Here is a 57,671-nt window from a genome sequence, read left to right as displayed (position 1 = left end):
GAGCACGTGGGCTACGACCCTGGTCGTGTACATGCCACGGTACATACTCGCGATTTTAATCATATCAAAGGTACTCAGCGCTCAGCCAATAAAATGCTTCCTGATTTTCATACAGCTTTTCATGTTTATCGCGTAGATTGGACTCCTGACAAAATAGAGGCATTTATCGATAACGAATTGATCTTGTCTTTTCCCAAAGTAAGCAATCGATGGGAAGAATATCCATTTGATCAACCTTTCCATATCTTACTAAATATTGCAGTTGGAGGAGGATGGGGCGGTCTCAAAGGTGTAGACGAAAGTATTTTCCCGCAACGTATGGAAATTGACTATGTAAGAGTATACCCGCTAAAGTCTGCTCCTAAAAAGAAATAAGTATGAGCAGTTCCAAATTGAGAGAATTTTGATTTTGTGAATGAGTGATTACTTTAAGGAGAAATTCACTCATTCGCCAAATTACACACCAATTTTTGCAAAATACAGCCCTAATCTTCCTCATTTTTATACCAAGTAAAAACTCTAATGACTTTCTAAAATTTAGGATTTTAAAAAATCCATTAATCGCTATAACTTGCGATAAATTTACAACTTAGCCATTTATGAGACCTCTGTTTATATTATACTTCATCAGTTGTGCTACATTTCTGACGGGCTGTGTCGTTGAGGAAAATCTCAATGTGAGTCCTCATGAATTTGCAGACATCGTCAAAAATAATCCTGATATACAAATTATTGATGTGCGTACTCCTCAAGAATGGAAAGAAGGGAAAGTAACGTCAGCCAAATGTATTGATTATTTTGACCCAGATATTTTAGAAAAAATTGAGTCATTAGACAGAGACAAGCCAGTCTTGCTATATTGTGCCACTGGTGGAAGGAGCTCTGAAATAGCCGAGCTTTTGAAAGAATATGGTTTCAAAAAAATTTATAACCTCAGAGGCGGCTACAAAGATTTACTGAAAGAAGGTCTACATTAAGACCCGAATCAAACGATAGTACATACCACACATTTACTCTAAATCTATTTTTTTTCAAAAATAAATACCTTTAAATAGCTTTCTTTTGCTACTACCCTATCCAATCTAAATTGATTTGCTTCTAATAAATCTACAAGTTGAGTTTCTGAAAAAAGTGGTAATCCACAACCTTCATGTAATTGTCCATGAGTTAAGGCTATTTCTTCTTCAATAATAAGTTTTCCAGCTGGTTTAAGAATCTGTATTACTTCTTGCAACATTTCTTCCAGATATTGAAATTCGTGGAAGGCATTGATGATTAAGACCTTATCGAAGGTATTCTTAGGCAAATTTGTTCTTTGTGGGGTTCCTAATATTGCGTAAAATGTCCCGTCTATTGAATGTCCAAGTTGGCGCTCCCAATAGGCTTTTGCGTAGGCTACTTCTTCATCATTACAACTATATTCGTCTATATCTTGGATATAAAATGTTAAGCCAGATTGCATACTAGCTAAGCCTATTTCCCATACGCCAGAGGCTGCCCCTATCGAGGCAATGACATCGCCCGAATGTAATTGATATGCTTCAAAAGATTTTTTCATGATTACTAAAAACACAAAACCCTCATCGAAATGAGGGCTTTGTTGATTTGTCTGAAAAAGTAGACTAAATACTTTCTAATTCAATATGTTCTGGCTCTGATGTTTCTGCAAACAAACGAGCGTTCATAACATCTTCTAGTTTAACATTGAAGAACTCCTTGTGAATATCGAAAGGCTCAATACCCAAATCTTCTGGATTAGCGACATGCTTGTATGAACCATCTTCTTGCATTTCATAAGTATTGACATTGTCACGCAAATTGCATTGCAAAATATGAATCGCTTGTTGGCGAACTTGGTTGGTTACCAGCTCAAATAGCGACTCTATACGACGGTCGAAGCTACGTACCATTACATCGGCTGAGCCACCATATACTCTAGGACTTCCATTGTTGTGGAAATAATATACACGAGTATGTTCCAAGAAATCTCCTACGATTGAACGTACTTTGATATTATCTGATAAACCTTTACGTCCTGGACGAATACAGCAAATACCACGTACAATTAATTGGATTGGCACACCAGCCTGAGAAGCTTTATACAACTCATCAATCGTAATTTTGTCCTGCAAAGAGTTTATTTTGATACAAATACCACTAGGCAAACCCGCTTGAGCATTTTTGGCCTCATTACGAATCATATCTACCAATTTGTTACGCATCTCACGAGGAGCCGTAATCAAATATTTGTAACTATGTGGCTGTGAATGCCCTGTGATTACATTAAAAAATTCTGAAATATCACGTGTTATTACCTCATTGGTTGTCAACAAACCAATATCAGTATAAAGTTTTGCGGTATCTTCATTATAGTTTCCTGACGACAAGTGAGCATAACTTACCACCTGATTGCCTTCAGAACGAATTACCTGCAAAAGCTTCGTATGTGTTTTTAAGCCAGGAATACCGTAAATCACAAAACAACCTGCATTTTGAAGGCGTAATGCCTCACGGATGTTGTTTTCTTCATCAAAACGAGCTTTCACCTCAAATAATACCGAAACGTGCTTTCCATTTTCGGCAGCGTGAAGGAGCGCATCTGCAATACGTGAGTTTTTAGAAATACGATACAACGTAATTTTGATTGCCAAAACCTGAGGGTCATCAGCCGCTTGTTCGAGCAATTGTAGAACAGGTTCAAAATTGTTGTACGGATGGTGCATCAAAATATCACCTTGTCTTACGGTCTCAAAAATATCGGCTTGTTTTACCGTTGATAAGCCCAATGGAGGCACCGCTGGATGTTGCTGAACTAAACGACTTTTGAACTCTGGATATTTAATAATTTGCCAAAAAGCCGTAAAATCAATAAGGTTTCCATTATAGAAAACACCATCTTTTTCCAGCTTCCAACGTTTCATCATCATTTCGAGCATCCACGGCGAACAATCAGGCTCGATTTCGATACGCGTTACACGACCCAAACGACGGTCTTTGATTTTCTTTTTGATTTCGTCAATAAAGTCTGTTTCCGAATCTTCATGCTCCACAACATCAAAATCACCATTACGAGTAATACGGAAAAGGGCAATCGATTCGATTTCTACATTTTTGTAGAGTTTCCACATTTCGTGACGGATAATCTCTTCGATAGGGAAGAAAACGATTTCGTCTTCACGCTCAAAAACGAAGAAACGTTTGAGGTTTTGTGGAATTTGGACGAAACTAATTTTACTATTATCACCACCTTTGAGAGATTCGTTTTTCATAAAATCTATTTCGCCGGAAGGGATACGAGTTACCACCCCAAAAATTAGTGTTTTTGCCAGCAAACTTGGGAAAGTGTGCGTTTGGTCAAATACCATTGGAGTAAGCATTGGATATATCGTGCGATTGAAGTAATCGGTTACTTTTTCAAGTTCTTCAGAATACAAATCACCAATCTTGATAATTCTAAAGCCGTTTTCGGTACATAGTGGTACGATTTCTTCTTTATAAAGGCGTTGTTTTTCTTGTACAAAAGCCTGAGTAGCAGCCATCAAGGTTTTCTTGAAAGGAATTTCTCTCAAACCAGAATAGTCACTACGCTCTTTACCAAAGTCGATATAATTATACAACGAACCAACTCTAATCGAAAAAAACTCGTCAAGATTTGATGCCGTAATCGCCAAAAACTTCAATCGGTCAAATACATTTCTTCTTGAGTCTCTTGCTTGGTCTAATACCCTTTCATCGAATTTTAACCAACTCAAATCTCGACTAATATAATCTGACTTCTCTATAACGTCATAAGAGCGATTTATGACTTTTTCAAGACGACGTTTTTCCTCTGGTGTTTGTTTCGTATTCATAAAATTACCCAAAAATGAAAAAAGATTCTCGACTAGAGAACCTATTTCACCGCGTTTACGATATTTTCTTCTTAGTCGTTGCATAAATTTTCAGAGGTTATACTATAAAACCTTAACGAAAACCTTGCCATTTTATTCTTGCATACCACCTTTAATTGCTTCATAATCAGAACGTAAACGACCCATTTCTTTTACCAAAAAGGTTTGTAATTGTTCATTAAATTCCTTTTGATCTTCTGGTGATAAAGAGGCATACAAATCCTTTAGTTCTTGGTTTATAGTGGCTCTTTCTTCAGCAGAAGAGGCATTCATTGAGCGAATGTGAAATTGTTTAAAATTAAATTCTGACATTGTAAATGGTGGAATAGACAAATTTAAGGTTTATCATTCATTGTAATATTAACAAAACGTTAAATTAACAAATGCCAAGCCTTTTAAAAAATTTATGGAGCGAAATGTTTCCCGTATTGTAGAAAAAATATGATTCTAATGCTACAGGAAGGGTGTACTCCTGAAAAACAAGGTCTTAGGGACTCACTTTTTTAAAGTCAATTTTGTACTCCTACTCTAACTATAACTTATCAAGAAGATACTTTATTTTAAAATTGTATTTAAAAAAGATTACTCTTCGCTCTATTTCTCATCAACATCAAAGCTATGAGTCTTTCCTGATTGAGTGAATGGAGGTTGAGTGATTATGTAAAAATTTGTTTTCCATCAGTAGAGACGCAATGATTGCGTCTTAGGCCATTCATATCTAGCATAGTAGCATCAAAAAAGCGGTCGAAAAATATGTTTTCGACCGCTTTTTGATAAAAATTTGGAGAATAATCCCAATCCTAAAAATTAGGGATGACTCATGTTTTGACAAGTTGTCAAGTTAATTTTTCAAATTCCTTGTTTGTGAAGCCTAACTATCTTTTGTAGTAAGACACGATAGACGCTTTCGCCAAAGTATTTTGCCACAAATAGAATCCTACAATCTCAGGATTTGTATTTTCGTCTAAGCCCAATTTATCTGTTTTCAATGCATGCACAGTAAAGATATATTGATGAAAACCATGCCCTACTGGTGGACAAGCTCCTCCAAATCCTTTTGCTCCATACGAAGTAACACTTTGGATAGCACCTTTTGGAGACAATCCTTTTGTTAAATCACCTGCACCCGACTTCAATTCTTTTACGTTAGCAGGAATGTCAAAAACTACCCAATGCCAAAATCCACTTCCAGTTGGAGCATCTGGGTCATATACTGTAATGGCAAAGCTCTTTGTTCCTTCTGGAGCATTTTCCCACAACAATTGCGGTGAAATATTTTCACCACTACATCCGAAACCATTAAACTCTTGTTTTTTGGTAAACTGTCCACCAATATCGTTACTTTTAAGGGTGAAAGTTTGTGCATAAGTACCTGCAAACGCAGTTAATACAAAAGCTGCAATAAGTAATAATTTTGAGCGTAACATATTAATAAGGTTTTAATTGATAAGAATAAAGGTATTTTTAGCTAGGAAGATCATTCTTTTAGCTAATATCCTTTGGTACACTACAAAATTACAGGATTGAATGCTAACAGGAGTGTTGCTTTTAGCTTAATTACTTATGAAAAAAGGTCAAACTAAGCAATTTGTCTTGGGCTTACACCAAACTGATGCTTGAAGGCTGCACTAAAGTTGGATAAATTCTCATAACCAAATAATTGATATATCTCCGAAGCTTTCATATCTCCGTGGCTTAACAGTTCTTTGGCACGTTCGAGGCGCTTGGCTTGTAACCATTTTCCTGGACTTTCATGGTAGATACTCGTAAAATGTCGCTTGAACGTAGACAAACTCATATTGCACAAAAAAGCAAGCTCTTCTAAATTGAGATTGGTATAAAGATTATCCTCTATGACTTTTCGAAAGGATACTTCTTGCTGGTTGAGTAAAAGCCCTTGTAGAAACACCACAAACGAGTCGCCATATTTGTCTATCAAATAGAGCATAATTTCTTCCCATTTCAAGGTCACTATGGCAGAACTAAGCAACTGAGGCTTTTGAAGATACAACCTCAGCGACGCAACCAAATGCTGAATATAGTTATCTTGCTCTAGGACAAAAAAAGCATTTTGTCTCTCCGCTTTTGCTCGAACAAATTGAGGATATTTCAGGAAAAAGTTAGATACATTTTCTGATGAAAAAAATAGCAATACACTTTGATAAGAATTACTTCCCCCCAAACATTCGGACATCAGACAATTACCTGATGCCATCATTACAGCATATTGATTATCAACTTCTACAGTGTCATTCGAGAAATGTATTTTCTTTTGTCCATTTACCAAAAAACTAATCACATGCTGACGCAAAATCACTTTGCTATTAAGGTGATCTTCGGTAGCAAAATAATCAAAGACATTCATTTCAGGTAAATCCTCCGCCTGAAACAAATCTTGTGGTATGGTATGCGTGGTAGCCTGCATGGATAATGGCTGATTGAGAGGGTGAGTGATTTAGTGATTTTTAAAATCTGTATTCCAATAATGGAGACACAATACTTTGCGTCTTAAGCCGAGCTATTTTGGTATAATAATATCAAAAAAGGCGGTCGAAAAACCAATTCCGACCGCCTTTTTAACAGAATATTTTAGCAAATAGTTTATGAGCTTTAGACACAAAATATTGCATCTCTACGAGTAAAATTTATAAAAAACAATCACTCATTCACTCAATCACAATTCAAAGATAGCAAGATGACTAAACATCTACTTTTGCGTATTTTGCATTTTTCTCAATAAACTCACGACGTGGTGCTACCTCATCGCCCATTAACATAGAGAACAAGTGATCTGCCTCAGCAGCCGATTCGATAGTTACTTGTTTCAAGGTACGACTTTCAGGATCCATTGTAGTTTCCCAAAGCTGTTCGGCGTTCATTTCACCCAAACCTTTGTAACGTTGTACACCTACAGAACTTTCTTTATCACCACCCAATTCACGAATCGCTAGGTCACGTTGTGCTTCAGTCCAGCAGTAACGTGATTGTTGACCTTTTTTCACTAAATACAAAGGAGGCTGAGCAATGTAGATATATCCATTATCAACTAATTCCTTCATATAACGGAAGAAGAACGTCAAAATCAACGTACGGATGTGAGAACCATCGACGTCGGCATCGGTCATGATAATGATTTTGTGGTAACGCAACTTTTCGATATTCAAAGCACGCTCATCACCATCTTTACCAAAACTTACACCTAGCGCCGTAATCATATTCTTGATTTCGTCGTTTTCGTAAATTTTATATTCTTGCGCTTTTTCTACGTTCAAGATTTTACCACGTAAAGGCAAAATCGCCTGGAAAGCACGGTTACGACCTTGTTTTGCCGTACCACCTGCTGAGTCCCCTTCTACAAGGTATAATTCACAAGTAGCAGGATCACTATCAGAACAGTCAGCCAATTTACCTGGCAATGAGTTACCACCCAATACCGTTTTACGCTGTACCATTTCGCGTGCCTTACGAGCAGCATGACGAGCTTGTGCTGCCAAGATAACTTTAGCAACGATTTGGCGAGCCTCTTTTGGATGCTCTTCCAACCAAGTTTCAAGCATATCAGACATCGCTGCTGATACCGCACCCGACACTTCACCGTTACCTAATTTTGTTTTAGTCTGACCTTCGAATTGTGGTTCAGCTACTTTTACTGAAATTACGGCAGTCAAACCTTCACGGAAGTCATCACCAGCAATATCAATTTTTAGTTTATCTAAAGCACCTGATTTATCGGCATAGTTTTTCAAAGTACGAGTCAACGCACCACGGAAACCCGCTACGTGAGTACCCCCTTCGATGGTATTGATGTTGTTTACATACGATACTACGTTTTCTGAATACGAAGTATTGTACATCATCGCCACCTGTACAGGAACGCCATTTTTGTCGCCCTCCATATAGATTGGCTCGGCAATCAAACGTTCACGAGTAGAATCCAAATAAGTTACAAACTCACGCAAACCACCTTCAGAGAAGAATTCGTCTGATTTTGGCACACCATTTTCATCCAAATCACGAAGGTCTGTCAAATATACTTTGATACCTGCATTCAAGAACGAAAGCTCACGCAAACGGTTTGCTACGGTTTCGTATTTGTACTCAGTAACCGTAAAAATCGTATCATCTGGTTTGAAATGTACGGTTGTACCTGTACGGTCTGCAATACCGATTTCTTTTACAGGGTATTGAGGCACCCCGATTTTATATTCTTGTTGGAAGATTTTTCCTTCACGATATACTGTCACTTTCAAGTCTGTAGACAAGGCGTTCACACAAGATACACCCACACCGTGCAAACCACCAGATACTTTATAGGTATCTTTATCAAACTTACCCCCTGCGTGCAATACGGTCATTACAACCTCCAAAGCAGACTTTTTCTCTTTAGAGTGCATTCCCGTAGGAATACCACGACCGTTATCTTCTACTGTAATCGAGTTATCTACATTGATAGTTACTTTGATTGTATCACAATGACCCGCCAAAGCCTCATCAATTGAGTTATCTACAACTTCCCAAATTAGGTGGTGAAGTCCCTTAATACCCGTGTCTCCAATATACATGGATGGGCGTTTACGTACTGCCTCTAAACCCTCTAATACTTGGATATTGTCGGCACCATAGTTTGCTTTGTTGTCGATTGTTTCTTGAATTTCTGACATATCTTCTTTGAAGTTGTTACTTTAATTAGGGCGCAATTAGCATGCGTAGCTTGTTATAAATTACAGTTTGTTAATGATAAAACGTACCAGAAAGTAAAGGAAGTATAACATGCTTCCTTGAGTGGACTTGAGTAGCGATTGAAAACCTATGTAATGCGTGGGTTTGTATGCTGATTTTTTTGTAAGGATAACAAGTCACTTTCTTTGAAATTTTGCTTTAAAACGTAAAAATACGAAAAAAGTATTGCTTTACCTACAAATAACGGCACTTTAAGGGCTTTAAAAGCCTAAAAAATGGGCATTTTCAAGGGCTTGACTTTCGAAATTTTCAGGAAATATTTTTCTGAAGATAAAATCAAAAATAATTGAAGAAAAAAGAAGTGTTTTGGCTGTCGTTTTGAAGAATAGATATTGTGTAAGTGGTAACACCAAATCTACACAATAAAGCATAAAAACGCCTCAATCTGGCTGATTGAGGCGTTGTATATTTTCTAGTGTTTGAAGTGTCTCACACCAGTCATAACCATTGCTAAGCCATTGGCATCGCAATAAGCAATTGAATCTTTATCTTTAATAGAACCACCTGGTTGTACAACCGCCGTGATTCCTGCTTTATGAGCAATTTCAACACAGTCAGGGAATGGGAAAAACGCATCTGATGCCATTACTGAACCAGTCAAGTCAAAACCAAACTCATTTGCTTTTTCGATAGCTTGTTTCAAGGCATCCACACGTGAAGTTTGACCTACACCTGAGGCGATTAATTGACCATCTTTCGCCAATACAATTGTGTTAGATTTTGTATGCTTACAAACTTTTAATGCAAATTCTAAAGCTTTCAATTCTGCTTCAGAAGGAGCTTTTTCAGTTACAGTACGCATTTGAGAAGCTGTTTCTGTAGCCAAATCTTTATCTTGCTCCAAAACACCATTCAACAAAGTTTTGAACATTTTCTTACCAAACGCCACTTCGTTACGCTTCAATAAGATACGGTTTTTCTTTGTTTTCAAAATCTCAAGCGCTTCTGGAGTGAAAGAAGGAGCAATCAAAATTTCGAAGAACAATGAGTTCATTGCCTCAGCCGCTTCAGCATCTACTTCGCCGTTTGTTGCCAACACACCACCAAACGCTGAAATAGTATCACAAGCAAAAGCATTCAAGTAGGCTTGTTTTACCGTTTCGGCCGAAGCTACACCACAAGCATTAGTATGCTTGATGATGACAAATGAAGTTTGAGTAAACTCATCCAACAATGTAATACAAGCATCAACGTCAACTAAGTTGTTATAAGAAAGTTCTTTACCATTTAATTTCTCGAAAAGCGCTTCCAAATCGCCATAGAATGTGGCAGTTTGGTGAGGGTTTTCACCATAACGCAACGAGTGGTTTGGTAAAGCTTTGAAATCATAAATATCTGTTGTATTGCCAGAGAAATACGCATGAATAGCAGTATCATAATGAGATGACACGCCAAACGCCAACATAGCAAAACGCTTACGGTCTGCCAAGTCAGTTCCACCATTTTTAGCTTCCAACAATGCTAATACTTCTGCGTATTGTGTACGAGAAGAAACGATCAATACATCATTGAAGTTTTTAGCAGCACCACGAATCAATGAGATTCCACCGATGTCGATTTTTTCGATGATGTCGTCTTCAGAAGCACCACCTGCTACAGTTTCTTCAAATGGGTAAAGGTCCACAATTACCAAGTCAATCGAAGGGATTTCAAATTGAGCGGCTGTTTGCACATCGCCTTCATTGTCACGACGGTATAAAATTCCACCAAATACTTTTGGGTGCAAAGTTTTTACACGACCACCAAAAATAGAAGGATAGCTAGTAAGGTCTTCTACGGCAGTTACAGGAATACCCATTTCTTCGATGAAAGTTTGAGTACCACCTGTTGAGTAAATTTTTACCCCGTTCTTGTGGAGGAGTTCAACAATTGGAGCGAGTCCGTCTTTGTAATAAACCGAAATGAGGGCTGATTGGATTTTTTTGGATGACATTGTTTTGATACATTTTCGGCTAGTTGCTCGTTAGGGCTTTAGTTTATGTGTGTTACCCTACAACTAACCTCGTCAGAATGAAAGTGCAAAAATAAGCAATTTTGTATTTTTCGTAGTGCTTTAAGGCAATTTTATCTAAAACAAATAACTATTTATAGGTCATTTAGATAAATCGTCTATCCTATCTACACAAGAGTTCGAGTAAAATTGACACAGCCAGCCCTTTTGTTTAAAGTCTTTTGGCTATATTTGAATGATGCTGTAACCTCCAAGGTGGTTAGCAAATGGCTTTATGCTGTTTTGCTTTCTGAGCGTTGACAGTCCACACCCAAATATCATAACCCTGTTATCCACTAAAGTCATGTTTTGGTACGAAGAAGAAGTTAAACGATTAGAGAAATTACAAAAAACCTTAGAATATCAACCCCAAACGGCTTTTTATGGAAGTTCGACTTTTACGCTTTGGCAATCACTTTACCAAGACTTTGCACCTTTCCAACCTGTAAACTTAGGCTTTGGAGGCTCCACTCTGGCGGCTTGTACTTGGTATTTTGATAGAGTATTCAAATATCAAAAGTCACTTGATAATATTATCGTATATGCAGGCGACAACGACCTGAGCAATAACCGTCATCCAGAGGAAATTTATATCTTTCTTTTTCAGCTTTTTGAAAAAATTAAAGAACGCTATGGCGATATTCATTGCTCTTATGTTTCGATTAAGCCCAGTCCGATTCGTTGGTATCTCAATGACCAAGTAAAATACACCAATATGATTATCAAAAACGAGATTGAAGCTCGTCAAAATCCATATTGGCATTTTGTGAATATCTATGATAATTATTTAGGATACGACAATCGTCCCAATCCACAGTATTACGAAAACGATGGATTGCATTTCAATACCCAAGGGCATAACATTCTGAAGGAAATTTTATTGAAACATTTATCTCAATTTAAACAAGTTTAAAAGATTTCCTATTAAATTTCTGACCTATCAATCCCTTTTAAAATTCCGCTAACATGACCCGCTCATACCACCAATGGTTTAGTCCAAACCTTCAAAAAAACATGGAGTTACTGGTATTTGGGCATACTGGAACACGTGTACTATTTTTTCCTACAAGGGCTGCAAGGTTTTATGACTATGAAGACTGGGGGGTAATTGCTGCCATCCAAGACAAAATCGAAGCTGGGTATTTACAGGTCTTTTGTGTAGATAGCATAGATGCCGAAAGTTTATACAACGAATATATCACTCCTCGCGAACGCATTGTTCGTCATATTGCTTACGAACAGTATATTATACAGGAGGTAATTCCATTCATGCACCAAATCAATCCTTTTAGTGATATGATTTCGGCAGGTTGTAGCTTAGGAGCTTATCATGCTATCAACGTAGCAATGAAATACCCACATTATTTCTGTAAGGCTGTAGGCATGAGTGGACGCTATGACTTGACTTGGGCGACAGGATATTTTAGGGATTTGTTTAGTGGCTACCACGATGAGGATATTTATTTCAACACGCCTATTCAATTTATTCCTAACCTTCAAGACGAGCGAACACTTTCTGATTTACGTAAAATGGATATTATTTTAGCCATTGGACAGGAGGATGCATTTTTAGAAAACAATATTCATTTTAGTGAAATTCTGAATTATAAAGATATTCACCATCATTTATACGTCTGGGACGAGGAAGCTCACAAAGCTCGCTATTGGCGAAAAATGGTACAGATATATCTTTAGATTGAGTGTTTTACATTTACACAATCATTTATTTTACAGATAGTTAATCATCCATATAGGATTACACGAAGGATTTTAAACTATTGCAGATTTGGGATTTCTGATTTCGGAAATACTGAAAAGTAGGTTACGCTTTCGCAATCCGACATACGATATCTGAAATGGGTAATTTTTAAAATCATTCATAAAGCACCAATACTCAACTCCTTTCATTTTACGGACAATCTATGTTTCTTAAAAAAGCTCCAGTGCTCAAGGGTGTGTTTTTCTTTGGACACGCATTAGAATTTGGACGAGACCCTCTCAATTTCTTGCTTAAACTTCAAAATAACTATGAACGTATTGCGCAATTACGAATTGTGTATCTCAAAGTCTACCTGTTGGTTAATGCAGAAGATATCAAATATGTACTACAAGAAAATAGTAAATCCTTCGTCAAAGGGCGTGCTTACAGAGTTCTTGGGCAAGTATTAGGAAATGGTATTTTGACGAGTCATGGTGAGTTTTGGCACCGCCAACGCAAATTGGCACAGCCCGCATTTTACAAACAGCGTTTGGCCTTATTAGTCGATATCATGAACGACGAGACTATGACTTTGGTCAAACGTTGGGAAGCTACACTCCAACAAGAGAATGGTTCTACGACACTACCTATGACCAAGGAAATGATGAAGGCAACTTTATTGATTGTCACAAAATCGTTGTTTGGTACAGGTATCGACCCAAATAAAATTGCTCATATTTCACAAGATATTGATACCCTCAATGAAATCTTGAGCATGCAGATGCGTACTCCAGTAAGATTCCCGATGTGGGTGCCTACCAAGACAAATCAGCGATTTAAAGCTGCTTCTGAGCGACTAGATGCTGTAATTCAAGAAATTATTAGTACCCGCAGAAATGCCCTTGAATCTAATCCAGAGGCTCAATTTGATGATTTATTACAAATGCTTATCACTGCTAAGGACGAAGAGACAGGAGAGCAAATGACTGATAAGCAACTACGAGACGAAATTGTTACGCTGTTTATTGCTGGTCATGAAACTACCGCAATGGCGATGTCTTGGGCGATGTACCTGTTGGCACAACACCCTGAAATAGTCCAAAAGATGCGTCGTGAAGCTCAGGAGGTATTAGGAGAGCATTTACCCAATTTTGAGAATATCAGACAACTAACTTATACATCACAAGTCGTAAATGAAGTGTTACGATTATATCCTCCAGCATGGGCAATTAGTAGACAAGTCATGGAAGACCAAAAAATTGGCGAATATTTGATTCCTGCCAAAGAACAAGTTTTTTTCTGCCCATATTTGTTACACCGCAACAAAGCCTATTGGACAAATCCAGAGGAATTTAATCCTGACAATTTTTTGCCTGAGCGGATAAAACAACGTCCTAGTTATTCGTATTTACCATTTGGAGGTGGTCCTAGACTTTGTATTGGAAACAATTTTGCCTTAATGGAAATGCAGGTTATGCTGGCTCTATTAGTCAAACATTTTGATTTTGAAAAAATGGAGAATGTGATTCCTGACCCACAAATTACCCTAAAACCAAAAGGTAATATGCCTATTAAGGTAAGTATGACTAGTGAGTTTTGAGCTTTCGGCTTTCAGCAATGGGCATTCGGCGAAATATTCCCAATGAATTTAAACAAGCGTTAGGCACTAAGCAAAGAGTTTTTTAATAACCACAGCCATGCTTTTTCACAAAGCCCACCGCCGAAAGCCACTACCTGAAAGCCCAAAGAACAATCTTAAATTTTATTTTGCCCACTAACTTAATAAAAGCAAACATTATCATAATCCAGTAAATGGTATCCTTTACATGATGCTTATATGCCCAGAAAAGCGTACTTTAGTAAAGCTTTCTGAGTTATAAGCCTTATCCTTGTTTCTGCTAGTTTTCCATTAGTCCATCTATATCCACGTTTGGATAGTTTTACAACACGTCCCCTTACATTGTATTTTAATCAATAATACCCGATTTTCATCAATACGCACAAAATATTGATATTTCAAATGAAAATTTATTTCGGTTCAAAACTTTATCTATTATTGCAACCGTAATTTATGGTAAAATATATCTTTTCATTTTTAGTACTTTATTATTATGAATAATCAAAATTCGCCTAACTCAGGTAATAATGGCCTTCTCAAAATCCTTCTGGGACTTGCAGCTGTTGTTATTTTGGTTTTAGGCTATATGCTATTTAATGCAAATCAAAAAACTGAAAGTCAAGAGTCTATCATTAATCAGAAAATAGAAGAACTGACTACGGTACGGACACGTTTGGATTCTATTTCGACACAACTAGATGCCAAAATCGCTGAAATAAAGGAGCTTGGAGGAAAAGTTGAGGAACTAGAAAACTTGAAAGCTCGCTTAAATCATGACAAAGCCGAACTTAAGAATACCAGTAAGTTTGACAAAAATACCTACGAAGAAAAAATTCAAGAATACATTGCCTTACTATCTGAAAAAGACCAACAAATCAATAGGCTTCGTTCTGAGAATGAAAGTTTGGTGAAAGAGAAGGGAATTTTGACACAAGAGAAAGAAGGCGTTGTACGTGAAAATACGGGCTTACGCGCCGAACGTGAAGTGCTAACGCAATCAGTTACAGAAGAACGAAGTAAAAATGAAGAACTTAGCAAAAAAGTACGAATTGGTGCTCAATTGAAAGCTATTAACATTCAGGCGCTGGCAGTAAGTTCTCGTGGAAAAGTACAAGATGGTGGTAATTATAAATCAAAGAAAATGAATCAGTTATTGGTCATTTTCACACTTCCATCTAATCCTCTGACTGAGCAAAATGAAAAGGAAATCATTCTCCGTATTCTTGACCCAACGGGTGCTGTGATTTCGGATAGTGCATTGGGTTCTGGTATTTTCCAATTTAATGGTATCGAAACGGCTTACACTTCCAAAAAAGTCATAGAATATACGAGCAATGACCAACGTGTAGAAATGCTTTTTAGTCGTGGCGAAAACTCAAAATATAATGCAGGTAATTATACTATAGAATTGTATGCCGAAGGTTTTAAAATCGGTCAAGGTATATTTACGGTTAAGTAAATGGAGTGAATGAGTGATTATGTTAAAATTGGTATGTCAACCGTAGAGACGTAATACTTTACGTCTAAAACTGAGTTCTATCTAGCATCAAAAAAAGCGTTCGAAAATTGTTTTTCGAACGCTTTTTTGATAAAAATTATTGAATCATGTTTGTTTCAAAATTCGGGATGACTCATGTTTGATACTACTACGCTATCTCTGACTCGGCTTAAGACGTAAAATATTACGTCTCTACGGATACAAATAATCCTTCAATACTACAAATCAATCTCCAAGCCAGCTACAAAGTTTTGCTGTGCTTGGCATGTTGATAAGATTGTGGATAAGTCGATTTCCTCCACAGTACCTACCAATTTACCCGTAAAATGTAGTGTGATGGCCTCTGCATTGATACGAGTCTGAGTAATTAATGGGTGAACTGAACCATCTAATGCTTTCACAATATCTTCGGCGAACTCTTTGAACATGATATTCGTAGGAAGCTTGTAATACTTCGCTGAAGAAGCGTCATTTCCTAACACAAAAATTGGAACAGGAAGCGAATCCACACTAGCTGCCAAACGACCATACGCTTTTTTTGCTTCGGCATAAGATGCCTCTTGCGCTTCGGCGTCGAACCCACCAAACAAAAAGGCTACTTGCTTACGAGATGCCAAACCTTCGATACGAACTGCAATTGCTGCATCTAATTTTTCTAATAGTAATTGAAACTTGATCGTATTTTTTCCTGTACGAACACGCTCACGAATTGATTGACGAATAAAATAGGTAATTGCGTCTGTCACATTCAATCCGATTTCTCCCATTTGCTTGAATATCAAGGAGGTTGGCGACATACCTGGAATAGTGTTTGGATCGTGTAATAACACTTCACCATCTGGTGTCAAGAAACCATCGATACGTGTACAAACGCCAAATTTTAAGGAGTCAAAAGCCTTTTTAACCTCAGCTTGCACCTTATGAAGGTTATCCAAGGACGTTTCGATTGGAATACGCTTACGAGTTGCGGAAGATTGGTATTTTGCTTTAAAGTCAAATACCTCTACCCCTGCTATGATTTCGGTTGGCGGCAATGCTACCGATACGCAATCTGGCGTTTGGATGACACCGCAACTAAATTCTTGTCCTTTTACAAAACTTTCAAACAAAACAGCATCTTCGGCATTGCTCGAAATTAACTCTGCTTTGGTATTTGCTTGTGCAAAATGTGCATCAAGTTTGCTCAATAACTCCGAAGGGTGATATATTAATTCGTTGTTCAATGCGACTGGCAAACCGATACCTTCATCGAGATTCGCCATTTTTTGAACAAATTCTTTCTTATCCGATGTATTCCATTCTTCAGCACTTACCTCACGAATAAAGAAGCACTGTTTTACCGCTTTTACAAAATCACTTACTTCATCTTTTTTCACAAAAGCTACCCCAATAGATGACCCTTGATGTGGTGCTTTCACGACAAATGGTAAGCCAACTTGGGCTTTGATTTGTTCGAACAAAACACTAGCCTCCTCTTGCTCAAAAGACTGGCGCGTCAATGTTGCTGTTCTTTTATTCAGACCTACTGCCAAGCGAATCAAGTCATTTTGGGCGATTTTATCAATCCCAATCGAAGAACCCATCACACTCGGACCTGAATATGGAATACCGTACCATTCCAACAAACCTTGAATACTTCCATCCTCGCAACCAGGACCGTGCATAGCAATGAAGGCAAAGTCGATATAGGACTTAAATTTGTCGGGTGAAATACGTGTACCAATGGTCTGAAGCATGGTATCAAGTTCTTCATCAGACAATTGCCCTAACGATTCTGAGTATATTGTATAATCGCCTTGATAAGATTTTGGAGGATAAAAATCACGGATAGCGCTAGAATATACCAGCGACTCATTGAGAATGATGAAGTTTCCTGTGCCGTCTACAAAAATCGGAACAGGTGTAAAAAGTGACTTGTCGATGTTTTCCATCGCCGTTTTACCACCTGCAAAACTAATTTCACGTTCACGAGCGGGCCCGCCAAAGAAGATACCTATATTCATGCTTGAAATGCCCGATTAAGCAATCGGGATTAAACGTTGAAGAGAATGCTATTTTTGGCATGCAATATAGCAAATTTAGGCGAGACAGCAGGGTTTTGGAAGATTTGAGGCGATAAAATGTATAGGCTTTAAGCTAAAGCAAAGTGAGTCATTATAGTTTGCTTGCGGCTGTAGGCTATAAGCTGTAGGCAAAGTGAGTCATTGATTTTCATCATTTTGCTTACAGCGTAGTGCCTACAGCGAATAGCATCAAATTATTTTTTCTTAAAAATCCAGTCTAGTTTTTCAAGAGCTGCGGAGTTGGTTGTTTTTGTTTTCACAAAATTCTCAATAAATGCTGCATCTTTTTTGTCGATTTGCTTTACGTTTTTACAAAACGCATCAATCAAATTGGCAGCTTCTATGTCTTTTCCTGCTTTGAAAAGAATCGTCGATTCGGTCCATACAAAACGCCCACGAATTGATTGTTCGTCGATGCCCAAACGACGAAGATATTCTTTCATTTGAGTAAATTTTTCAGGCGAATATTGTTGCGCACGACTGCAATACAAACTATACATGATGATATTCTCGGCTGTAACTTTGACATTCTGTGCACCAAACTTTTTATTAAACTCCTCCAAATGATTCATCATATTGATGAACAAGGGGTTTTCGTCATCCATGATGATTTTCTGTAAAACCACAAAATTGGTAGGGCTAGACATCACCTCTGGTTTTTGTTTTTGCGCATACGTGCGCATTGCTGCAAGATTGTCGGTTGTATCACATAATAAGCGGCAAGTGTAGGCATATTCAATCAAGAAATTATCATCGTTCATACCTTGTTTGAAATAGCTTTTCCAAGTGGCCGATTGCATTTGTGGATTAATAGCCCGCTCGCCCATGTTGATAATATAGGCTTCGTTGTTTTGCTCGTCTCCCGCCGACTGGATATGTAATAATTTCTCGTCTTTATCCCAAAAACTCATCAAAGGCGTTGACAACACATAGATATTATGTTTTTGACGAAAAGCTTTTGCTTCAGGAGAGTTTACCTCCAATTGGTAATTGATAAAGGTTTTGTTGTAAAAAGCTCCGACTTTGGCATTAGCATCAAAAGTCTTTTTGAAGTTTTCACAGTGAGGACAACCAATCGCATAAATTTCGACAAAAAGAGGTTTGTTTTGAGCTTGAGCCAAAGCAAAGGCACTTTTGAGTGTTCCTTTAAAGAAGTTAATACCTCCACGTACTTGTGCTTGCGCCTGTACCAAACCTACTACGAAGGCAAATAGTAAAGCAATTTTTTTCATACGGTTTTATTGAGTGAATGATTAAGTATTGCGGATTTCGGATGTTTGATTTCGGAAGTATCTATTTTTATAAACAAATACTATTATTAAAATCCGAAATTGCGAATGATTAAGTATTGTAGATTTTGGATATTTGATTTCGGAAGTATCTATTTTTATAAACAAGTACTATTTTAAAATCCCAAATCTGAAATCCCCAATCCGAAATTGATTATTGCTCCTACACAACGAATAGCCCCTGCAAAATAATTTGCAAGGGCTATATATATTTTGGACAAAGCTTTGAGTGAATTAGGCCACGACAGCTTCGACACGAGCAATTTCAGGAACTTCACGACGGATGGTTTCCTCTATACCAGCTTTGAAAGTCATGGCAGACATTGAACACGAACTGCATGCGCCTACAAATTGTAATCGGAGAACCAAATCGTTTGTGATTTCGATAACTTCCACATTGCCACCATCAGCTACCAAATAAGGACGAATCTTATTTAAGGCCGATTCTACTTTTTCTGCTAGAGAATTCTCAAACGTTGTTTCCATGCTTTATAACAAGTTGGTTGTATGGTCTTTTAGCAAGATCCATAAATATATTCAAGCTAGAATTTTGCTTCTGCCCTATTCGATTTTGCTAGTAATACAAATATCGTAATTATTTGATACTAAAGCCGACAGATGGCTAGGAAATTTAGCTGTATGTATTCTGCGTCTACACTTTCAACTGCACTGGTGTAGTTTTGTCTATCGTTGCATTACGAATAGCTACTTGTTGTGCTACGTTTTCGGCAAGGTCTTTAAAGGCTTGAGTCATAATCGAATCACCCATTACAACAGGTTTGCCTTCATCACCACCTTCACGGATTCCTTGTACCAACGGAATAGAGCCTAACAATTCCGTTTCGTATTTTTCAGCCAATTTTTTACCTCCATCTTTTCCAAAAATGTAATACTTATTGTCTGGTAATTCCTCTGGAGTAAAATAAGCCATGTTTTCCACAACCCCCAATACAGGAACGTTGATTTGTGCTTGACGGAAGAACATCAAACCTTTAGTAGCATCGGCCAACGCCACTTTTTGTGGCGTAGTTACTACAACTGCACCTGTTACAGGCACAAGCTGTACCAACGACAAGTGAATATCTGAAGTACCTGGAGGAAGGTCAATCAATAAATAGTCTAATTCTCCCCAGTGTGTATCACCGAAAAACTGACGCAAAGCTTGTGTAGCCATAGGACCACGCCAAGGCACAGGATTGTCTTGCGGAGCCAAAAAGCCCATTGAAATCATCTTGATGCCGTACTGCATGATTGGCTGAATCATATTTTTGCCATCTATCTGCTGTACCATTGGTTGTAAATCTTCAGCACCAAACATCACTGGAATCGAAGGGCCAGAAATATCGGCATCGATAATACCCACTTTAGCACCAGACAATTTGAGCGCCATAGCCAAATTGGCTGTTACTGTAGACTTACCCACACCACCTTTACCTGAAGCTACTGCAATAATATTTTTGACATCGGGTAATAAAGTAGAATTGCCAAAGCGAGTCGTAGTAACATCAGCAGTCATATTAATAACCACTCTCAGATTGGGGTCTACGTGCTCGTGGATAGCATTTTCGCAGTCTTTTCTGATTTTTTCTTTCAAAGGACAAGCTGGTGTTGTAAGTACAACAGTAAAGCGAACTTCGCCTACCCCCAACTCAATGTCCTTAATCATATTAAGGGTAACAAGGTCTTTTTTCAAGTCTGGTTCAGGAACCGTAGATAAAGCCTTGAGAATCTCTTCTTTATTGATTTTTAAATCGCCCATGATTGTTTTTCGAAATTAGTGGCAAATAAAACTTATGCCATTTAGACAAGAATTGATATCTTATCACTATCGTTTATTAAACTTAACCGCAAAGATAGCTTGTAAGTTTCTTTAAGCGATAGGAAGTAAAGAGGAAATTGCCAAATTGGAGATAGCTATAAATTACAAAGGACTCAACAAGTGAGTCCTTTGAAGGGAAAATAGGAGTAGAGACTATTAACTTTAAATGCTTTTGAGGTGTACTCATACCAAATATTATTTGGAAATCAAATTTCAATATTAATACACAATTCTAAAAATTATTTACGTGGACGGGTATATAAAGAGGGTCAACAAGTCAGATTTCTGTGTGAAGCTATTCTCAAAATAGGGCTAAATAAATAGAGTCTCTTAACTTAGGTTATGAAATTTACAAAATGATGTTTTTTTTGATGATAAGTGTATTTCTTCATGGTAAATTTGGGAATGAATAACAAATTGAGGCTTGTTTGGATATATCTTTTGGTATGGTTGTTATACATGTTTTGCGAGGTTATGGTGTTCAATGGGTTATTGGAAGCACCCTTCAACCTCAAATCTAGTGTACCACTCATACTACACTCTGTTTGTAAGCTTTGCGTCTTTATTTTTATCTTAAAATATATTATTCCTTCTCAAGCCACGCTAAGTTTGAAAGGAACTTTATTCCGACGCACAGCACTAATACTTGGAACTATTGTTGTATGGAATTGCTTGGTTCATTTCCTTTTATTACCCCGCTTTTTTGACTCTTATGTATATTTTAGCGGAAAACAGAACTTTTGGTTTCAGGTTATTACTTATACAGTTGTGATCTCTTGGGCAATTACTTATCGATTTGCTCAGCTTTTTTTTACTCAACAACAACAACAACAACAATTTAATCAACAAGAGAATGATCGCTTGAATGACGCCATCAAACAAGCAGAGTTAACTAATCTGAAAAAACAAATCAGTCCACACTTTTTTTACAATACCCTAAACTTCTTTTATGCACAGTCTGTGCAATACTCTGAAAACCTTTCTCGTGGCATTATGCTACTTTCTGAAATTATGCGTTATGCCATAAAAGACGATGATGAGGAAGGGAAAGTTCATTTGAGTAAAGAAGTAGCACAAATACAAAACTATGTCGAACTTAATCAACTACGTTTTGACAATAGGTTGTGTGTTCAATTAAATATCAAGGGCAATTTGGAATATCGCCGTATCGTACCTTTGATTCTATTAACTTTTGTAGAAAATGCTTTCAAATTTGGAGATTTGTCGAACCCCGATCACCCACTTTTGATAGAAATTTTGGTCAAAGAAAACCACTTAATATTTAAAACTTATAATAAAAAGTGTTCCGAAGCTAAAAAACAATCAGGAGGTATTGGCTTAAGCAATACCCGCCGACGACTTTTGCTGGCCTATCCTAATAGGCACAAACTAACCACCAGCGATGAAGGCGATTTCTTTAGCTTGACGCTACACTTAGTACTTTAAATACTTTATAAAAATGTTGAATTGTATCATTATTGATGATGAACGTGCTGCCATTGATGTATTAAGCAATTATGTCAATCGTTTGCCTCAACTAAACTTACTAGCCACCTTTACAAGTCCAGTTGAAGCACTCGAACTAATCAGAACCCAGTCCGTTGATTTAGCTTTTGTAGATATAAGAATGCCTGAATTGTCGGGCATCGAGCTCATGAAATTGGCGGGCAGTCGCTGCCGATTCATTATTACTACAGCCTATGAAGAATATGCTCTTGAAGGATATCAATATCATAATATCGACTATTTGGTCAAGCCTGTTCCTTTCGAACGCTTTGTACGTGCCATCGATAAAACTCAATCTATTTTGAGAAGAAGCACCGAAAGCGAACGCTCAGGTACGGCTGATGATTATGTTTTTATTAAGACTGAAAGTAGAATCCAGAAAATAGAACTCAATGACATACTCTTTGTAGAAGGTTTAGGAAATTATGTAACGGTGCATACCACCCGTGGAAAATTTGTATCACTACTCAATGTAAAAGACTTGGAAGAAGCCCTTTCTCCAGACTTATTTTTGAGGGTTCATCGTTCCTATATCATTTCTTTGGGTAAAATAGATTTTGTAGAAGGAAACCAGATATTCCTCGATAATGAGACCTCTATCCCCTTAGGAGATACCTATCGTAATCAACTTTGGGCTGCTTTAGATAAGAAAATTATTACTGGACGAAAATAAAGTCGTGAATCTTTCCGAACTTTGCTGAAATATACAATAGTCTAAATCGAAAGTGGGTGTTGAATTTTTCACTCTTCTCTCTCCATTCAGCGCTATTAAGAATTCCCCCATTCAAAGAAACTATTCTATCTGCTGGGGGAGTTTATGTGTATAAGCATGGTTCATTGCCCGTTTGGGTAGAATTCTAGTAGTAAAATTTCTTTAACATTAATCCAATCAATGGCTATTCCCCAACGACCGTATCTCGTAGGTATTACTGGTGGCAGTGCTTCGGGCAAAACTTTGTTCCTGAAGCGATTGCTTGAGGCTTTTCCAGAAAATGAAATTTGTTTGATTTCTCAAGACAATTATTATCGCCCACGTCATCTTCAGTTGAAAGATGAAAATGGTGTTGAAAATTTTGACCTTCCTGAATCAATTGATGGAGAGGCTTTTGCCCACGATGTTGAGCTGTTGAAAAAAGGATTGGAAGTACACAAAGAAGAATATACTTTCAATAACAAAGCTGTAACACCTAAAATGTTATGCTTTAGACCAGCCCCTATTGTGGTTGTTGAAGGTATTTTTGTATTCCATTACCCTGAAGTAGCCAACCAGTTGGATTTGAAGGTATTTATTGATGCTACCAACAAAATCAAACTTAATCGCCGTATCAAACGCGACGCCGAAGAAAGAGGATATGATTTGATGGACGTGATGTATCGCTGGAAAAATCACGTAAACCCTACTTATAAAAAATTCATTAAACCTTATAGAAAAGTAGCCGATATCGTAATCCCAAACAACCATAGCTTCGACTTAGGTTTGGATGTGTTGATTAATTTCTTGAAAGCAAAAATTCATCAGTAAGCTTTAAGACATTTACAAGAAAAGGGTAGAATATGGACTAATGGTTTATATCCTACCCTTTTCATTTTTTCTAGCTCCTATTCTAAAAAGATATACCTACCGACAGCTTGGCAAAAAATGGTGTTCCTGCCGTAAAATGGATTTCATTTACGGGTTCTGTTTCATTTTTCAACTGACTTTCTGTCGCAAACTGCGTTTCCTTCCAACGCACATTAGCAAGGTTTTGAACCGATAATCCAAAGTTGTATGCCTTGTATTGATAATTGACCTGCATATCATTGACAAAATACCCTTTTGCAATTATCGTATTATCATCATTGGCTGGTCGGTCGGCCATATATCTGTATCGCAACGAGCCACTCCATCCATTTTGCGTTCTGACATTCAAGCCTCCCGTTGAGGTTCGGGTTGGAGCCAATGGCAAAAATGCTTGTAATTCGTTTACACCCAATGCTCTTGGTTTTGCGATATTCCAATCCATATCGGCGTACAGCCAGTCTGTAATTTGGTAACGCAACGAAAGATCTAATCCCATACGACGAGTTTTACCACTTGGCTCCACTACGGCTTCGTCGCCCACGTACACAAACTCTTGGTCGAGCCATAAATACCACGCCGACATATTGAGCAATAATTTAGGTAATGGCTTCCATACAACGCCCAAATCAGAACCGTAAGCTGCTGGTAATATCTCACGTCCTTGAGTAGCTACTACTACACGTGTATCGTTTGAGTGAAAACCCTTTCCTGTATTCAAATACAATTGCACACGATTGTTTGGGGTATAATATAAGTTGAATTTAGGACTTAAAATAGAGGCATTTGCTTTCAAAGTATATTTACTCGAATCACTCAAAAAGTTATTATATCGATTCCAAAACACATCATATCGCAAACCAACATTGGCTGTCAATCGCTCAGATAGTCGCATGGTATAATCGTAGAAGAATCCTAAGTTCTGCTCCATAACCTTACCATATTTCAAAGAATCACTAACAAAAGTGCGATTGACGGTTCGTGAAAGCTCAAGATTATTTACAAAATCTTGTCGATAATCCACGCCAATATTCGAACTCGTACCATTACCATGTTCTATCGAATAACTGGTATTTCCTCCCCAAAGATTACGATTTTCATGTTGCTTTATCTGATCTCCATTAATAGGGTCTTCTTTGAAAAAGGTGAAGTTGGAGAACAATAAAAAGTTATAATTAGAATAAAATAATTGGTTTTTCAACACGCCATTGCCCAATTGTGTTACCAATTGCGCATTAACATTACTTCTACTGGTTTCGCCACCTTCGGTATCATCAATCGCACCATAAAATGAAATTTGACCCGAATCTACTGCACGGTCGGGGATTTGTCCTGAGTGGTTCCACTTACTCCAAAAAGTAGAAGCCGTCAAGGTTAATTGTGATTTACTCGAAAATTGACGATTGTATTTGGTAACAGCATTGACACGACGAAAATGCTGTGGCGAGTCAAAATAACTATCCGAATAGCTATACTCTCCTCCTACGTACATCGACTCGTTGCGTTCTTTGGCTTTTTGCCCCAAAAGATTAAACGCACCCACTGCACGATAGGTATTGAATTGCCCTGCTTCAACCTTTACAAAGTTTTTGTCCAGGACATTTTTTGTTCTAAAATCTACCCAACCTGCCGTGGTAAAATTGCCTTTATCGGCATAATAGGGTCCTTTTTTGAAATCTACTCTTTCTATCAATTCAGGAATCACAAAGTGCAAATCGGCATATCCTTGTCCGTGTGCATGTGATACCATATTTACAGGCATACCATCCACTGTCAAGCGAATATCAGTGCCATGGTCAAGGTCAAATCCGCGTAGAAATATCTGTTCGGCTTTGCCTCCTCCTGCGTGTTGACCAATGAACAGCCCTGGTACTGAGCGCAATACTTCTTGTGAGTTATTGATAGGACGCAATTGCAAATCTATACTACTGATTGTTTGCTGTTGGTGCGCATTTTCAGGATGTACTTCTACCTCATCGAGCTGTACCATCGCTATGGGCAAAGCAATTTTAAGGGTTTGATTTGTTTTTACTTTGGCTTCATATTTCTGAAAACCAATATGTGAAACTTGCACCTGCACTTCAGAAGAAGTCAGTTTTGAGATAGAAAATTCTCCCAAAGAATTGGTAATCGCATAGCCATTGGGAAAGGTTCGAACAATTGCTCCTTCGACAGGTAACTGTGTAGCTTGATTGGTAATTTGTCCTTTTAGGGTAAAATGCTGAGCAATAACGCCAAATGTAGAAAGCCATAATAGCCCTACTAAGGTTGTAAAAAATTTTTGCATGTGATAAATATCGCTTTGTCTGAGCGAAAATAGGATTTAGTCTGTTGTGAATATTTTGTACTTATTCACAAAGATATTATTTAGATGCCCAAAAATGTGGTTGGATTTATTATAAAATGTTGACTGATATATAGAAAGTTTCGTTGCTAAGAAGTCCTAATATACTGGTGAACAGGAAATTATTAGGCCTGAATAGGGTTTTTGAGGCATTCCGAAAAACATATTTGCGAAAATATACATTTTAGCGAAATTTCGCTTGTTTTTATTTTTTCAATTAATTAGCTTTGATATAAGAACTTAAACAAGCAAAAAATACAGCTATGGAAAGATTAATGTATCAAATCGCTCAACATCAAGAGAAATTAACACAAATGGGTGGCACGGTTCGTTTTGACCTGCCTGAAGGAAGTATCATGATTTGTCCCAAAGGTCATGTAAGCGACGACTACCAAACGGCAGATTGCTCGTTTAGAACGACTACTACAGTCTTACAAAGCCTTATTAATGGTCATATTGACCCGATGAGTGCGGTAATCACAGGAAAATTAAAATTTGCAGGAAATGTTATGGTCGCCCTTAAACTAAAAGAATTGTTCAGCTAATAATATTGAGTGATTTGTGAATGAGTAAATGAGTGATTGTTTTAAAATCTAAATTTTAGCAGTAGAGATTCAATGATTGTAACATGATAGTATCAAAAAAGCGGTCGAAAAATATTTTTCAACCGCTTTTTTGATACTAATACTACTATGCTATGTTTTACTCAGCTTCAGACGCAAGCATTGCGTCTCTACTCTACTGGTGGAACGTAGGTTTAAAGAATAATTTTCAAAACTCTACCCTCAAAACTCCTCACTTATCTGATATTATCTAGGTTATAATGCAAGCCTCTATTTTCTTTACGAGCTATGGCGTGTTTAATCACCAAGTACGCTGCATTAATCATATTTCTCAACTGACAAATCGGTACTGATAGTTTGGATTCACGATACAACTCTTCGTGTTCGATATAAATCAGCTCTAGACGGTCATACGCACGTTTCAAACGACGATCCGTTCTTACAATACCAACGTAATTACTCATCACCGACTCTAACTCACGGGTCATTTCGGTCACCAGAATCAATTCTTCTGGGTGAGTTGTTCCGTCGTCGTTCCAATCTGGAATATTGTCAGGAATGGTATTTTCTTGGTAAATCTCGATCGTTTTTTCAAACGCACGATGTGCATACACAATAGCCTCTAGCAAAGAATTGGAAGCCAGACGATTTGCGCCGTGCAAGCCTGTACACGAACATTCGCCTGCGGCAAAAAGATAATTAATCGTCGTTTGTGAATATTCATTGACCTTAATACCACCGCACAAATAATGTTGCGCTGGCACTACAGGAATCATATCGTTGCCAGTAATATCCAAGCCCAAGTTATCCTTGCAGTATTTGTAAATCATCGGAAAATGATGCTTGAAATCTTCCGCCTCCAAATGACGAGTATCCAAATACACATGGTCGACCCCATTCTTCTTCATTTCAGAGTCTATCGCTCTAGCCACAATATCACGTGGTGCCAACGACAAACGAGGGTCATAATTTTCCATGAATGTCTCTCCATCCTTATTTTTCAAAATACCGCCATGCCCGCGTACAGCTTCCGAAATTAAGAAAGAAGGCTTTTTGCCTGGCTGATACAAAGACGTTGGGTGAAACTGAATAAACTCCATATTGTCCACCAAAGCCTTGGCACGATAGGCCATCGAAATACCGTCGCCCGTAGCAATGGTTGGGTTGGTAGTACTCTGATATATTTGACCAATACCACCCGTTGCCAAAAGTGTAGTTTTAGCAAGAAAAGTCTCGGGTCTACCTGTCAAAGTGTTGAATACATATACCCCAAAGCATCTTTTGTCGGGGGTATCTTTAGTTACTTTTTCACCCAAATGGTGTTGTGTAATCAAGTCAACGGCAAAATAATGCGTAAATATCTCAACGCTTGGAAAGGACTTTACTTTCGCCAATAAAGCGCGTTCTATTTCGTTACCTGTCGAATCCTTATGGTGCAAAATACGATGGTCTGAGTGACCTCCTTCTTTTACCAAATCATAGGATCCATCAGCTTTTTTGTCGAATTCTGTGCCATAATCAATCAGCTCTTGCAAACGAGCAGGGGCTTCTTTTACCACAATTTCTACGACTTTGGGATCTGATAAAAAATCGCCCGCAATCATGGTATCTTCGATATGTTTTTCGAAGGAATCCTCATTATTCCAAACAGCAGCAATACCTCCTTGTGCATATTTGGTATTGGTTTCCTCGGCCACCGTTTTAGTGATGACTGCGATTTTGACATCTTGTTTTTTATCAGCAAAATGTGATGCAAGTTTGGCGGTGTAGGAAAGTCCTGCAATACCAGAGCCTATGACTAAAAAATCGTATTTGGGCATTATTTTGAAATAAGTTTATCTTAGCTATCGGCTATCAGCTTTTAGCCATCAGCTATTGAATTATGTCCTAATCTAAGTAAAATATAGAGTAAAATTGCATTAATATGCTTTAGACTATAAGCCGTAGGCACTAGAATAAAGTCTGTATTACTTCGATAGAAAAGATATGATTAAGCTTAAAAGTATATTTTAATAAATCATAGAAATATTTTTGCCTAATGCCTACAGCTCACAGCCTAAAGCCATTTTGAAATGTCGTCAAAGTTACGTGCAAAGACGACATCATATTGAGTTAAAAAGAAAATATTTCCTAGAAATCGCAAATTATTCACACAATCTCTAGAATTATTTACAAATATAAGCACTCAGCTGAGGTATTTTTAAAAACCACCAGAATCAGGATAAAACCATTCCTCCAAAATTCTATATTTGTTTAAACAGTTTAGAAAAAGAGATTTCTTGAATCAGTCTAAATTGTTTAATTTCGGGCTTTGAATTGAGCTAACCTAGGTCAAAGATGTATCACAAAGCACTTATGAATCAATGATATATCCATACCAGCAGCTCAGATTTAGCCTTATTTTAATATACCTTTGGCTGTTTGCTGTCAGAATACTAGACTGTAGCTAGCCAATAAGCCTTAATATCTAATCAACTCTTTTATGGATGTAAACAAGTCCAACAATAGTCTCTGGAAAGCTGGTACAGGTGCATTTGCTATCTTGTCAGCTATTTTAGGCTACTTATTATTTGAAGCAAAAGGTATCAGTAAAGATCAAAATCGTATTATTGACCAGCGTGTGGCCGAAATTTCGTCGGCACGTATGAGCTTGGACTCGATTGGGATGCAAATGGATGCTAAAATTGCGGAAATCAAATCTTTGGGTGGACGAGTAGAAGAGTTAGAAGCTGCCAAAAAACAGTTAGAAGCTGATGTTGCTGGACTCAAATCAGCTGGTGAACTTTCGAAACAACAATATGATGGCAAAATAGCTGAGTATATTAGTCTCCTCAACAACAAGGACGCCGAACTGAATCGCCTTCGTAAAGAAAATGGCATTTTGGCAGAAAAAAATCGTACACTAACTTCTGAAAATACCGACTTGAGTACCGAAAATGTTTCATTGAAAGGCATCAAAAAATCTTTGAGCGATTCAGTCGAAAATGTATCTCGTAAAAACTCTGAGCTTTCGGCAAAAGTGAGTAGAGCCTCCGCCTTACAAGCACAAGAAGTACAAGTATTGGCCATATCAGATAGAGGGAAAGAGCGTGATGGCGGTACCTACAGAGCCTCAAAAGTGAGTAAAATCAAGGTGGCGTTTAGCTTAATGCCCAATCCAATTGCCAAACAAGACGAAAAAGTAATTTACCTTCGCGTACTCGACCCAGATGGAGCGGTATTGTTTGACACGGCTGCTGGTTCGGGAAATTTTAATATATTTGGGAAGGAAACTAATTACACAGCTAAAAAGTCAATCTTCTTTCAAAACAATAACCAAAACGTTGAAATTTCATACCAACGTGGCGGAAATTCTCCGTATCGTGTGGGCAACTATAAGGTAGAATTATATTCAGAAGGATACCAAATTGGAACAGGTGGGTTTACGGTAAAATAACACTTTCTATTGCAGATTTGGGATTTCTGATTTCGGAAGCGTCAAAAAAAGGGTCGAAAACTAGTTTTCGACCCTTTTTTTGACGCTTCAATACAAGATAAAACATTTCAAGAAGCAAGATATGCTTTCAGACGCAAAGCATTGCGTCTCTACTGGTGAAATAAGCTATTTTAGGCAAAGACAATTCATCATTCACAATTCATCATTAGGTATGTTCGAAGGATAATAAAACCATTTATTTCGGATATCGGATATTGGATTTCGGAAGTATAAACTTCTATATTTTGTGAAAAATAAAGGTATTTTTTTTATTTCCGAAATCAGAAATCCAAAATCTGCAATAGTTAGAATTCCTTCATACAACCCTAATTCACAATTTGTCATTCACCACTCACAACTCATCACTTAACAAATAACCTTTTCCGAAACTAATATATCTGCTTGCTTATGCTTTTTTTCGGCTGTTAAAAACTCCTTAAACCATTTCCCTGAGCTTTTTACAATTCTTTCTTGAGTTTCGAAGTCTACATATACCAAACCAAATTTGGGCTGATAACCTTCTCTCCATTCAAAATTATCGGTTAGTGTCCACGCCAAATATCCTCCTACATTGATACCTTCTTGTTTTGCTTTGAGAATACTTTGTAAATAGGTCTGATAAAAAGCTGTTCGCTCAGGATCATGCACTTCGCCATGACGAAGGGTATCTTTAAACGCAGCGCCATTTTCGGTAATAATCAGCTGCTTGATTTGAGGATACGAAGCAAATTTCTTGATAATTTCATACATTCCATCTGGCGATACCTCCCAGCCCAAATCCGTTGTATGATGCACGCCACGCTTATGGGGTTTTACTTCCATAGCATTGATATACGGCATCCACCAAGCTCCTTTCATCACCAACTTAAAGTAGTTTTGAATACCAATAAAATCAAAGTCAAACGCCAGTCGCTCCATATCACCTTCAAAGACATACTTTTTCATCATGGTCTTAAGAAAAGGTAAATCTTCAATAGGATATCCTAAACCCAAAGCAGGCTCAAGAAATAATCGATTGAGGAGGGCATCTACTTTTTGGGCAGCTTTAATATCGGCAAAGCGATGCGTATGCGGTTCGATATGAGAACATGAAAAAGTAGTGCCAATCACGGCATCTGACACATTTCTACGAATCACTCTTGCACCCTCAGCTTGGCATAGTGCTGTGTGGTGGACTGCAGGTAAAAAATTACTCATACCCATACGCCCAGGCGCATGATAGCCCGTCATATAGCCCAAACCCGTAAAACCTGCTGGCTCATTGAGCACCATCCAATGTTTGACTTTTGAGCCAAATTCTTCGGTCAATACCTCACAATATTCCACAAACCAATCTACGATATGGCGGTTGGTCCAACCACCCATATCCTCCAAAATCTGAGGCAAATCCCAATGATAAATCGTAGGCCAAGGCTCTAAACCAAATTCCAAACAAGTATCTATCACCTTATGGTAAAAGTCAATTCCTTCATGATTGACCGTGCCAATGCCATTAGGTAGAATTCTTGACCAAGCAAAAGAAAAGCGAAACACTTCAAATCCCAACTCCTTGGTCAGACGGATATCTTCGCGGTAGCGATGATAGAAATCGGTAGTTATATCGGCATTTGTTTTATCTAAAATTTTATTCTTTTTATGGCTAAATCTATCCCAAATAGACTCACTTTTATTTCCTTCATTCCATGCACCTTCATTTTGAAAGGCCGACATTGCGATGCCCCACACAAAATCATTTCCAAAATCTTCCTTACGCAACTGTTGATGGTTCATAATTTTATTATTTTTTGACTGCGAGTATTAATGCTGAATTATGAGTTGTGAATTGTGAATACAAAGTTTTAATTATCAATACTTTATATCAAAACCCCTTTCTATCTTATTCTACATGATTAGGCTTTGGGCTATTAGCTAAGTTTAAACGTGTTTCCAAAGAAATAATGGAAACATTTTTAAACTTAGCTAATAGCCTTGAGCAAGTATTTTTTGCCCACTTAATTTGTTAATTGTAAATCTATTTTCAGTAATGGGCTTATGGCGTTCAGCAAGTATATATTATTAAAGTTATAGTCTTAATTTTGGGCTGTTTAACTTTTTATAAATTACTTGCGTAAGCAATGAATTTATACTGTTTGAGCGAAGCGAGTTTATAAATTCTTGAATTTTTTGTTACTTTTTGTTTCAAGACAAAAAGTAAGACGAAGAATTAATCAATAAAATATACTATTTGAAAAGTTTAAACAGCTTCTTTACTTGATATTCGTCATTGCCCACTCCAACTTCCTGATAATTAGCACATTTTATATTTATTAAAAGGGCGACAAAAGTAAAAAAACTTTATGAATTGTTTATGTTAAATCTTTTTTGATTGTATTTAAGTTCTCTCGATGTCTTCAAAATTTGACAAGAAATTCATATTGAGCCTCCTCTTTTTACAAATTCTTAACTTATTACAAATCATGAAGTTATACTAAAATCACAATTTTGCACTGTGCTTCTGAGGAGGTAGAGGTGGTAGCCAAGCACTACTTGATAGCTATTTCTAACCAAGCAATCGCATATTATGCAAAGAAGAGATTTACTTCGACAATTGGCTTTTACCGCAGGAGGGTTATCGCTTCCTTCGTTGGCAAATGCTCAAAAACCCAGCGCACCAAAACGTGTACTTCGTGTAGCTCATATTACCGATGTACACATCCAACCCTTGATTGGGGCGGCCAAAGGTTTTGAGCGTTGTTTGCACCATATTCAATCATTGGATATCAAACCAGACCTTATCATCAACTCTGGTGATTGTGTGATGGATGCACATAAACGCACACCACACAATGCGGACAAACAATGGAAGCTTTTTAATGAAGTACTCAAAAGTGAAAATAATTTACCAGTAATCAGTTGTGTAGGCAATCATGACATCTGTTGCGAGGGCGATAGTTTCAAGACCTTCGAGGACGGTAAAAAATGGGCCATGGACGAAATGTCCATGAACAAGCGCTTTTATTCGCATGATACAGACCAGTGGCGTTTTGTCATGCTCGATAGCGTTCAGCGCAAAAAAGACGGCTCATGGTACACTGCCCACCTCGACGACGAGCAATACGATTGGCTGAAGTCGACACTCAAGGCTACGCCCGACGACAAGCCCGTGATGGTAATTTCGCATATTCCGATTTTGGCGGCTTGCGTGTTTTTCGATGGCGACAATAGCAATAACGGTAAATGGGAAGTACCTGGTAGCTGGATGCATACCGATGCCAAACGTATTTCAAATCTTTTTGATGACCATAAAAATGTAAAATTGGCTGTTTCAGGACATATTCACCTAACCGACCGAGTTGACTACAATGGCGTTTCTTACTGTTGTAATGGCGCTGTATCTGGTAGATGGTGGTTTGGTAAATACCAGCATACCGAAGCAGGCTATGCCATCATCGACCTTTACGACGACGGTTCGTTTACTAATACCTATATAAGTTATTAATGGGCTTTAGGCTGTGAGCTGTAGGCATTAGTATCAATGCTGAGTTGTGAATGTAAATTTTTAATTGTCACTATTTAGCATTCGGCTTTCAGCTATGAGCTCTTGGCAAAATATTTTTTATGAATTCAAAAACTCATTTTTCTTAATGCCGAAGCTTATAGCCAAAAGTATCATAAAAGCCTTTTTAAGGATTAGTGCTGAATAAGATTTAGGTTATGTGTTTAGACAACAGGCACAAGGCAAAGAGTGTTAAACTGTTTTTAGTAATGATAGATATGTTTTTGCCGAATGCCCAAAGCTGAAAGCTCAAAAATTAAGTGAAGAAAATCGATGAAATAAAATAGTAGTAATCATAAAATTACATTCAAAACTCATCACTCATACTTTGGTCTTACCTCATTTTCATATTTCCAAATTGCATTAGGTTCGCTCATCTATTACGTCATACACTGAGAATATTTTTTTTGGTAGCTAGTTATGAAATAAGTGGTTCTCGTTTATAAACGGTAAGGCTTTGTCTTACCGTTTTTTGTTTTTAGGCTTTAATCGATGTTTTTAAGCCAACAATACCAATAGCAATGAGGGCTATCCAGCCGATTTCTTGCCAAACCCATTTTTCATGTAAGATAAAAACATCTGACAACTTGATAAAAACCAAGGCAAGGGCTGTCCAAACGGCCATAGCCACGGCTGTTGGGAGCATTTTGAGTGCCAGCGCAAAAAAGTAAATGTTTCCAATCCCAAAAAAGATATATCCCAGCAATGGCGAAAGAAGCATCCAAGTATGCATGGAAAAAATGGTATCCCATTGAATCGTTTTGATTTTCTGAAAATCAAGATATTTCAATGAAAATGTCCAAGCGGCTTCAAATACCGCAGCAATTAATAAATAAATCCATTGCATAATTTATGGTTTATGTAGAGACGTAACATGTTACGTCTCTCACAGATTTATGATGTTGTAGAGACATAACACGTTATGTCTAACTCGCTCTTATCTTTTTTTTATTTTCTGTAAAAACAAATTCCACAGATTAATTCTGAGGAAATAATACTTTCGAAACAAAGGATATTTCAAGAGTTTTTTTTCCTCAAATCTTTTAACCGAAAAAGCATGTTGCAAGAAATAGTCTTTCGGAAAATCATAGTATAAACCCCAATTTTCGGGGGCATTCCCAGGCTTTTGCTTGGGATCATATACTGTTTTGAAGAGATAATCCCATACAGCAAACTTGGTAGAGAAATTGGCATGAAAAACCTCTTTATAATTAGCATGATGCCAAAGGTGTAATTCAGGCGAATTGAAAAGGTATTTCCACTTACCTAATTTGATATCAATATTGCTATGAATAAACATCCCAAACATGGCATCTAGTAAGGCTTTTATCGGTAATACTTCGGGGGATGCACCTAGCAAAATAATCGGCAAGAACTCAATCGTTTGATTAATAACAATCTCGACAATATGCGAGCGTGAACCACTCAGAAAGTCTACATTTTTGCCCGAATGATGCGCCTCATGTGTCCGCCAAAAGAAAGCATTGGCATGTTGAAAACGGTGAAACCAATAGATATAAAAATCATGGGTTACCAGAAAAAAGAACACCTGCAATGCTAATGGCCAATGACTCACCGACACCCAAGAAGACCAAGGATAAGCCTTATGAATAGGCTCAATGATGTATTGAAAAATAAGAATTTTGAGAAAATAGCTTTGAATTATGGTGTACCAAACCAAATCAACCCAAAAGCCTTCTCTAAAAAAAGGAAGTCCTTTGCGATAAGGGAATAGTCTTTCGAGCGTAATAATCAGTACAATCCAAACTACCAAAATCAGCGTGGTAATTTCAACCGTTGTCATATAAATAAAAGGTTCCGTTTTTTAGCACAAAGACCTACAGAGTTACATCTATAGGTCTTTTATGAGCCATGGCAATCAGCTTTCAGTTATCGGTTTTCCGCCCGAAAGCTGATTGCCGAAAGCCGTCAGCTATTTATTATACTCAGCAGAAATATGCTTTCTTAATTTTTTCATCTGACCTACTTCAGAATCATATACTTTTTTGATACCGTCGCCACTCGCTGTTTCTACGTCGCGGATGTCTTTTACTAGGCGAGACAAACCTTGTGGTTCAACCGACGCAGCGTGGTCAGAACCCCACATAGCACGGTCAAGCGTAAAGTGTCTCTCTACAAAAGTTGCACCCATTGCCACTGCTGCCACAGTAGTAGCCAAGCCAGTTTCATGTCCAGAATAACCAATAGGGTGATTAGGGAACATCGTTTTTAGGGTATGAATCATGTTCAAATTCAGCTCTTCTGGCTTACAAGGATAGGCGGATGTAGCGTGAGCAATCGACAAAGGATATTCAGGGTCAAAATCTAGGATAAAACGAACCGTTTCTACGATTTCATTTTGCGTAGACATACCCGTTGAAATCATCAATGGGCGACCAGTTTTCAAAATACGTTCAATCAATTCAAAATCAGTCAATGATGCCGAAGCCAATTTGTACAAAGGCGTATCAAACTGCTCCATAAAATCTACTGATTCTACATCCCAAGCCGATACAAACCAGTCCATTCCACGCTCTTTGCAATATTGGTCAATGATAGAAAACTCTACTGTACCAAATTCAGTTTTGCGCTTATAGTCGATATATGACATACGTCCCCACGGTGTATCACGCATGATTTCCCATTGGTCGCGAGGCACACATACTTCTGGAGTTCTTTTTTGAAATTTCACCGCATCTACTCTAGCATTGACAGCCTCATCGATGAGTTTTTTAGCAATATCAATCGAGCCATTGTGATTGATACCAATTTCTGCAATGATGTAACATGGCGCACCTTCGCCAATTACTTTTCCTGTGTTAAGTTCAATTGATTTCATGCGTTTGTTATTGTTAGTTTTTTTGAAGGCACAAAGCGAACAGGCACTAAGGCACAAAGTGGTTTATATTATCCTATTCTAATTCACTTTGTGCCTTTGCTACTTTATTGTTAGTTTTTTGAAGGCACAAAGGGAACAGGCACTAAGGCACAAAGTGGTTTATATTATCTTTTTCTAATTCACTTTGTGCCTTTGCTACTTTGTGCCTTTGGCACTTTATTGTTAGTTTTTTGAAGGCACAAAGGGAACAGGCACTAAGGCACAAAGTGGTTTATATTATCCTATTCTAATTCACTTTGTGCCTTTGCTACTTTATTGTTAGTTTTTTGAAGGCACTAAGGGAACAGGCACTAAGGCACAAAGTGGTTTATATTATCCTATTCTAATTCACTTTGTGCCTTTGCTACTTTATTGTTAGTTTTTTGAAGGCACAAAGGGAACAGGCACTAAGACACAAAGTGGTTTATATTATCTTATTCAAATTCACTTTGTGCCTTTGCTACTTTGTACCTCATTCACTTTATTGTAAATCACTTTGCCACTTTGTGCCTTTGAACCTTTGCCACTATTAAGCCTCTAATAAAATTTCAGTTATCACCTCTTGAGTTTGTGCCTCTAGAATAAGTTCAGCTAGTTCGCGGAAACAGCCTTCGCCGCCTTTGGCTTCGCAGATATAGTCTACTTGGCTACGCACTTGCTTAAGGGCGTCGGCAGGACAAGCCGTAAAGCCTACGTGCTTCATGATTTCGAGGTCATTGACATCGTCGCCGATATAAGCAATTTGCTCAGGGAGGATATTACGATTCACCAATATTTGTTGGAGTACCGCCAGCTTATCTTTGATACCCATGTGCAATTCGGTAATCTTGAGCTTTTCGGCACGTTTGCGTACAGAAGGCGAAAGCTCGCCAGTAATGATACCTGTAGCAATTTGTCTATTGCGCAAACGCTCGACACCCATGCCATCACGGATATTGAATTTTTTCAATACCTCACCATTTTCTCCATAATACACCCCTGCATCGGTCAATACCCCATCACAGTCGGTAAGGAGCAATTTTATATGTTGTAATTTTCCCATTGAGTAATTTGTGGTTAAGCTTACTTGAACATTGTAGCTATTTCAAAACTCTGCACTCAAAATTCAAAACTCTAAATGCTTGTCCACCCGCCATCGACTACTAGGTTGGCGCCTGTCATATAAGCCGAAGCATCAGAAGCAAGGAATACCAATGCCCCTTGATAATCGTTAGGCTGAGCCATACGACCAAGTGGAGTTTTGGTTGTATAGTTTTTGATAAAAAATTCGTTCTGACCGTTTTCAACACCCCCTGGCGACAGTGTATTCACACGCACGCCTTTGTGCCCCCAATAGGCAGCCAAAAAGCGAGTAAAGTTGAGAACAGCACCTTTGGTAGTTGGATAGGATGGAGATTTAAAAAAACTCTGCTCGCCGTTTTCGTCACGGTAAATTTGTTGGTCAGGACCCACCATGCCGTAAGTAGAAGCAATATTGATAATGCTACCAGCACCTGCCTCTGCCATTACTGAACCAAATATCTGCGAGCATAAAAAGACCCCAAGAACATTGACTTCAAGTGATTTTCGGAAAGACTCCAACGGATAGTTTTCAAAAGCTGATAACTCTTTTGCCATCAATGGATTTTCGAACATATCGTTAATAGCCGCATTGTTGACCAACACGTCGATTGAGCCATATTTTTCGAGAATAGTCGCTTTCGCCTTCTCCAAACTATTAGGGTTTGTCACATCGAGCTTTAGACCGATATGTTTTTCTCCTAATTGATTAGCCAAACCTTTGGCTTGTAATTCGAGTACGTCGGCTACAACCACATTGGCACCTGCGGCAGCGAGCGCCTCGCAGTGTTTTTGTCCAATCAATCCTGTAGCACCTGTAACAATAGCCGTTTTACCTGCCAATGAAAACAATTGGGGTACAGCCAAAGAAGGATTCGAGATTAGCTGATTCATGGTTAGGCTTTCTGCAAAGCAGGTTTGATATTGTAGTTTGAAGTTTTTCTAAAAACAGCTTCCAATACTTCTCCACGAATCAATGGCATTGCATCTTTATCAAGAATCGCTTTTTTCATGATTGGCATAACATCGCGATAAGCAGACAAAGTGTAAGCAATATCCTCGTCGGTATGACTGTAGCACATATTATGAAAACCTGCCCACAGGATACCACGCTTAATCATTTCTTGTTGCATAAGCGTTTTAAGCTCTAGTCCATTACCAGCTTCTGGACTAAATGTTACCATAGAGCGACATGGATAACCGATACATTTGGTAAATGCGCCTAAGCCAAACTCCTCTGCAATCTGATTGTATCCTTGTTGTAAAATCGCCCCTTTTTCGGCTAAATACGCTGGTACATTTTTTTCTTGTAATTCACGAATAGTAGCAATACAAGCTGCCAAAGACAAAGTTTCGCCACCGAAAGTTGTGTAGCTAAATACTTCTTTGTTGAAAAGCTCCATGACGTCGGCACGACCCGTCAACAAGGCAATTGGCATTCCATTAGCACAAGCCTTTGAGTAAACCGCTAAGTCTGGTTTTACTTGAAAATATTCTTGTGCACCACCCAAGGCAATACGGAAGCCTGTCCACATTTCATCAAAAATGAGTAATGTTCCATTTTCACGACAAGCTTCGGCTAATTCTTGAAGGAAGTTATTTTTAGGTGCTTCAAAAATAAATGGCTCTAAAATCACAGCTGCTACGTCTTCGTCCAAGGCAGCACGAATACTGTCGATGTCGTTGTATTCGAAAGTATAAGTCATATTTTGCGTACTTTCGGGCACGCCAGCATTACGACTTGTGATACCGATATACCAATCATGCCAACCGTGATAGCCACAGCAAAAGATTTTTTCACGACCTGTAAAAGCACGTGATACACGAATAGCCGCCGAACAAACATCTGCTCCCATTTTGGAGATTTTGACTGCCTCAGCATTTGGAATAATGTCTTGAATCAGTTCTGAAAGCTCAACTTCCAAAGGATGCGTCAGAGAAAACGAAATCCCGTCAGCTAATTGGCTTTGGATGGCCTCATCGACTGCTGGGTAGCAATACCCTAGAGATACTGGACCAATTGCGGCGTTGTAGTCGATATACTCGTTGCCATCGACATCCCAAACGTGTGAGCCTTTTCCTTTTACCAAATACTTTGGTGCAATACCTTTGGTAAATTGACCTGGCCCTTTAGCAAGGGTCTGAGTAATAGGTTTTTGAACTGCCAATGCACGTTCATATAGGATATCCGAAATAGTAATATTAGGATAATGGTCGTTAAATTTTACTCCGTTTGGCATGACAATGAATTAATGGTGATTCTCGAAATGCAATGTTGTATATAGTTTGGCTTAGGCTGTATGCATTAGGCAAAAGGTCTTTATAATTTCATATAAAACTCCTTTTTTCTTTAGCCTAAAAGACCTTGCGTGCAACGTCTCTACAAGTGGGGATTATTCTGCAAATTCAGATACTGCAATGGCTGGCTGAATAGATTCAGTATGATAGCCCAAAATACGTTCTGCTATTTGTTTTCCTGTAAATCCTTCGTATTCTAGCACCTCTTGCAAGCGTGCTGGTTTGAACCATTTCTCAAATAATGCAATAGGTAAAACAGGTGCTTGTATCTGATTTTTCAAGAAAATTTCTGCTACAATTGAGTACAAACCTCCTGTAACAAAATGGTCTTCAATGGTTACTAACAAATCTGTTTTTTGCGTTAAATCTACCAGATAAACTTCGTCGATTGGCTTGAGACTACGAAGATTTACGATACCCACAGACTTGCCTTCAGCTCTAAGAATTTCGGCGGCGATAAGCGTTTGCTCAAGCATAAAACCGTAAGTCAGCAAGGTAACGTCAGTACCTTCAGCAATAACTTCAGCTTTGCCAATTTCAAAGTGTTTTTGATGTTGAAAAGAGGTAGGACGGTGACAAATACGAATATAAGCTGGATGTTTAGAGGCAAGTATTTCGGGTAACATTATAGCCAAATCTTGCTCATTGGCTGGTGCAAAAACTTGCATATTTGGAATTCCTCGCATGAGAGATACATCCTCTACAGCTTGGTGTGTGGGACCGTTGCCATCTGATAAAAAACCAGGAATAAAGGCGCTCAACTTGATAGGCAAATTGGGGATTCCTGCATCGGTGCGTACAAATTCAAAAGCACGCATCGAAAGAAAAGACGCCAATGCATGTAATACAGGCACTCTTCCACGTAATGCCAACCCTGCGGCGGCACCTACCATACATTGTTCGGTAATTCCTGTATCGATAAATCTTTTACCTAAAACTGGAGGCAAATTACGAATCAAAGCACGGTTTTCGGCTGTCATGACTACGATACGCTCGTCGTCGATGGCTATATTTTTTAGTAGTTCTTCGTACATAAATTCAATTAGTTAATTGTGAATGAGTGAGTTGTGAATTAATAATTACATACTTTACTCAGCCACTCAATAAGACCTTGCAGTGCAACGTCTCTAAGTTCTATCTTACCACAAGGGTTTCTGAATCTATTTGAGCCTTTTGTTGCCCGTAGAGTTCTTGTAAGAGTTGTTCAATTTCTACAGTCGAAAAATTGCAAAACCAACGGTCAGCACGAGCTTCGATACTTGGTAAACCTTTTCCTCGAACTGTATCGGCTATTATTACACTTGGTTTATGTTTTTTGTATGGCAAGTCTGCAAATGCTTCTTCCAAATCCAAGAAATTATGACCATCAATGCGACATACTTCCCAACCAAAAGCTTCAAATTTATCTACTAAAGGCTCTAGTGGAATAAGGTCTTCTGTGGCCATATTGGCTTGGAAATTGTTGCGATCCACCACAAAAATAAGGTTGTCTAATTTGTGCGCGTGTGCCACCATAACTGCCTCCCAAACCGAACCTTCATTAAGCTCGCCATCGCCCAAGATACATACCACGCGATTTTGAGAACCACTAATTTTCAAGTCCATTGCCACACCCACTGATACCGCTGGCAAATGTCCCAAAGAACCCGAATGGAACTCAATACCAGGGATTTGGGTGTTGGGATGCCAATAGATATGGTCGTTGGTAGATAAGTGGTTTTGCAGTCTCTCTGCTTCTAAAACACCCATTTCGACCAACGTACCATAAAGTGCTGGCACATCGTGCCCTTTCGACAAAAACAAATAGTCTCTGTCGGGGTCATCCAAGTTAGAAGAGTTTAAGTTGAGGAATTCTGTGTAGAGGTAAACAATCAAATCGGTTGCTGAAAGCGATGCACCCACAAAACAGCCTCCGTCGGTCGAAAGCTTGATGATATGCTCACGAACTCGTAAAGCCGTTTGCTCCAATTTCTTTAATTTTACTTCGTTCATGGGGAGTTTATTGAGTGAGTTTCGATTGAATAAATGAGTGATTTTTCAATCTAATTACACTTTTTTATTTTTAAAGGATAGACGTTCTACGCCGCGTCTTATACCAAGAATTCTAATAAAAAAAGACTTATTTTTCCAACAATCATTGTTACTTATGACTCATTGGAATTTGATAGTTTTGGGGAAGGCACCAGACCCTGTGCTTCTACCTGAACCGTCATAGAAGCATCGATAGTTTTTAGCTCGTCCAAATGGTTTCGATACCAGTTGACACCTGCCCACTGAGCGTTAATAGCCATAATTTCAGGCTTTTGCGCCAATAAATTTAAAATATCTTCCAAAGAGAACTCAGGCTTGAGAGGATATAGCTCTTCAAAAATCCGCTTAATAAATTGGTAGTCTTCATGGTAATCTATGGTAAATCTGTGTGACATTGAATAATCCAAACCTGTTTCCCAAAGTACATTGCCTAGTTTGAACTTCTCTGGATTCTCCCAGAAATAAGGCGTTGTATGCTCTAGTTCCAAAGGCCGAACTGCCTCCTCCCAAGCTTTGGTTAGGGCTTTAAAACTCATAATCTCTACATCGTTGCCATCGGGATAAGTAGCAGGATGTAAGTTACTTATATAATCATATTTGTCGGGTGCTGACAAGTACACATCTAATACTTTATCCACAATACGAGGGTCGATAAGTGGACAATCTGATGGTATTTTAAGAACAACGTCTGCTTCTGTCAGATGCCCTACTTGCCAATGCCTGTCGAGTAAATCATTGAGACTTCCTCTATAACAATCTATTTGATATTTTTTACAAAAACGCTCAATGACATCGTCATGTGTATGATCAGAAGTTGCAATAACGATATGTGATATACGCTTTACCATTCGAAGACGCTCTATCATGCGGTAAAGTAGGGGCTCTTCCAAGATAGGAAGCATTACTTTACCTGGCAATCGGCTCGAACTCATGCGAGCTTGTACAACGATGGTGATAACTGGCGCTTGACTCATGCGATTTCGCAAAGACTAGGTTTAATAATGGGTGTTGCGTGGTATTGGTACTGTTTGGCAAAGTCTTCTTTTTTACCATTAAACTCCAAAAAGTCACGGCATACACGAGCAATATTTTGAGCAGAAGTACCTCCATTCTGAATTGGCGCTAATCTTTTTAGATCCTCCACATCAAAATAAGAATGTACTTTTTTCCCCAAGGCAATACCCACATATACGAGCGTCGAATACTGTGTAATTAATTCGTCGCAATTGGCAATCATGTGATTTACATTGCCATTAGTGTAAATAAAAGTACCTTCGGGCGTATTTTCTTTGATTTCGGCAATAGCTCTTTCAAAAATCTCGTTGGGATGTAGCTTAAACACCAATGGTCGTCCGTTGGCGATTTCAACACAACGTTTGATAAAGCCTACTCTATCGTCTGGTCGGTAACATTCGCGAATATCAGAAGTAGTTACCAACACATAGTTTTTCATATCGAGGGTGTTATCCACAAACTTTTCACAATTATCAAAATTAGGCATACCTGTTACCATGATTTTGTGAGCTTGGGTTCCCATGTCAGAAAAATATCCTTTGTAGCCTTCCGATGCAGCACAATACACATCGCAAATATTGGAAGTACCATTCAGGGATGTTCCTATAGCTAAATAAGGAGGAAGATGTAATTTTTTGACCCATTTGCTAATAGTGGTGCATTCATCTATCATACCTTCTTGCACCCACAAAGTTTTGGTTTGAAGCATTCTGTCAGGAATAATCAAATCCGAACAATAGACCACCAAATCGTAGCGATTTTTTTGTGCTTTGTAGTCCATCTGCAAACCGTGCTCAGCGCAATAGGTCTCCGAATTACGACGAAACTGCCCTGCAAGCACCGTGCGGTCGGCCCAAGTGGTATTTTCGATCACCCAGTTCACCAAGGGCGAGTCTGCAAAAATCTGACTAAACCAACAATCATACTCAGGCAATTGCTGAGCGATTTGGTGCATCTGCGAGGTTTGATTAATCGACCCTGTGATAAACAGTATTTTCTTTGGTATATGCATCCGCTATTGATAAGCTTAGTGAGTCCAGAATTCTAGTAATATCTAGCGTTTTCTGTGATGTAAAAGTAGAGAATTATTATTACCCAAATATTATGAATAGGTTACGAATTATTGAGTTAACAATTTGATAATAAAGGAAGTGTAAAAAACAAAGCATAGATTACTACTGGGCAAAACGAAAAGTTTCATTCAGCTGAATTTTGTAAATACAGTTTTAAACTGTTAAAAAAATGAGTCCAAGACTAAGTCTTGAACTAGTAAATTTGGCTGAATGATATTGTTTTTTATAACTTGTCTTATCGATCAAACCTTGTTGGTAAACGCCTATGAAAAAAGCATTTTTTCTATTCTTCACTTTGTTATCCTTTAAGAGTTGGGGACAAGTTAATACGTTTTTGACCTACAAAAAGGAGATTTACCCTAGTCGTAAGTACATAACTCAAAGTGATACTTTGCAGTGGGGTTCGTTAGAAGTTATTACTACGATGATACATCCCAAGAAAAACACTGCCAATCAATTTGCATGTCGTGCTTGGTTATATATCAGAAAGAATCGAAAAACTGTGAGCAAAAAATTTTATGATATAGATCCTGTAGGCTCATGCTCTGGTCTATATCTTCCCTCTCAGCAACCTCTCAAGGATTACTTTATCGTATCTAAATTTGGTGACTATGATGGTGAAACTCTACTGATTGATGCTAGTGGAAAGTTGACCACATTACAAGGCGGAGCTTTTGCAGTTTCAAAGGATGGGCGTTATCTTTTTGCTAATTACTCCTCTGATATTCAAATTTTGACCATTTACGATTTAAAAAATCATAAAATACTCATGAGTATCGAAAATATGGATGGATTAGAATATCAAAATATTTATGATAAAAATGGGACGTATTACGTTTCCTATTTTCCCAGAGAAGGAAGCTTGACAAGTGAATTGGGATTCATTGATTTTCAAAGAAAAAGAATTCAAAAAACTAAAGTTTCGCTGCATCAAAATCTATTACTGCCAACTTACAATGAGGTTTGGAAACAAGTAAACTGTAATTGTAGCTCACATTAATATCATGAATCGTTCATCAAAGATTTTTTTAGGCTTGAGTCTATTTTTCTTATTGTCTTTTACAATTTCTATCACTCCCTCTATACAGTCGTATGGCTTTTATACTTGTGAATGTATGGACTCATGCGCAGTTGTATATGAAGTGAGTCCGCAAGGGTTATCTAAATCATATCCAAACACTTACTGTAATTCAAAGAGAAACCCATCTAACTTGCCAACACAATGGAAACGAAATGAAAATTCTAATGCCAAATTATTAGTGACGATTCCTTTGTGGATGCTTTTTGAACCTAGAAACATTTTTGGTAATCCCGATGCTTACGACCAAGGTGGATATATCTTTTCCTTTGAATATATGGGTATTCGTAGAAATTTTCTATTTGACCCTAATAATTCAGGACCTTTCTACAAAGCTCATTTTAGTAAAACCATTAGCAATCAAATAGAACTTATCAGACCATTTTTCTAATAATTTTTGATAGGAATGATGATAAAATAGGATTGGGATATTACAAAAATAGAGACGCCAAGTTTGGCGTCTCTATCGTTACTAAAAAACATTTTAACACTCTTTGCCTTGTGCCTGTTGCCTTGTGCCTAAAAATCAAACTTCACTCTAAATCTAATTGCCAGCGCACTTGGTGCATTTGGATGATCGAGATAAGATAGTCGTTTGAGGAGGTCTATTCTAAGAATTTTAAATACGTTTTCTACTCCTACGCTCATCTCCATATAAGGTCGGTGATCTAAGGAATAAGTGATAGGGTCGCCATTAGCATATTTGGGAAACGCCAGTAACTGATTATCCGACGAAGGTTTATTCTGGTCGGATACGCTTCCCCACAAACCTGTAAATGTAGCTACTTCACGAATTTTGAGTCGGTTCAACAAGGGAATTTTATTAAAGAAAAATCCATTGAAATGATGGTCGAAGAAAATCGTGGCATATTGATCACTTACAAACTCCAAGAAGTTCATCAAGTTGTAGGACTCTAACTGATACGAATAGGTCTGGTTGGCTCTATGAATGAGCAACAACGGAAATGGTACTTTTCCCCATAATTTAGCTCCTTCAATCGTTAAATTGGTATAACCCAATGGCGGAATATTGACCCTTTTGTACATCTGTGCCATTACACGACTATATTCGTATTCACTTCCCAAAAATCCTTTTGGCGAATAATTATAGCGTAGTTGAATAACGGGATATTGGTTCACAATCGGGATACGATAGTTTTTTCCTTGATAAAACTGCTCATTAGGCGCATATCTCAACCCTACCCCAAATTCTGTATTGTCGAGTTGCGGTACGGTTTGACCTAAGCCATTTTCGTAGGTCAACGAGCCTGTCGGTGTTTGAATCGTTTTCTTGATTTGTGCACTCCACGCTACCCCAGATTTCGATTCTCGTAGCCAGTCGAGTGTCCAAACCTGGTTGTAGGTTCGTTGGTTGTTGATACCCCTTTTGAAAGAAAGTAAAAAGTTATCTTCTTGAACAAACTGTAATTCTTGCCCAGGGATTTTTAAGTCATTTTGATAAGACAATCGTAAATGTCGAATCGGATAGGTATAGATATTATGATCGGTCAGTGATAACGTCGCCGAAGCAAAATACTTCCACTTGTGATCACGGAAACCATAAGCCGAATATACCTCAAAGGCCATTCGTTCGCTAAATTTGGCAGTAGTACGCCCGCCCAAACGCAGACGAAGCCCTTCTACGGGGTTGAAGCTATAAAAAGTATTTACAGGACCAATTTCAAAAGCTCCCAAAGGCTTGTATCCTTCCATCAAGAAAGAGGCCGTATTCATAAACCGTTGGAATGCTGGCACACTTTTGACACTATCAACCATGGTGTAAATACCCATCTCTTTGGTACTAAGTGGTTGGTGACGCGCTTGTGACCAATAATCATCTTTTCGTTGCGTGGCGTCTTTGAGTACTTCGGTACGATAGCCCTCAAAACGGTTTGCCACGATAGGTACATTGAGCTTGTAATCATGATAGGACACGCTTCTTTGTCCAAATAAGCTCATACCGTTTTCTTTTTTCAGAGGATTAAATTCAATGATTAAATCGTCCTTGGTAAGCATCAAACCTTTATCACCCACAAATTCAAATTCTTGGGCAATTTTGAGGTCGGTAACAAAATTGACATTAATATCTTTCGAAAAACCCATTTCCACTTTTCGAACTGCATAGCTCGAATCCATGGCTACGAGCATTTGCCCTTGAAACAATTGGTCATTGGTATTGCGAGGTGCAAAGCCTAAAGTGATGCATTTTACATCTTTATAAACGGTTGTATCAATAATGGCATAACGATAAAACTGCGGTGCAATCGGTGAAGTTGGCCCTAAAAATTGCTTCGCCAGTAATAGAATATTGTTGTCATAAAAATTGACCTCCTGATACAATGCCTCCAAATAGAGTTTTATCCCATTGTTATCCACATAGCCACCCAGACCAGTCATTTTATCTCCAGTAATAACCTCTTTTTTAGATTCTGGATTTTTACGGTAATACACATCAGAGATAGTCTCCTTGAGATACATGGGCAACGTAACCTTCCCTGTGATTTTGGAGGTATCGAGGTGATTAAATACAAAGTCAAACTTGCGAAGAGAGCGCTTATTTCTAAATTTTTCAGAAATATTACTCAAGTCAAATTCTAACTTTTCGTATTTATTGTATTGATAAAAATCAAGTGCCTCGGGGCGATTTTTTGATTTATGCTCAATCACCTTTCGCACCAGTTGCACGGCAGGATTGTCCTTATTACGGTATTTATCTTTTTTCCCTTTTACCACCACTTCGTCCAAACTCGTATTGAGCGATTGAAGACGCACCGTAAGTTGTTGCACGTCTTTGGCAGTTTGAAAGGTTTTGGTTTGGGACTGATACCCAATAATAGAGATTTTGATAGAAGGATGCTGAGCGGAAGTTTCTATAAAGAAATTACCGTTGAGGTCGGTTTGCGTTCCACGATTGGTGCCTTGAATCAAAATACTAGCAAAAGGAATCACCTCGCTGGTCTTGGCATCAACCACCTTTCCTTTTACCTTGATATAAGTTTGAGCACTAGAATTCCAAGCAATTAGTAGAATACAAAAAAGCCAAAGTGGTCGATAAAACGCTTTCAAAATAAATTGATTTGATAACATAATTAAGGGGCAAAGATGTAATGCTAAAATGGTATTTCGGGTTATGGAATTATTAATTTAGCATTAAAGAAAAATATATGTAACGTATTGATAAACAACCGAAAAAAGAATAATAATTAGATAACATACCGATAACCTTTTCTCCATTTTGTTCAAGTATTTTGGGTCGAAATTAAAACCCTTTTTACCCATGACAACCAAAAGGCTTATCTACCTTTACTCGGATTCTAGCTTTACCCCATGGAAGGAAAATATTTTTGCTCGTACAGTAGCTAATTTTTTAGCCTCCACACCCGAAGAATATTACCCCTATGTCACCCATTTTGTAGGATTCACTTCTGAATTTGCCAATTTTCTTAAACAATTTGATATTGTATTCAACGTATGTTATGGTTTTGGCGACGAAGGACAACATGATATCGTTCGTTGGCTCGAAGATAATGGAATAAAGCATACCGCTAGCAATTATCAGTCACAGATATTGGCTAAAGATAAACTACATTTACCAGAGGTATGTGCCAAAGTGGGTGTTCCGACACCTGCTATCATTCCTTTGAGTGAAATTAGTACTTCCAACTTTACTCGTTTTATTGCCAAGCCTCGTTTCGGTAGCCTTCATCAAAACATGTTAGTATTTGATAAAGAAAGTATTCCTTATCAGCAATTATTGGAAAAGGATGAAATGATTATCCAACCGTATCTTTCGGGTCGAGAGTTTACTGTTGGTGTAATTCCTAACGAAGAAGCAAGCGATTATATTTGTTTGAATCCCCTAGAAATTCGCCCTGACGACGAGCGAGAAGTGTACATTGCAGGACAGCAATACGGTCGTACCGAAAAAGTGTTGAATCATGACTTAGATGCGGAAACTTGCCAAGCCATGCAGGAAATGGTTTTACGTGTACATCATGCCTTAGGATTAAGAGGAATGTCACGCACGGATGTGCGTGTGTCAGACGGAAAAATCTATATTTTGGACATCAATACCATGCCAAATTTAGATTCGAATAGCTTTTTGCCATTTATTGCTCAACATCAAGGCATCAGTTTACAAGAAATTTTCAGAAGAATTTTGTTACGTCTCGAAAAAGAGGAACAAGTAAAAGAACAAAGTCTGGCAATATCAGAATGTATTTGAGTTGTGAGTAATGAATTGTGAGTGATGAATTGTAAGTGTAAATTATTAATAAATGGTGTTTTTCACTCGAAATTTAGCGATAAAAAAACATTATTCACAACTCACAATCAGAACTGTACGAAGGATTCCAAACTATTGCTGATTGGGGATTTTTGATTTCGGAAATAAAGTAAAATACCTTTATTTTTCACAAAATATAGAAGTTTACACTTCCGAAATCCTACATCCGATATCCGAAATAAATGGTTTTTATAATCCTTCGTACAGTACTAACTCACAATTCATCATTCACAATTCACTGCCTAATTACTAAAACTTTGATAGCAAGGTTGCAGCATTCTTGCTGTTTTTTGCGAAAGAATAGCATATTGATTTGCCTTTTCGATGGAGTGGTGTCGTTCCAATCGTCGGATGGCAAATTTTAGAGGATTATCATTTGAAATAAAAACCAAGGATACCAGCCATTCACCATTTTGCTCATCGACCATATATCCTACCAACGAATTCCCAAGCCATCTTTCATCCTTCACCACTTCCAAATCATCTTTCTGACCTTTTCCTTCATTCGAATAGTTATAATTAAAAATAGGTAGCTCCATTCGATTAAGATATTTAAACTATCCAAGAATTTATTAAACTTTTTAAATATAACGATTTGATAGAATAAATGTTTCTTTGGGGAGAAATATTTATCATTGTGAGTGAACAGGGGCAAAGGCACAAAGGGGGTTTAGGGGATAGGGGTTTGCCAAAGAGGCAATAGTTTTTTATTGAGGGGACAGTAGCAAAGGTACAGAAGCACTATGTGGGTTTAGGGATATAGTCTCTCTAAAGTTGACATATAGCTAGTTCTAAATCAATGATTTCACTTAGCGGGTGAATTAATTCATCCGTAATGAGAGAGTTTAAAGAGTACTATATTTAACCATTTATTGATTCAGTTTTAAAACTGTTAAAAAAATAAGTCCAAGACTAAGTCTTGAACTAGGAACTTGCTATCTTACTAACCTCTAAACCCACTTTGTGCCTCTGTGCCTTTGCCCCTGTTCACTCAAAAAAACTCACCCCTCACCCCTATCCCCTAAATATTCTTTAAAAAACTCTATCTTTGAAAGACGTTCACTTCTAAATTCAAACTAAATGTCGTTAACCTGTCAAAAACATCTTTTTAGTCTCGAAGACGGAATTCATTATATCAATTGCGCCACTATGTCGCCCAACCTCAAATCGGTGGAGGAGGCTGGTATTCAAGGAATTTTACGTAAATCACAACCGCAACGTATTACCCAAGAAAGCTTTTTTGAAACTACAGCTCCCGTGCAAGAAGCGTATTCAAAGCTGATTAATTGTCCTGAACCTAAACGAATTGCCTTAATTCCATCGACTTCTTATGGTATGGCCATCGTTGCCAAAAACTTAGCCTTCAAAGCAGGCTTGGCATCAGGACAGGAAATCCTGATGGTGCACGAAGAATTTCCTTCGGATGTATATGCTTGGGAGGAAATTGCGGAAGATAAGGGCTTAACTATTCGCTATATTTTACCTCCAGATACCTTAGAAAATCGTGGTAAAATCTGGAATGAGCGTTTGCTCGAAGCTGTGAGCGCTAACACTTGTATGGTAGTAGTATCGCCAACACATTGGGCTGATGGTACACGTTTTGACCTAATGTCAATTGGAGCACGTTGTCGTGAGGTTGGAGCTTGGTTGGTATTGGATGGTACACAATCGATTGGCGCTATGCCTTTTGATGTTCAGCAAGTACAACCAGATGCCATTATCAATGTAGGGTATAAATGGTTATTGGGTCCCTATTCGGCGGGAGCTGCGTATTTTGGCCCTGCTTTCGACGAAGGTCGCCCTTTGGAACGCAACTGGATTAATAGAATAGGTTCGGAAGAGTTTAAAAACTTAGTTAATTATCAAACCGAATACCGTCCCTTTGCTGATCGCTATAACGTGGGCGAAAGAAGCAATTTCATCTTGAATCCTATGTTTTGCGCTTCGTTGACGCAAATTCTTGATTGGGGTGTTGAAAACATTGAGTCGTATTGCCATCAATTACTAGAAGAACCTTTAAAATTACTACAAGAAAAAGGTTTCTGGGTAGACGATCTACCTTATCGTAGCAAACACCTTGTTGGCTTACGTATTCCACCACAAGCAGATATTGCTCGAATTCAAGCATCACTCAAAGCTCGAAATGTTCAGGTTTCTTTCAGAGGACAAGCTATTCGTATTGCACCACACGTGTATAACGATATGAATGATATAGACGCCTTAGTGGAAGGATTGATTTTGTAATTTGAAAATTTGAGGAATTTGAAGATTTGAAAATGAGGATAATTTTCATCCCTAGTTCAAGACTTAGTCTTGAACTATTTTTTTAAACAGTTTTAAAACTGAAATTTTCAAATCTTCAAATTATCTCATTTTCAAATTTCCAAACTCTTTCTAGCCATTCTCATAATCGATTCGCTATTGTTAAGATTAGCTACTTCAGCAATAGCTACCCAAGCCAAATCTTTTGATTCTAAACTCACAATCAAAGGTTCGTTTTTGTCAGCTTCTATCAAAAAACGAACATCATAATGATAGTGTTCAGGCTCAGTTTTACGAGCAGGAATGATATGTACATCAATATCGAAAATCTGAGGAGATATAGCCTTTACAGATGTCAAACCAGTTTCTTCCTCCGCTTCGCGTAAGGCTACTGCCAATACATCTGGGTCACCATCGCAATGCCCACCAGTCTGAAACCACTGATTCAATTTATGATGATGTGTCAATAGAGTGTGTTTACGTTCAGCATCAACAATCCAAGCCGAACCCGTAACGTGACCTATCAATAGAGTACGTTCAAAACAGTCTGGTTGTTGGTTAACAAACTCACAAATAGCCTCATAGTGTAGTTGTTCGGTGGCATCGGCAGGCGTGTATTGCTCTAGCAGTTGAAGAAGTTGCTTTCTGTGCATGAAATAAGGATTTTAATTGAGCTTACAAAGTTGAGGATATTCTGTTGTGATAGCAAGCGTAATGTGCTCCGAGTTACAATCTCATCAATCTTACATAGCTAACTTTCTAAGCATTTGAGCGAAAAAATAGTCTATCTCCACGAAAGACTTTTAGCTTTGTATTCAATTCATTCTAATCATCATTTTTACCAATCTCATGAAAAAATTCCTCTTAGCTTTACTCGTATCTGGCTCATTTGCAGCCTCAGCTCAATTACGTTTGCCACAACCTAGTTCGGCAGCATCAGTGTCTCAAACTGTTGGTACCACTGATATTGCGATCAAATATTCTCGCCCAAATGTACGTGGTCGTGAAATCTTTGGTGCCTTAGTTCCTTATGACAAAGTTTGGCGTACAGGTGCTAATGCTGCAACACAAATCACATTATCGAACGATGTAACAGTAAATGGTCAAAAATTAGCGGCTGGCACCTATTCTATCTTCTCTATTCCTTCACAAAGCGAATGGACTTTGATTTTTAACAAAGATATTACAGCTTCTGAGCAATCTTATAGCCAAGAAAAAGACGCTCTTCGTGTAAAAGCGTCGGCAAGTGGTATTGCCAAAGTTGAATCGTTCAGCTTTGATTTATCTGATATTACAGATAGTACTGCCAACTTAAATTTTTCTTGGGCTGACAAAAAAGTATCTGCTAAAATTGGCGTTGAAACTACCAAAATGATTGAAGCTGCTATTACAAAAGCTGCTACAGACAATGCCAATACGATGAATAATGCGGCTGGCTTTTTGTTAGGAAAAGGCAAATTGGAACAAGCTTTGAAATTGGCTAACTCTTCAGTTGGAGCAGTAGAAACGTTCAGAAATGTTTGGACAAAAGCTCAAATTTTGGCTAAAATGAACAACTTCGTAGAGGCGGTTCCATTGGCACAAAAAGCGCTTGAATTAGGTAAAAGCGACGCAAACTTCGGTTTCTTCAAAGATGCTATCGAAAAAGGCGTAGCAGAATGGACAGCAAAACTTCCAGTAATGAATCCTATCAAAAAGAAGAAATAGATTTTTTCTAATTTGAAGATTTGAAAATGTTTTTTTTAATCTTCGAATTCTAAAAGATAAACTATTGCATTTTTTCCTAATAGGATGTGACTTAAGTCGCACCCTATTAGGAAAAAATCTTTTCATTTTCAAATTTTCAAATTCCCGAATCTTCAAATTCTTAGGTTTTCAAATTAATAAAATCATTTTGTCTTCAAATACGCAATCAATACCTTTCTCACATCTGAGCGCACGTCATTAGTATCATTGGCATCGGGTTCAGTTATCTTCAATACATCAGGATTTTTATCTGTCAAAAAGCCTAGATTTGTTTCTTTTCCTTCTATCAAAAATTTAGGTAAAACCACATAATAGGTTTGATTCACATCTAATAACTTACCATTGATAGTCCATTCGTTTTTAGCACTGTCGTAAGTAATTTTATCCCACTGCAAATACCCCCCATTACCTTTGTTTTTCAAGCCTGTATTCAATACTTGTTCAAGTAATCGACCTTTCATTTCGGCCTCCACGATTTTTCCCCCAAAAGGCAATACCCGCATAATATCCAACTGCGTTACTTTACCTCCCACTTGGTCATCGATACGCACCGAACCACCATTAAAAATAGCACAGTCGTTAGGTTTGCTTGATGCTTTTGACATCGCTTTGGCTATAGCTGTACCTAGATTAGTCTGAAAATTACGAATACTACTTTCACGACCATCAAGAGGAGTATCGAGCGTGGCTACTACATCATTTTTATCAAGCCCCATTTTCTTGATAGCTGCATCCAAAATTTGCTCCCATTTTTGTACAATAGTTGCCACAGAGGCATCCTCAGCAATGGTATCGTCTATTTTGCGTAGTTCGCTTGTAAGGCTCACTTTTTTCGTTTTGGTGTCAAAAGAAAAATTGTGCACATAAACTGTTTTTGCATTGGCATCCGCTTTTGCGATGACTACGTCACCAACTTTCTGAATCATATTGTCGTGATCGTGCCCACCCATCAAAAGCTTTACCTCTGGTAACATTTCTGCCAATTTTGCGTCGTCTACCTTGTTGAGGTGAGTGATAGCCACCACAAAATCACATTGTGGCTTAAGCTCTTGATATGCTTTTTTAGCTGATTCAAAAAAGTCATCATACACTACAAAATTCTTTTTGTTTGCTGGCAAAACTACCGAGAACATTCCCACTTTCACAGAAGCGCCTGAAGCATTTTTGAAAGTCAAAATTGTAGTTTTAGGAAAAGGAACACCATTTTTGGCAAAAGGCTCTACGCCATTAGGATTATTATGTAAAGCATTTGAAGCCAACCAATTAAATTTAGAAAGATTGATGCGCTCTACTAATTCGGCTTCGTCTACATCAAATTCATGATTGCCCAATCCGACCCAATCCATGCCGATGGCATCCATCACTTCAACCATTTGTTTACCTTTAATACTTTTGCCTTCATGCTTAAAAGTCCCAATAAGCGAAGGATTCAAGAAGTCACCCGCCAATAGCGTTATCGTGTTGGGATTTTGAGCCAATAACTCCTTTCGAACTGTAGCTACGCGTGCCATCCCTCCTACCTTACCTCCTTCGAGCGGTGCTATTTCGTACACATCGTTGAGATGCAAAAACGTAAAATTCACAGTTGATGAAGAAGAAGCGTTCGGGGTTTGTCCGCTTTTACAACTGATAAAAAGTGCTTGAAAAACAAGCAAAAGAAGAACTAGTTTTTTCATATTGGTATTCATAAAAGATAGTATTGAAGGTTAGTTTTTTCGATAACACCCTGAAAATAAAGAAAAAAGGCACAAAATTTAAGATAATGTTTTTATGCATCTATTCCTTAAATTTTGCGCCTTTTTATTTTTACTAAAATTTCCCTACACCAACTTTACACTCCATGCACGAGTAAAAGTCTCAGAAGGATTCAATGCTATCATTCCTTCTTTTTGGGTAATATCTTGGTTATGACTTACATGGTCTGCAATGCCACACCATGGTTCTATACAAACAAAATTAGCATTTTTAGCAGCCCAGATTCCAAGGAATGGATACCCTTTAAACCCAAACTCTAACTGATGCTGTCCCGAATGAGACTTTAATGTAATACAATCTGATTGCAGGTTTTTATAGACTAAAGCATCTTGCTGAAATAGTTCTTTGGTAAGTGCAATTTCGTTAGAAGTAATTACTGTGCTTTCAGGTTCATCCATAATCAAACCTTCGGGCGATAAAGGCCAACGAGCAAAATCCTCCGTTTGATTAAACACTAGTCGATAATCGTCATAAGCAAGCCCTTCTTCAATTGGCACTTTAAAGGCTGGATGCCCGCCTACCGAAAACCAAAGTAACTTATCCCCAGAGTTATCCACAATGTATTGCAATTCCAGCTGGTTTTCTTGAAGAGTATATTTTAACCTAAACTCAAAATCAAAAGGATATACCGTTTTGGTATTTTCATCAGAAACTAGCAAAAAAGTTACTGAATCTTCTGTGTGGGTTTCTATCACAAACTCTCTATCTCTAGCAAACCCATGACGTCCCAACTGGTATGATTTTCCCTCATAGAAATAGGTATTGTCTTTCAGCGAACCAACTATTGGAAAAAGTACAGGCGAGTGTTTTCCCCAAAAAGTAGCATCTCCTTCCCACATAAAATCAATATTGCTGGATAGTTGTATAAGGCTTACTAATTCAGCGCCTTTGGGATTGATTGTTGCTTTGAGGTATTGATTTTGAATGGTAATCATGAGACAGAGGTAATGGTTTGTTTAAGGAAAGTACAAAATTAAGGTAATTTTACTGGCTTTTAGCTCTAGGCTTTATGCTGTAAGCTTAAAATTTCTCATGTATCTATTGAAGCTTTTTACTTAATGCCCAATGAATTTTAAATATAAATGACGAAGCTGTTTAAACTTTTCAAAAAACAGTTTTTTGGATTAATTCTTCGTCTTACTTTTTGTCTTGAAACAAAAAGTAACAAAAAATTCAAGAATTTATAAACTCGCTTCGCTCAAACAGTATAAATTCATTGCTTACGCCAGCAATTCTACAAAGTTTAAACAGCTTCGACAATAAAACATTTATATTCACAATTCACCACTCACAATTCATCAATTTTTTCAACAACCCTTTTAGGTGTTAGTATATGAATCAAGTACGCAAATACAATCACTAATACACAGCCAATCAGATTTAGCCATAAAAAAGCAGTTAGGTCAATCCACCAAGTATAAATCACGATAATTTCTGCTAAAATTGCAGCCCAAAACACAGCATTTCCTTGTATGCTTCTGAAATAAAAAGCCACTAAAAATACTCCTAGGATTGTTCCATAAAACCAAGACCCTAAGATATTTACTGCCTCTATCAAGCTTCCAATATTGACAGTAAATTGCGCCACGATAATACAAAAAATCCCCCAACCAAGCGTAACCCAACGCGATACATTCAAGAAATGCTGATCGGTATCCTCAGGATGTAATAATCTTTTGTAAATATCAATAATGGTACAAGAAGTCAGCGAGCCAAATGCCGATGCCATCGAACCCATAGAGGCTAATAAAATCACCGCAATCAACAGCCCCACCATCCCAACAGGAAGGTATTTGGTCACAAACGACAAGAAGATATAATTGGTGTCGTTGGTATCAGTTTCGGGACTCGTTTTCTTCAGTAAATCTTTTACTTCTGTTCTCAACACACCACTTGCTTTATCGGCCTCAGTCACCTTGACTTTCGTTTGCTCGATTTGTTGTTCGTTGCCACTTTTAAGGGCATCGAACATTTGAGCAACGGCTATCTTTTTTTCTTGAAAAACTTGTGTATGCTTAGCTTCAATTTGACGGTATTCTTGAGTATTGGCAATTTTATCTAAACCTGTTTGGTTAAAAAATAGTGGTGGCTGATTGAACTGATAAAAGACAAAAACCAAGGCACCAACTAATAAAATTAAAAACTGCATCGGTATTTTAAGCATACCATTCATGAGTAAACCTATACGGCTTTCTCCTACAGATTCCCCTGACAAATATCGCCCTACCTGCGATTGGTCTGTACCAAAATAAGATAACTGCAAAAAGAAACCTCCAATCAAACCAGACCAAACATTGTAGCGATTATTCAAATCAAATTTCCAGTCGATGGCATTGAGCTTCCCCATTTTACCAGCCACTTTTAGCGTATCTACAAAACCTATTTCAGCAGGTAAAAGATGTACGACCATGTATCCCGCCAAAAACATTCCTATCAATACTACAAACATTTGTTGCATTTGGGTATATGAAATGGTTTTTGAGCCACCATACATACAGTAAAGTGTTACAACCAAACCTGTCATGATATTGGTCCAGTACAAATCCCAACCCAAAATGGTGGATAAGATAATCGAAGGAGCTGCAATAGTCACTCCCGTAGAAAG

Annotated in this window: 47 protein-coding genes (2 of these 47 cut by a window edge); 17 read left to right on the top strand and 30 right to left on the bottom strand. The window is 37.9% G+C overall.

What is annotated here, in order from left to right:
• Together QM524_RS18115 and QM524_RS18110 are read left to right on the top strand one after the other, a co-directional pair.
• Nucleotides 1–375: the final stretch of a glycoside hydrolase family 16 protein gene (locus QM524_RS18115; RefSeq protein WP_283345630.1), read on the top strand. 462 nt of this gene lie to the left of the window's left edge; only the last 375 of its 837 coding nucleotides appear in the window; its start codon lies beyond the left edge, outside the window; it ends in the stop codon at nucleotides 373–375.
• A gap of 224 nt (nucleotides 376–599) precedes the next feature.
• Nucleotides 600–977 (top strand): rhodanese-like domain-containing protein, encoded by a 378-nt coding sequence (locus QM524_RS18110; RefSeq protein WP_095161461.1) that lies wholly within the window; start codon nucleotides 600–602, stop codon nucleotides 975–977.
• Between the two features lie 44 nt (nucleotides 978–1,021).
• Here the strand turns inward: QM524_RS18110 and QM524_RS18105 are convergent, their stop codons facing one another.
• The 7 genes from QM524_RS18105 to purH all read right to left on the bottom strand — a co-directional run bounded on the left by QM524_RS18105 (nucleotide 1,022) and on the right by purH (nucleotide 10,563).
• On the bottom strand, nucleotides 1,022–1,558 hold the full coding sequence (locus tag QM524_RS18105) for a class I SAM-dependent methyltransferase (protein WP_283345629.1): 537 nt from the start codon (nucleotides 1,556–1,558) through the stop codon (nucleotides 1,022–1,024).
• A 64-nt stretch (nucleotides 1,559–1,622) separates the two neighbouring features.
• Nucleotides 1,623–3,935 (bottom strand): polyphosphate kinase 1, encoded by a 2,313-nt coding sequence (gene ppk1 / locus QM524_RS18100; protein ID WP_229362773.1) that lies wholly within the window; start codon nucleotides 3,933–3,935, stop codon nucleotides 1,623–1,625.
• Nucleotides 3,936–3,983: 48 nt separating this feature from the next.
• On the bottom strand, nucleotides 3,984–4,202 hold the full coding sequence (locus QM524_RS18095) for a hypothetical protein (RefSeq protein WP_095161459.1): 219 nt from the start codon (nucleotides 4,200–4,202) through the stop codon (nucleotides 3,984–3,986).
• A 563-nt stretch (nucleotides 4,203–4,765) separates the two neighbouring features.
• Nucleotides 4,766–5,317 carry a YbhB/YbcL family Raf kinase inhibitor-like protein gene (locus QM524_RS18090; RefSeq protein WP_095161458.1) on the bottom strand — a complete coding sequence of 184 codons (552 nt, stop codon included), beginning with the start codon at nucleotides 5,315–5,317 and terminating at the stop codon, nucleotides 4,766–4,768.
• Between the two features lie 152 nt (nucleotides 5,318–5,469).
• Complete coding sequence (locus QM524_RS18085) at nucleotides 5,470–6,315, bottom strand: helix-turn-helix domain-containing protein (protein WP_283345628.1); 846 nt, start codon at nucleotides 6,313–6,315, stop codon at nucleotides 5,470–5,472.
• Nucleotides 6,316–6,589: 274 nt separating this feature from the next.
• The gene (gyrB, locus tag QM524_RS18080) at nucleotides 6,590–8,551 is read right to left on the bottom strand and encodes a DNA topoisomerase (ATP-hydrolyzing) subunit B (protein ID WP_283345627.1); all 1,962 of its coding nucleotides are present in this window, start codon (nucleotides 8,549–8,551) and stop codon (nucleotides 6,590–6,592) included.
• A gap of 491 nt (nucleotides 8,552–9,042) precedes the next feature.
• A complete protein-coding gene (gene purH / locus QM524_RS18075; protein ID WP_095161455.1) occupies nucleotides 9,043–10,563 on the bottom strand; it encodes a bifunctional phosphoribosylaminoimidazolecarboxamide formyltransferase/IMP cyclohydrolase in 1,521 nt (506 codons plus the stop codon).
• Nucleotides 10,564–10,924: 361 nt separating this feature from the next.
• On the opposite strand from purH, the gene QM524_RS18070 reads away from it, so the two are divergent.
• The 4 genes from QM524_RS18070 (at nucleotide 10,925) to QM524_RS18055 (ending at nucleotide 15,396) form a co-directional block, all read left to right on the top strand.
• Nucleotides 10,925–11,533 carry a GDSL-type esterase/lipase family protein gene (locus QM524_RS18070; RefSeq protein ID WP_283345626.1) on the top strand — a complete coding sequence of 203 codons (609 nt, stop codon included), beginning with the start codon at nucleotides 10,925–10,927 and terminating at the stop codon, nucleotides 11,531–11,533.
• A 53-nt stretch (nucleotides 11,534–11,586) separates the two neighbouring features.
• Nucleotides 11,587–12,315 carry an esterase family protein gene (locus QM524_RS18065; protein WP_283345625.1) on the top strand — a complete coding sequence of 243 codons (729 nt, stop codon included), beginning with the start codon at nucleotides 11,587–11,589 and terminating at the stop codon, nucleotides 12,313–12,315.
• A 227-nt stretch (nucleotides 12,316–12,542) separates the two neighbouring features.
• A complete protein-coding gene (locus tag QM524_RS18060) occupies nucleotides 12,543–13,919 on the top strand; it encodes a cytochrome P450 (RefSeq protein WP_283345624.1) in 1,377 nt (458 codons plus the stop codon).
• Between the two features lie 511 nt (nucleotides 13,920–14,430).
• Nucleotides 14,431–15,396: a hypothetical protein gene (locus QM524_RS18055; protein WP_283345623.1), complete on the top strand. Its 966-nt coding sequence runs from the start codon at nucleotides 14,431–14,433 to the stop codon at nucleotides 15,394–15,396.
• Between the two features lie 257 nt (nucleotides 15,397–15,653).
• On the opposite strand, the gene QM524_RS18050 is transcribed toward QM524_RS18055, so the two are convergent.
• From QM524_RS18050 to QM524_RS18035, 4 genes are all read right to left on the bottom strand, one after another.
• Nucleotides 15,654–17,438: a D-alanine--D-alanine ligase family protein gene (locus tag QM524_RS18050; RefSeq protein WP_283345622.1), complete on the bottom strand. Its 1,785-nt coding sequence runs from the start codon at nucleotides 17,436–17,438 to the stop codon at nucleotides 15,654–15,656.
• A gap of 254 nt (nucleotides 17,439–17,692) precedes the next feature.
• Entirely contained in the window at nucleotides 17,693–18,730 is a 1,038-nt protein-coding gene (locus QM524_RS18045) for a thioredoxin family protein (protein ID WP_166578745.1), read from the bottom strand.
• Between the two features lie 291 nt (nucleotides 18,731–19,021).
• Nucleotides 19,022–19,273, bottom strand: coding sequence for a NifU family protein (locus QM524_RS18040; protein ID WP_095161448.1), 252 nt, complete (start codon nucleotides 19,271–19,273; stop codon nucleotides 19,022–19,024).
• A gap of 166 nt (nucleotides 19,274–19,439) precedes the next feature.
• Complete coding sequence (locus QM524_RS18035; protein ID WP_095161447.1) at nucleotides 19,440–20,546, bottom strand: Mrp/NBP35 family ATP-binding protein; 1,107 nt, start codon at nucleotides 20,544–20,546, stop codon at nucleotides 19,440–19,442.
• Nucleotides 20,547–21,215: 669 nt separating this feature from the next.
• Between QM524_RS18035 and QM524_RS18030 the strand changes: the two genes are divergently transcribed.
• From QM524_RS18030 to QM524_RS18020, 3 genes are all read left to right on the top strand, one after another.
• Nucleotides 21,216–22,052 carry a sensor histidine kinase gene (locus QM524_RS18030; RefSeq protein ID WP_283345621.1) on the top strand — a complete coding sequence of 279 codons (837 nt, stop codon included), beginning with the start codon at nucleotides 21,216–21,218 and terminating at the stop codon, nucleotides 22,050–22,052.
• Between the two features lie 13 nt (nucleotides 22,053–22,065).
• Nucleotides 22,066–22,785, top strand: coding sequence for a LytR/AlgR family response regulator transcription factor (locus QM524_RS18025; RefSeq protein ID WP_166578747.1), 720 nt, complete (start codon nucleotides 22,066–22,068; stop codon nucleotides 22,783–22,785).
• Nucleotides 22,786–23,004: 219 nt separating this feature from the next.
• Complete coding sequence (locus QM524_RS18020; protein ID WP_095161444.1) at nucleotides 23,005–23,634, top strand: uridine kinase family protein; 630 nt, start codon at nucleotides 23,005–23,007, stop codon at nucleotides 23,632–23,634.
• Nucleotides 23,635–23,716: 82 nt separating this feature from the next.
• Here the strand turns inward: QM524_RS18020 and QM524_RS18015 are convergent, their stop codons facing one another.
• Nucleotides 23,717–25,957, bottom strand: coding sequence for a TonB-dependent receptor (locus QM524_RS18015; RefSeq protein ID WP_283345620.1), 2,241 nt, complete (start codon nucleotides 25,955–25,957; stop codon nucleotides 23,717–23,719).
• A gap of 320 nt (nucleotides 25,958–26,277) precedes the next feature.
• On the opposite strand from QM524_RS18015, the gene QM524_RS18010 reads away from it, so the two are divergent.
• Nucleotides 26,278–26,559, top strand: a complete 282-nt coding sequence (locus tag QM524_RS18010; RefSeq protein ID WP_166578749.1) for an SCP2 sterol-binding domain-containing protein — start codon at nucleotides 26,278–26,280, stop codon at nucleotides 26,557–26,559.
• A gap of 254 nt (nucleotides 26,560–26,813) precedes the next feature.
• Here QM524_RS18010 and nadB read toward each other — a convergent pair whose 3' ends face one another.
• Nucleotides 26,814–28,397: an L-aspartate oxidase gene (nadB, locus tag QM524_RS18005; protein WP_095161441.1), complete on the bottom strand. Its 1,584-nt coding sequence runs from the start codon at nucleotides 28,395–28,397 to the stop codon at nucleotides 26,814–26,816.
• A gap of 662 nt (nucleotides 28,398–29,059) precedes the next feature.
• On the opposite strand from nadB, the gene QM524_RS18000 reads away from it, so the two are divergent.
• Nucleotides 29,060–30,013 (top strand): hypothetical protein, encoded by a 954-nt coding sequence (locus QM524_RS18000; RefSeq protein WP_283345619.1) that lies wholly within the window; start codon nucleotides 29,060–29,062, stop codon nucleotides 30,011–30,013.
• A 405-nt stretch (nucleotides 30,014–30,418) separates the two neighbouring features.
• On the opposite strand, the gene QM524_RS17995 is transcribed toward QM524_RS18000, so the two are convergent.
• Nucleotides 30,419–31,822, bottom strand: coding sequence for a GH1 family beta-glucosidase (locus QM524_RS17995; RefSeq protein ID WP_283345618.1), 1,404 nt, complete (start codon nucleotides 31,820–31,822; stop codon nucleotides 30,419–30,421).
• Nucleotides 31,823–32,612: 790 nt separating this feature from the next.
• Here QM524_RS17995 and QM524_RS17990 point away from each other — a divergent pair.
• Entirely contained in the window at nucleotides 32,613–33,530 is a 918-nt protein-coding gene (locus QM524_RS17990) for a metallophosphoesterase family protein (RefSeq protein WP_283345617.1), read from the top strand.
• A 535-nt stretch (nucleotides 33,531–34,065) separates the two neighbouring features.
• Here the strand turns inward: QM524_RS17990 and QM524_RS17985 are convergent.
• From QM524_RS17985 to QM524_RS17940, 10 genes are all read right to left on the bottom strand, one after another.
• The gene (locus QM524_RS17985) at nucleotides 34,066–34,434 is read right to left on the bottom strand and encodes a DMT family transporter (RefSeq protein ID WP_283345616.1); all 369 of its coding nucleotides are present in this window, start codon (nucleotides 34,432–34,434) and stop codon (nucleotides 34,066–34,068) included.
• 90 nt (nucleotides 34,435–34,524) lie between these two features.
• Nucleotides 34,525–35,391: a sterol desaturase family protein gene (locus QM524_RS17980; RefSeq protein WP_283345615.1), complete on the bottom strand. Its 867-nt coding sequence runs from the start codon at nucleotides 35,389–35,391 to the stop codon at nucleotides 34,525–34,527.
• Nucleotides 35,392–35,520: 129 nt separating this feature from the next.
• On the bottom strand, nucleotides 35,521–36,426 hold the full coding sequence (locus QM524_RS17975; RefSeq protein ID WP_283345614.1) for an N-acetylneuraminate synthase family protein: 906 nt from the start codon (nucleotides 36,424–36,426) through the stop codon (nucleotides 35,521–35,523).
• A gap of 568 nt (nucleotides 36,427–36,994) precedes the next feature.
• Nucleotides 36,995–37,507: a KdsC family phosphatase gene (locus QM524_RS17970; RefSeq protein ID WP_283345613.1), complete on the bottom strand. Its 513-nt coding sequence runs from the start codon at nucleotides 37,505–37,507 to the stop codon at nucleotides 36,995–36,997.
• Nucleotides 37,508–37,578: 71 nt separating this feature from the next.
• On the bottom strand, nucleotides 37,579–38,418 hold the full coding sequence (locus tag QM524_RS17965) for an SDR family oxidoreductase (RefSeq protein ID WP_283345612.1): 840 nt from the start codon (nucleotides 38,416–38,418) through the stop codon (nucleotides 37,579–37,581).
• A gap of 2 nt (nucleotides 38,419–38,420) precedes the next feature.
• The gene (locus QM524_RS17960) at nucleotides 38,421–39,764 is read right to left on the bottom strand and encodes an aminotransferase class III-fold pyridoxal phosphate-dependent enzyme (RefSeq protein ID WP_283345611.1); all 1,344 of its coding nucleotides are present in this window, start codon (nucleotides 39,762–39,764) and stop codon (nucleotides 38,421–38,423) included.
• 153 nt (nucleotides 39,765–39,917) lie between these two features.
• A complete protein-coding gene (locus tag QM524_RS17955) occupies nucleotides 39,918–40,856 on the bottom strand; it encodes a transketolase family protein (RefSeq protein ID WP_283345610.1) in 939 nt (312 codons plus the stop codon).
• A gap of 100 nt (nucleotides 40,857–40,956) precedes the next feature.
• Nucleotides 40,957–41,814: a transketolase gene (locus QM524_RS17950; RefSeq protein WP_283345609.1), complete on the bottom strand. Its 858-nt coding sequence runs from the start codon at nucleotides 41,812–41,814 to the stop codon at nucleotides 40,957–40,959.
• A gap of 152 nt (nucleotides 41,815–41,966) precedes the next feature.
• The gene (locus tag QM524_RS17945) at nucleotides 41,967–42,827 is read right to left on the bottom strand and encodes a glycosyltransferase family protein (protein ID WP_283345608.1); all 861 of its coding nucleotides are present in this window, start codon (nucleotides 42,825–42,827) and stop codon (nucleotides 41,967–41,969) included.
• Nucleotides 42,824–43,879, bottom strand: coding sequence for a hypothetical protein (locus tag QM524_RS17940; RefSeq protein WP_283345607.1), 1,056 nt, complete (start codon nucleotides 43,877–43,879; stop codon nucleotides 42,824–42,826). The genes QM524_RS17945 and QM524_RS17940 overlap by 4 nt, the downstream gene beginning before the upstream one ends.
• A 326-nt stretch (nucleotides 43,880–44,205) precedes the next feature.
• On the opposite strand from QM524_RS17940, the gene QM524_RS17935 reads away from it, so the two are divergent.
• Both QM524_RS17935 and QM524_RS17930 read left to right on the top strand, forming a co-directional pair.
• On the top strand, nucleotides 44,206–44,940 hold the full coding sequence (locus tag QM524_RS17935) for a hypothetical protein (protein ID WP_283345606.1): 735 nt from the start codon (nucleotides 44,206–44,208) through the stop codon (nucleotides 44,938–44,940).
• A 4-nt stretch (nucleotides 44,941–44,944) separates the two neighbouring features.
• Entirely contained in the window at nucleotides 44,945–45,409 is a 465-nt protein-coding gene (locus QM524_RS17930) for a hypothetical protein (RefSeq protein WP_283345605.1), read from the top strand.
• A 128-nt stretch (nucleotides 45,410–45,537) separates the two neighbouring features.
• On the opposite strand, the gene QM524_RS17925 is transcribed toward QM524_RS17930, so the two are convergent.
• On the bottom strand, nucleotides 45,538–48,105 hold the full coding sequence (locus QM524_RS17925; protein WP_283345604.1) for a DUF5686 and carboxypeptidase-like regulatory domain-containing protein: 2,568 nt from the start codon (nucleotides 48,103–48,105) through the stop codon (nucleotides 45,538–45,540).
• Between the two features lie 190 nt (nucleotides 48,106–48,295).
• Here QM524_RS17925 and QM524_RS17920 point away from each other — a divergent pair, with 190 nt between their 5' ends.
• Complete coding sequence (locus tag QM524_RS17920; protein ID WP_283345603.1) at nucleotides 48,296–49,243, top strand: ATP-grasp domain-containing protein; 948 nt, start codon at nucleotides 48,296–48,298, stop codon at nucleotides 49,241–49,243.
• Nucleotides 49,244–49,545: 302 nt separating this feature from the next.
• Here the strand turns inward: QM524_RS17920 and QM524_RS17915 are convergent, their stop codons facing one another.
• Nucleotides 49,546–49,842: a hypothetical protein gene (locus tag QM524_RS17915; protein ID WP_166578065.1), complete on the bottom strand. Its 297-nt coding sequence runs from the start codon at nucleotides 49,840–49,842 to the stop codon at nucleotides 49,546–49,548.
• Between the two features lie 541 nt (nucleotides 49,843–50,383).
• On the opposite strand from QM524_RS17915, the gene QM524_RS17910 reads away from it, so the two are divergent.
• Nucleotides 50,384–51,547: an aminotransferase class V-fold PLP-dependent enzyme gene (locus QM524_RS17910; protein ID WP_283345602.1), complete on the top strand. Its 1,164-nt coding sequence runs from the start codon at nucleotides 50,384–50,386 to the stop codon at nucleotides 51,545–51,547.
• 131 nt (nucleotides 51,548–51,678) lie between these two features.
• Here the strand turns inward: QM524_RS17910 and QM524_RS17905 are convergent, their stop codons facing one another.
• Entirely contained in the window at nucleotides 51,679–52,218 is a 540-nt protein-coding gene (locus tag QM524_RS17905; protein ID WP_283345601.1) for an NUDIX hydrolase, read from the bottom strand.
• 196 nt (nucleotides 52,219–52,414) lie between these two features.
• Between QM524_RS17905 and QM524_RS17900 the strand changes: the two genes are divergently transcribed.
• Complete coding sequence (locus QM524_RS17900) at nucleotides 52,415–53,272, top strand: DUF2911 domain-containing protein (RefSeq protein WP_283345600.1); 858 nt, start codon at nucleotides 52,415–52,417, stop codon at nucleotides 53,270–53,272.
• A gap of 182 nt (nucleotides 53,273–53,454) precedes the next feature.
• Here the strand turns inward: QM524_RS17900 and QM524_RS17895 are convergent, their stop codons facing one another.
• From QM524_RS17895 to QM524_RS17885, 3 genes are all read right to left on the bottom strand, one after another.
• Complete coding sequence (locus QM524_RS17895; protein WP_283345599.1) at nucleotides 53,455–54,987, bottom strand: bifunctional metallophosphatase/5'-nucleotidase; 1,533 nt, start codon at nucleotides 54,985–54,987, stop codon at nucleotides 53,455–53,457.
• 144 nt (nucleotides 54,988–55,131) lie between these two features.
• Nucleotides 55,132–56,001 carry an aldose 1-epimerase family protein gene (locus tag QM524_RS17890; RefSeq protein ID WP_283345598.1) on the bottom strand — a complete coding sequence of 290 codons (870 nt, stop codon included), beginning with the start codon at nucleotides 55,999–56,001 and terminating at the stop codon, nucleotides 55,132–55,134.
• A gap of 353 nt (nucleotides 56,002–56,354) precedes the next feature.
• A protein-coding gene (locus QM524_RS17885) for a sodium:solute symporter (RefSeq protein WP_283345597.1) crosses the window boundary here: on the bottom strand, nucleotides 56,355–57,671 show its 3' portion. Its footprint extends 387 nt past the window's final position; 1,317 of the gene's 1,704 nt are visible here — the last part of the coding sequence; the start codon falls outside the window, past its right edge; its stop codon occupies nucleotides 56,355–56,357.

It is taken from the genome of Flectobacillus roseus (assembly GCF_030056595.1).
Classification (GTDB): domain Bacteria; phylum Bacteroidota; class Bacteroidia; order Cytophagales; family Spirosomataceae; genus Flectobacillus; species Flectobacillus roseus.
Note: the sequence above shows the minus strand (reverse complement) of the source record. Positions and strands in the feature narration are given on the sequence as shown.

Bases quoted from the DNA above. Each gene is read 5' to 3' on its own strand.
- QM524_RS17980 (WP_283345615.1), bottom strand. From the start codon at position 35,391: ATGACAACGGTTGAAATTACCACGCTGATTTTGGTAGTTTGGATTGTA.
- QM524_RS17890 (WP_283345598.1), bottom strand. From the start codon at position 56,001: ATGATTACCATTCAAAATCAATACCTCAAAGCAACAATCAATCCCAAA.
- QM524_RS17995 (WP_283345618.1), bottom strand. From the start codon at position 31,822: ATGAACCATCAACAGTTGCGTAAGGAAGATTTTGGAAATGATTTTGTG.
- QM524_RS18000 (WP_283345619.1), top strand. From the start codon at position 29,060: ATGGATGTAAACAAGTCCAACAATAGTCTCTGGAAAGCTGGTACAGGT.
- QM524_RS17945 (WP_283345608.1), bottom strand. From the start codon at position 42,827: ATGAGTCAAGCGCCAGTTATCACCATCGTTGTACAAGCTCGCATGAGT.
- QM524_RS17990 (WP_283345617.1), top strand. From the start codon at position 32,613: ATGCAAAGAAGAGATTTACTTCGACAATTGGCTTTTACCGCAGGAGGG.
- QM524_RS17950 (WP_283345609.1), bottom strand. From the start codon at position 41,814: ATGAACGAAGTAAAATTAAAGAAATTGGAGCAAACGGCTTTACGAGTT.
- QM524_RS18085 (WP_283345628.1), bottom strand. From the start codon at position 6,315: ATGCAGGCTACCACGCATACCATACCACAAGATTTGTTTCAGGCGGAG.
- QM524_RS17935 (WP_283345606.1), top strand. From the start codon at position 44,206: ATGAAAAAAGCATTTTTTCTATTCTTCACTTTGTTATCCTTTAAGAGT.
- QM524_RS18095 (WP_095161459.1), bottom strand. From the start codon at position 4,202: ATGTCAGAATTTAATTTTAAACAATTTCACATTCGCTCAATGAATGCC.
- QM524_RS18055 (WP_283345623.1), top strand. From the start codon at position 14,431: ATGAATAATCAAAATTCGCCTAACTCAGGTAATAATGGCCTTCTCAAA.
- QM524_RS17925 (WP_283345604.1), bottom strand. From the start codon at position 48,105: ATGTTATCAAATCAATTTATTTTGAAAGCGTTTTATCGACCACTTTGG.
- QM524_RS17970 (WP_283345613.1), bottom strand. From the start codon at position 37,507: ATGGGAAAATTACAACATATAAAATTGCTCCTTACCGACTGTGATGGG.
- QM524_RS17900 (WP_283345600.1), top strand. From the start codon at position 52,415: ATGAAAAAATTCCTCTTAGCTTTACTCGTATCTGGCTCATTTGCAGCC.
- QM524_RS17905 (WP_283345601.1), bottom strand. From the start codon at position 52,218: ATGCACAGAAAGCAACTTCTTCAACTGCTAGAGCAATACACGCCTGCC.
- gyrB (WP_283345627.1), bottom strand. From the start codon at position 8,551: ATGTCAGAAATTCAAGAAACAATCGACAACAAAGCAAACTATGGTGCC.
- QM524_RS18090 (WP_095161458.1), bottom strand. From the start codon at position 5,317: ATGTTACGCTCAAAATTATTACTTATTGCAGCTTTTGTATTAACTGCG.
- QM524_RS18050 (WP_283345622.1), bottom strand. From the start codon at position 17,438: ATGAATATAGGTATCTTCTTTGGCGGGCCCGCTCGTGAACGTGAAATT.
- purH (WP_095161455.1), bottom strand. From the start codon at position 10,563: ATGTCATCCAAAAAAATCCAATCAGCCCTCATTTCGGTTTATTACAAA.
- QM524_RS17955 (WP_283345610.1), bottom strand. From the start codon at position 40,856: ATGTACGAAGAACTACTAAAAAATATAGCCATCGACGACGAGCGTATC.
- QM524_RS18020 (WP_095161444.1), top strand. From the start codon at position 23,005: ATGGCTATTCCCCAACGACCGTATCTCGTAGGTATTACTGGTGGCAGT.
- QM524_RS17965 (WP_283345612.1), bottom strand. From the start codon at position 38,418: ATGAATCAGCTAATCTCGAATCCTTCTTTGGCTGTACCCCAATTGTTT.
- QM524_RS18070 (WP_283345626.1), top strand. From the start codon at position 10,925: ATGTTTTGGTACGAAGAAGAAGTTAAACGATTAGAGAAATTACAAAAA.
- QM524_RS17940 (WP_283345607.1), bottom strand. From the start codon at position 43,879: ATGCATATACCAAAGAAAATACTGTTTATCACAGGGTCGATTAATCAA.
- QM524_RS18035 (WP_095161447.1), bottom strand. From the start codon at position 20,546: ATGGGCGATTTAAAAATCAATAAAGAAGAGATTCTCAAGGCTTTATCT.
- QM524_RS18015 (WP_283345620.1), bottom strand. From the start codon at position 25,957: ATGCAAAAATTTTTTACAACCTTAGTAGGGCTATTATGGCTTTCTACA.
- QM524_RS17975 (WP_283345614.1), bottom strand. From the start codon at position 36,426: ATGAAATCAATTGAACTTAACACAGGAAAAGTAATTGGCGAAGGTGCG.
- QM524_RS17920 (WP_283345603.1), top strand. From the start codon at position 48,296: ATGACAACCAAAAGGCTTATCTACCTTTACTCGGATTCTAGCTTTACC.
- QM524_RS18105 (WP_283345629.1), bottom strand. From the start codon at position 1,558: ATGAAAAAATCTTTTGAAGCATATCAATTACATTCGGGCGATGTCATT.
- QM524_RS17960 (WP_283345611.1), bottom strand. From the start codon at position 39,764: ATGCCAAACGGAGTAAAATTTAACGACCATTATCCTAATATTACTATT.
- QM524_RS17915 (WP_166578065.1), bottom strand. From the start codon at position 49,842: ATGGAGCTACCTATTTTTAATTATAACTATTCGAATGAAGGAAAAGGT.
- QM524_RS17895 (WP_283345599.1), bottom strand. From the start codon at position 54,987: ATGAAAAAACTAGTTCTTCTTTTGCTTGTTTTTCAAGCACTTTTTATC.
- QM524_RS18065 (WP_283345625.1), top strand. From the start codon at position 11,587: ATGACCCGCTCATACCACCAATGGTTTAGTCCAAACCTTCAAAAAAAC.
- QM524_RS18110 (WP_095161461.1), top strand. From the start codon at position 600: ATGAGACCTCTGTTTATATTATACTTCATCAGTTGTGCTACATTTCTG.
- QM524_RS17930 (WP_283345605.1), top strand. From the start codon at position 44,945: ATGAATCGTTCATCAAAGATTTTTTTAGGCTTGAGTCTATTTTTCTTA.
- QM524_RS18045 (WP_166578745.1), bottom strand. From the start codon at position 18,730: ATGAAAAAAATTGCTTTACTATTTGCCTTCGTAGTAGGTTTGGTACAG.
- nadB (WP_095161441.1), bottom strand. From the start codon at position 28,397: ATGCCCAAATACGATTTTTTAGTCATAGGCTCTGGTATTGCAGGACTT.
- QM524_RS18040 (WP_095161448.1), bottom strand. From the start codon at position 19,273: ATGGAAACAACGTTTGAGAATTCTCTAGCAGAAAAAGTAGAATCGGCC.
- QM524_RS17985 (WP_283345616.1), bottom strand. From the start codon at position 34,434: ATGCAATGGATTTATTTATTAATTGCTGCGGTATTTGAAGCCGCTTGG.
- QM524_RS18025 (WP_166578747.1), top strand. From the start codon at position 22,066: ATGTTGAATTGTATCATTATTGATGATGAACGTGCTGCCATTGATGTA.
- QM524_RS17910 (WP_283345602.1), top strand. From the start codon at position 50,384: ATGTCGTTAACCTGTCAAAAACATCTTTTTAGTCTCGAAGACGGAATT.
- QM524_RS18060 (WP_283345624.1), top strand. From the start codon at position 12,543: ATGTTTCTTAAAAAAGCTCCAGTGCTCAAGGGTGTGTTTTTCTTTGGA.
- ppk1 (WP_229362773.1), bottom strand. From the start codon at position 3,935: ATGCAACGACTAAGAAGAAAATATCGTAAACGCGGTGAAATAGGTTCT.
- QM524_RS18010 (WP_166578749.1), top strand. From the start codon at position 26,278: ATGGAAAGATTAATGTATCAAATCGCTCAACATCAAGAGAAATTAACA.